The sequence below is a fragment of the Mesoterricola sediminis genome, from assembly GCF_030295425.1.
Lineage (GTDB): Bacteria > Acidobacteriota > Holophagae > Holophagales > Holophagaceae > Mesoterricola > Mesoterricola sediminis.
This window is the reverse complement of record NZ_AP027081.1, coordinates 3,942,254-3,997,849: the sequence shown is the minus strand read 5'-3', so window position 1 is coordinate 3,997,849 and position 55,596 is coordinate 3,942,254. Positions and strand designations below refer to the sequence as shown.

49 protein-coding genes and 2 tRNA genes (2 of these 51 only partly in view) are annotated in these 55,596 nt (G+C 70.5%); 20 read left to right on the top strand and 31 right to left on the bottom strand.

Going from position 1 to position 55,596, the window contains the following annotated elements:
- The 4 genes from R2J75_RS17360 to R2J75_RS17345 all read left to right on the top strand — a co-directional run.
- Positions 1-62, top strand: a tRNA-Met gene (locus R2J75_RS17360); it begins 15 nt to the left of the window's first position.
- Positions 63-535: 473 nt separating this feature from the next.
- Entirely contained in the window at positions 536-748 is a 213-nt protein-coding gene (locus tag R2J75_RS17355) for a helix-turn-helix domain-containing protein (RefSeq protein WP_316410702.1), read from the top strand.
- A gap of 245 nt (positions 749-993) precedes the next feature.
- Positions 994-2,220 carry a bifunctional DNA primase/polymerase gene (locus R2J75_RS17350; RefSeq protein ID WP_316410701.1) on the top strand — a complete coding sequence of 409 codons (1,227 nt, stop codon included), beginning with the start codon at positions 994-996 and terminating at the stop codon, positions 2,218-2,220.
- 211 nt (positions 2,221-2,431) lie between these two features.
- Positions 2,432-2,875, top strand: coding sequence for a hypothetical protein (locus tag R2J75_RS17345; RefSeq protein ID WP_316410700.1), 444 nt, complete (start codon positions 2,432-2,434; stop codon positions 2,873-2,875).
- A gap of 517 nt (positions 2,876-3,392) precedes the next feature.
- Here R2J75_RS17345 and R2J75_RS17340 read toward each other — a convergent pair.
- From R2J75_RS17340 to R2J75_RS17325, 4 genes are all read right to left on the bottom strand, one after another.
- A complete protein-coding gene (locus R2J75_RS17340) occupies positions 3,393-3,881 on the bottom strand; it encodes a hypothetical protein (RefSeq protein ID WP_316410699.1) in 489 nt (162 codons plus the stop codon).
- Between the two features lie 33 nt (positions 3,882-3,914).
- Entirely contained in the window at positions 3,915-4,385 is a 471-nt protein-coding gene (locus R2J75_RS17335; RefSeq protein WP_316410698.1) for a hypothetical protein, read from the bottom strand.
- Positions 4,386-4,450: 65 nt separating this feature from the next.
- The gene (locus R2J75_RS17330) at positions 4,451-5,371 is read right to left on the bottom strand and encodes a hypothetical protein (protein WP_316410697.1); all 921 of its coding nucleotides are present in this window, start codon (positions 5,369-5,371) and stop codon (positions 4,451-4,453) included.
- Positions 5,372-5,434: 63 nt separating this feature from the next.
- Positions 5,435-6,505 carry a tyrosine-type recombinase/integrase gene (locus tag R2J75_RS17325; RefSeq protein ID WP_316410696.1) on the bottom strand — a complete coding sequence of 357 codons (1,071 nt, stop codon included), beginning with the start codon at positions 6,503-6,505 and terminating at the stop codon, positions 5,435-5,437.
- Between the two features lie 147 nt (positions 6,506-6,652).
- On the opposite strand from R2J75_RS17325, the gene R2J75_RS17320 reads away from it, so the two are divergent.
- Positions 6,653-6,729, top strand: a tRNA-Met gene (locus R2J75_RS17320).
- A 35-nt stretch (positions 6,730-6,764) separates the two neighbouring features.
- On the opposite strand, the gene R2J75_RS17315 is transcribed toward R2J75_RS17320, so the two are convergent.
- The 13 genes from R2J75_RS17315 to R2J75_RS17260 all read right to left on the bottom strand — a co-directional run bounded on the left by R2J75_RS17315 (position 6,765) and on the right by R2J75_RS17260 (position 21,506).
- Entirely contained in the window at positions 6,765-8,015 is a 1,251-nt protein-coding gene (locus R2J75_RS17315; protein ID WP_316411609.1) for an ATP-binding protein, read from the bottom strand.
- Positions 8,016-8,340: 325 nt separating this feature from the next.
- The gene (locus R2J75_RS17310) at positions 8,341-9,687 is read right to left on the bottom strand and encodes a Fic family protein (RefSeq protein WP_316410695.1); all 1,347 of its coding nucleotides are present in this window, start codon (positions 9,685-9,687) and stop codon (positions 8,341-8,343) included.
- A 439-nt stretch (positions 9,688-10,126) separates the two neighbouring features.
- Positions 10,127-11,077, bottom strand: a complete 951-nt coding sequence (locus tag R2J75_RS17305) for an ATP-binding protein (protein ID WP_316410694.1) — start codon at positions 11,075-11,077, stop codon at positions 10,127-10,129.
- Positions 10,996-11,340, bottom strand: coding sequence for an AAA family ATPase (locus tag R2J75_RS20010; protein WP_394365860.1), 345 nt, complete (start codon positions 11,338-11,340; stop codon positions 10,996-10,998). The genes R2J75_RS17305 and R2J75_RS20010 overlap by 82 nt, the downstream gene beginning before the upstream one ends.
- 396 nt (positions 11,341-11,736) lie before the next feature.
- Positions 11,737-12,429, bottom strand: coding sequence for an aquaporin Z (gene aqpZ / locus R2J75_RS17300; RefSeq protein WP_243329107.1), 693 nt, complete (start codon positions 12,427-12,429; stop codon positions 11,737-11,739).
- 208 nt (positions 12,430-12,637) lie between these two features.
- Entirely contained in the window at positions 12,638-14,050 is a 1,413-nt protein-coding gene (locus R2J75_RS17295) for a hypothetical protein (RefSeq protein WP_316410693.1), read from the bottom strand.
- 203 nt (positions 14,051-14,253) lie between these two features.
- Positions 14,254-14,571: a thioredoxin family protein gene (locus R2J75_RS17290; RefSeq protein WP_243329109.1), complete on the bottom strand. Its 318-nt coding sequence runs from the start codon at positions 14,569-14,571 to the stop codon at positions 14,254-14,256.
- Between the two features lie 11 nt (positions 14,572-14,582).
- Positions 14,583-15,170: a TetR/AcrR family transcriptional regulator gene (locus R2J75_RS17285; protein WP_243345805.1), complete on the bottom strand. Its 588-nt coding sequence runs from the start codon at positions 15,168-15,170 to the stop codon at positions 14,583-14,585.
- A 91-nt stretch (positions 15,171-15,261) separates the two neighbouring features.
- Positions 15,262-18,318: an efflux RND transporter permease subunit gene (locus R2J75_RS17280; protein WP_243329111.1), complete on the bottom strand. Its 3,057-nt coding sequence runs from the start codon at positions 18,316-18,318 to the stop codon at positions 15,262-15,264.
- A complete protein-coding gene (locus R2J75_RS17275; RefSeq protein ID WP_243329112.1) occupies positions 18,308-19,426 on the bottom strand; it encodes an efflux RND transporter periplasmic adaptor subunit in 1,119 nt (372 codons plus the stop codon). The genes R2J75_RS17280 and R2J75_RS17275 overlap by 11 nt, the downstream gene beginning before the upstream one ends.
- Entirely contained in the window at positions 19,423-20,604 is a 1,182-nt protein-coding gene (locus R2J75_RS17270; RefSeq protein ID WP_243345800.1) for a TolC family protein, read from the bottom strand. The genes R2J75_RS17275 and R2J75_RS17270 overlap by 4 nt, the downstream gene beginning before the upstream one ends.
- Positions 20,605-20,670: 66 nt before the next feature.
- Positions 20,671-20,985 (bottom strand): hypothetical protein, encoded by a 315-nt coding sequence (locus R2J75_RS17265; RefSeq protein ID WP_243329114.1) that lies wholly within the window; start codon positions 20,983-20,985, stop codon positions 20,671-20,673.
- A gap of 50 nt (positions 20,986-21,035) precedes the next feature.
- A complete protein-coding gene (locus R2J75_RS17260) occupies positions 21,036-21,506 on the bottom strand; it encodes a Cd(II)/Pb(II)-responsive transcriptional regulator (RefSeq protein WP_316410692.1) in 471 nt (156 codons plus the stop codon).
- Between the two features lie 75 nt (positions 21,507-21,581).
- On the opposite strand from R2J75_RS17260, the gene R2J75_RS17255 reads away from it, so the two are divergent.
- From R2J75_RS17255 to R2J75_RS17235, 5 genes are all read left to right on the top strand, one after another.
- Positions 21,582-23,804: a heavy metal translocating P-type ATPase gene (locus tag R2J75_RS17255; RefSeq protein ID WP_279341759.1), complete on the top strand. Its 2,223-nt coding sequence runs from the start codon at positions 21,582-21,584 to the stop codon at positions 23,802-23,804.
- Positions 23,805-23,920: 116 nt separating this feature from the next.
- Positions 23,921-24,646 (top strand): energy transducer TonB, encoded by a 726-nt coding sequence (locus R2J75_RS17250; protein WP_316410691.1) that lies wholly within the window; start codon positions 23,921-23,923, stop codon positions 24,644-24,646.
- Positions 24,647-24,696: 50 nt separating this feature from the next.
- A complete protein-coding gene (locus R2J75_RS17245) occupies positions 24,697-24,972 on the top strand; it encodes a hypothetical protein (protein WP_243329116.1) in 276 nt (91 codons plus the stop codon).
- Complete coding sequence (locus R2J75_RS17240; RefSeq protein WP_316410690.1) at positions 24,969-26,411, top strand: PepSY-associated TM helix domain-containing protein; 1,443 nt, start codon at positions 24,969-24,971, stop codon at positions 26,409-26,411. The genes R2J75_RS17245 and R2J75_RS17240 overlap by 4 nt, the downstream gene beginning before the upstream one ends.
- A gap of 31 nt (positions 26,412-26,442) precedes the next feature.
- Complete coding sequence (locus R2J75_RS17235) at positions 26,443-28,602, top strand: TonB-dependent siderophore receptor (protein WP_243345795.1); 2,160 nt, start codon at positions 26,443-26,445, stop codon at positions 28,600-28,602.
- Positions 28,603-28,626: 24 nt separating this feature from the next.
- Here R2J75_RS17235 and R2J75_RS17230 read toward each other — a convergent pair whose 3' ends face one another.
- Positions 28,627-29,526 (bottom strand): LysR family transcriptional regulator, encoded by a 900-nt coding sequence (locus R2J75_RS17230; RefSeq protein ID WP_243329119.1) that lies wholly within the window; start codon positions 29,524-29,526, stop codon positions 28,627-28,629.
- Positions 29,527-29,636: 110 nt separating this feature from the next.
- Here R2J75_RS17230 and R2J75_RS17225 point away from each other — a divergent pair, with 110 nt between their 5' ends.
- Genes R2J75_RS17225 through R2J75_RS17210 form a run of 4 tightly spaced genes read left to right on the top strand, consistent with a single transcriptional unit; the run spans position 29,637 to position 32,735 of the window.
- Positions 29,637-29,936, top strand: coding sequence for a hypothetical protein (locus R2J75_RS17225; protein ID WP_243329120.1), 300 nt, complete (start codon positions 29,637-29,639; stop codon positions 29,934-29,936).
- 7 nt (positions 29,937-29,943) lie between these two features.
- The gene (locus R2J75_RS17220) at positions 29,944-30,810 is read left to right on the top strand and encodes a zinc metalloprotease HtpX (protein WP_243329121.1); all 867 of its coding nucleotides are present in this window, start codon (positions 29,944-29,946) and stop codon (positions 30,808-30,810) included.
- 50 nt (positions 30,811-30,860) lie between these two features.
- Positions 30,861-31,772, top strand: coding sequence for a TerC family protein (locus tag R2J75_RS17215; protein WP_394365925.1), 912 nt, complete (start codon positions 30,861-30,863; stop codon positions 31,770-31,772).
- 60 nt (positions 31,773-31,832) lie between these two features.
- Positions 31,833-32,735 (top strand): M23 family metallopeptidase, encoded by a 903-nt coding sequence (locus tag R2J75_RS17210; RefSeq protein ID WP_316410689.1) that lies wholly within the window; start codon positions 31,833-31,835, stop codon positions 32,733-32,735.
- A gap of 36 nt (positions 32,736-32,771) precedes the next feature.
- On the opposite strand, the gene creD is transcribed toward R2J75_RS17210, so the two are convergent.
- The 3 genes from creD to creB all read right to left on the bottom strand — a co-directional run bounded on the left by creD (position 32,772) and on the right by creB (position 36,295).
- Positions 32,772-34,094, bottom strand: coding sequence for a cell envelope integrity protein CreD (gene creD / locus R2J75_RS17205; protein ID WP_243329124.1), 1,323 nt, complete (start codon positions 34,092-34,094; stop codon positions 32,772-32,774).
- Positions 34,095-34,181: 87 nt separating this feature from the next.
- Entirely contained in the window at positions 34,182-35,633 is a 1,452-nt protein-coding gene (gene creC, locus R2J75_RS17200; RefSeq protein WP_316410688.1) for a two-component system sensor histidine kinase CreC, read from the bottom strand.
- Positions 35,630-36,295, bottom strand: coding sequence for a two-component system response regulator CreB (creB, locus tag R2J75_RS17195; RefSeq protein WP_243329126.1), 666 nt, complete (start codon positions 36,293-36,295; stop codon positions 35,630-35,632). The genes creC and creB overlap by 4 nt, the downstream gene beginning before the upstream one ends.
- 145 nt (positions 36,296-36,440) lie before the next feature.
- Here creB and R2J75_RS17190 point away from each other — a divergent pair, with 145 nt between their 5' ends.
- A complete protein-coding gene (locus R2J75_RS17190; RefSeq protein WP_316410687.1) occupies positions 36,441-38,942 on the top strand; it encodes a prolyl oligopeptidase family serine peptidase in 2,502 nt (833 codons plus the stop codon).
- Positions 38,943-39,001: 59 nt separating this feature from the next.
- Here R2J75_RS17190 and R2J75_RS17185 read toward each other — a convergent pair whose 3' ends face one another.
- The 3 genes from R2J75_RS17185 to R2J75_RS17175 form a co-directional block, all read right to left on the bottom strand.
- Complete coding sequence (locus tag R2J75_RS17185; protein ID WP_316410686.1) at positions 39,002-41,977, bottom strand: type III restriction-modification system endonuclease; 2,976 nt, start codon at positions 41,975-41,977, stop codon at positions 39,002-39,004.
- Positions 41,978-41,979: 2 nt separating this feature from the next.
- Positions 41,980-43,935: a site-specific DNA-methyltransferase gene (locus tag R2J75_RS17180; protein ID WP_316410685.1), complete on the bottom strand. Its 1,956-nt coding sequence runs from the start codon at positions 43,933-43,935 to the stop codon at positions 41,980-41,982.
- Between the two features lie 106 nt (positions 43,936-44,041).
- A complete protein-coding gene (locus tag R2J75_RS17175; protein WP_316410684.1) occupies positions 44,042-45,346 on the bottom strand; it encodes a GGDEF domain-containing protein in 1,305 nt (434 codons plus the stop codon).
- A gap of 159 nt (positions 45,347-45,505) precedes the next feature.
- On the opposite strand from R2J75_RS17175, the gene R2J75_RS17170 reads away from it, so the two are divergent.
- Together R2J75_RS17170 and R2J75_RS17165 are read left to right on the top strand one after the other, a co-directional pair.
- Positions 45,506-45,685: a hypothetical protein gene (locus tag R2J75_RS17170; RefSeq protein ID WP_243345790.1), complete on the top strand. Its 180-nt coding sequence runs from the start codon at positions 45,506-45,508 to the stop codon at positions 45,683-45,685.
- 63 nt (positions 45,686-45,748) lie between these two features.
- Positions 45,749-46,546: a bestrophin-like domain gene (locus tag R2J75_RS17165; RefSeq protein WP_316410683.1), complete on the top strand. Its 798-nt coding sequence runs from the start codon at positions 45,749-45,751 to the stop codon at positions 46,544-46,546.
- A gap of 20 nt (positions 46,547-46,566) precedes the next feature.
- On the opposite strand, the gene nhaR is transcribed toward R2J75_RS17165, so the two are convergent.
- From nhaR to R2J75_RS17150, 3 genes are read right to left on the bottom strand one after another with little or no spacing between them, the layout of a single operon-like run.
- Complete coding sequence (nhaR, locus tag R2J75_RS17160; protein ID WP_316410682.1) at positions 46,567-47,466, bottom strand: transcriptional activator NhaR; 900 nt, start codon at positions 47,464-47,466, stop codon at positions 46,567-46,569.
- A 47-nt stretch (positions 47,467-47,513) separates the two neighbouring features.
- Positions 47,514-48,746 (bottom strand): cation:proton antiporter domain-containing protein, encoded by a 1,233-nt coding sequence (locus R2J75_RS17155; RefSeq protein ID WP_243329134.1) that lies wholly within the window; start codon positions 48,744-48,746, stop codon positions 47,514-47,516.
- The gene (locus R2J75_RS17150) at positions 48,743-49,984 is read right to left on the bottom strand and encodes a cation:proton antiporter (protein ID WP_243345788.1); all 1,242 of its coding nucleotides are present in this window, start codon (positions 49,982-49,984) and stop codon (positions 48,743-48,745) included. Before R2J75_RS17150 ends, R2J75_RS17155 begins: the two co-directional genes overlap by 4 nt.
- Positions 49,985-50,237: 253 nt before the next feature.
- Between R2J75_RS17150 and R2J75_RS17145 the strand changes: the two genes are divergently transcribed.
- Positions 50,238-50,600 (top strand): winged helix-turn-helix domain-containing protein, encoded by a 363-nt coding sequence (locus R2J75_RS17145; RefSeq protein ID WP_243345785.1) that lies wholly within the window; start codon positions 50,238-50,240, stop codon positions 50,598-50,600.
- Here R2J75_RS17145 and R2J75_RS17140 read toward each other — a convergent pair whose 3' ends face one another.
- From R2J75_RS17140 to R2J75_RS17125, 4 genes are all read right to left on the bottom strand, one after another.
- Entirely contained in the window at positions 50,601-51,677 is a 1,077-nt protein-coding gene (locus tag R2J75_RS17140; RefSeq protein ID WP_243345783.1) for a molybdenum ABC transporter ATP-binding protein, read from the bottom strand.
- Positions 51,668-52,333, bottom strand: coding sequence for a molybdate ABC transporter permease subunit (modB, locus tag R2J75_RS17135; protein WP_243329138.1), 666 nt, complete (start codon positions 52,331-52,333; stop codon positions 51,668-51,670). Before modB ends, R2J75_RS17140 begins: the two co-directional genes overlap by 10 nt.
- A 1-nt stretch (position 52,334) precedes the next feature.
- A complete protein-coding gene (modA, locus tag R2J75_RS17130) occupies positions 52,335-53,114 on the bottom strand; it encodes a molybdate ABC transporter substrate-binding protein (protein ID WP_243329139.1) in 780 nt (259 codons plus the stop codon).
- Between the two features lie 84 nt (positions 53,115-53,198).
- Positions 53,199-53,528: a winged helix-turn-helix transcriptional regulator gene (locus R2J75_RS17125; protein WP_243329140.1), complete on the bottom strand. Its 330-nt coding sequence runs from the start codon at positions 53,526-53,528 to the stop codon at positions 53,199-53,201.
- 201 nt (positions 53,529-53,729) lie between these two features.
- On the opposite strand from R2J75_RS17125, the gene R2J75_RS17120 reads away from it, so the two are divergent.
- Positions 53,730-54,794, top strand: a complete 1,065-nt coding sequence (locus R2J75_RS17120) for a DUF3187 family protein (RefSeq protein WP_243329141.1) — start codon at positions 53,730-53,732, stop codon at positions 54,792-54,794.
- A gap of 40 nt (positions 54,795-54,834) precedes the next feature.
- Positions 54,835-55,596, top strand: the 5' portion of a protein-coding gene (locus tag R2J75_RS17115; protein WP_243345781.1) for a pirin family protein. 105 nt of this gene lie beyond the right edge of the window; only the first 762 of its 867 coding nucleotides appear in the window; the start codon lies at positions 54,835-54,837; its stop codon lies off the right edge, out of view.

Genomic DNA, 55,596 nt, shown 5'->3' with positions numbered 1-55,596 from the left:
TCCGGTAGCTCGTTGGGCTCATAACCCAAAGGTCGCAGGTTCAAATCCTGCCCCCGCTACCAATCGCCAGATGACGAGAGCCTGAAACGACAACGTTTCGGGCTCTTTTCCTGTTCAGCCAAAGATCGAGGTGAACCCTCGGGTTCAGCCTGATTCTACCGCCTGGACAGGGATCGTGTCACAAGGACGCCACAAGCTTGACCAGCCAGAAAGGCAGTAGGGACGGGCATAGGGAGGATGTTTGCCGCAACGAGTGACCCCATCCCAGTGGCGCAGGGGAGGTCAACTTTGGCACTGAGGTCCCAGCAGACTGGTTAGGCTGCCCTGGCTTCAGCCGAATGCTTCCCGGCGTAGGCAACCGTTTGGGTCATTTAAAGGAATCAGTAGGGTTAAATTAATCACAGAGAAGGCATCGAAGGGAGCGCTTCAACTAAACACGCAATAGGTAAGAGGGCGCCTTGAAGCCTCTTGACCTGAACTGGGTCGGCTCGCCGCTCTGCGGCCGAGCCGCCCCCATCACCTCAAGGGAGCATGAATGCTCTTCAACGATCTTCTCTCGGCAAAAGGTTTGCCGGACGAGCCCCTGTATCACCCCAAGGAAGCTGCTCAGCTTCTTGGCGTCACTCAGACCACCATCAACGCATGGCTGCGGGATGGGCGGCTTGATGGCTTCAAGGCAGGAAAGCACTGGAAATACGTCAGTCGCCAGAGCCTTCAAGTTTTGGTGGAGGGGGTGCCGCGTGTGTGACCAGTCACAGGTGTGCATCTGCACATCAAGTCATCTGGACAAGGACCTGTGTTTGGTCTGGCGGTGCTGGCTGTGCCTACGGTCAACGGGCTGGGTGATGACAACCCCATGCTATATGGGGGCGAAGCCCCGGCGGTCAGAGAATGGAAACAGCGTGCCGCTGAAGTCAGGTCGGTTCTTCTATGAACCTGATCTCTTTGACCACACCACAGCACCAGCATCCGGTCTGGTGATCCATGAATAGCATGGACCTTGATTACCTTGAGGGGCTGGCAAGCTTCAATGTCGTGTTCACAAAGGTATTCCCTGACACCAAGCACACCACCCGCACTTGGGACTACTTCGAGAACCTCCATGAGAGCCTCGGTGAATCGCGCCTCGACTACGTGGATACCTGGCTGCGGCAAGGCTACGGAGTGGGTTACCTGCTTCGCGGTGGGCTTGCTGCCGTAGATGCGGATGGACCTGAGACCGTGCAGCGCATCCTGGATTTCGAGGATAGGGAGGTTTACATCCACCTTCCGAAGGTCCAGACCCCCAGCGGTGGCGTCCATGCCCATTTCAGGCACCCCAGCGACATCGACATGACCCGGCTGAAGAATCATGTCTGCCATCCATATGAGGACGATGAGAAGGTGCCATGGGACTTCAAGCTCAACTCCCGCACAATGTTGATGGCACCCGGCACCATCATGTCCAAGGGCTCCTACCGAGCGGGAATCTGGCTTCCACCGCCCACCTTCGATGTCAGGTTTCTAGCGCCGGAACTGGAAATCTATCGAGACATCCGCCCCTTCCTGCGGAATACCCGGAGCCTTGAGGACCGGATGATGGGGGCTATGGGCTACCTCGAACACCGTGCACCCATCGCCATCAAAGGCTTGGGGCGCCGTGCCGTGCTGCGTAGGGTTGCTGAGCATGTAGTCGGATGGTATGACCTCGATCCGCATTTGGCGCTCTACTTCATGACCACGACCACCGCAGGTAGCAACGAGATTGGAGAATCCATCATGCACATCGCCTGGAATGCCCGATGTCTGGATTCTGATGGGAAGAAACTCCCGTGGACCAGGAAGGAACTCCTGGACGCCCTGTATGACGCCCTAGACGCTGCTCCGGCATACGGCATCCTGATGTATGAAAAAGCCCAAGCGAAGGCACAGGCACGCCAGAAGGCTGCTGAGTTCATCGAGGTGCTCACCTACCTCCCGGAGCCGCACGGGGTCATTACGATTGCCTCAGAGCCTCTCCACAGCCTGTTCCTGGAGTTCTCAGGAGTCCAGGCTGATGCCTACCACAAGAGCGAATTGGGCATGGAACTGAACATAGCCATGGCTGAGGGTCGTCTTCCTTTCGTGAAGCAGGAGCGCACAAGTCGCAGTCGCTTCTACGTGGGCATGGACGAGCGCACCATCAGGTATGCCATCGGCGTCTTTGAGCAGCGCCGCAAGGGTGTAGCCCTGGCTTCGTGACCATGCACAGGTGTGCAGATGCACATCGCGGCACGCGCCCCCCGTCGCCCTCCGTGCACCTTGGTAATTGTCGCCAGCACGGAATTCCGCCATCAAGCACATGCACTTTGAGACATGTGCGACTACTCACACGCACCCCGCGACCGTGGATGCTCGGGTGCTTCCTACAGATCGCCAAGCCATAGGAACGGCTGGCATCAAGGAGACATCAATGAGCAATCCCATCACCAAGCCAGAGACCGACCGGCTAAGCCTCACCCTGACCAAGAAGACCATTCGGGACCTCAGGCTTCTTGCAGCCTTCAGAGACTGGGACAATCACACGCTTGTGGAAGACCTTCTTCAGCGCGCTGGGCTCTCTTGCCTTGTCGCCGAGGCTCTGAACCGTGAAGCCCACCAAGAAGCCTCGCCCACAGTCGTAGAAGCTAACCCACACAAGGCGGAAATGCCGCCCAAGATCGAAGTGACGCCCAAAATGAAGGTGACGCCAAAGACGGTGGCGAATCCCCAGCCGCAGCGTGCCACCGTCCCCATTGCCATGCAGGAGAAGCCTATGCCGATGTATGTGGAAATGGTCCCCGAAGAACCGCCTAAGGTTAGTAACCCCGAGGCTGGGTCTGGTGTCCACCCCGATGATGAAGACATTCCCTGGTAACGGAATGAGGAGATCGTGTGCCCATGGCACGTGGTCTGCTTTTGAGCGAACTAGACGATGCAGCCTCAGTCCCCTGATGAGACTTCGACACCCATGTTCTCCCAATCGTGGCGGGCAAATATTACCCGCAAGGAATATAGTTAAGGGCTCTGCTCGATAGAAACATCGACCACATCCTTGCACAGACATAGGCGGAATCAGCGCAGACAGCAACACAGCAGAATGATGGTGAACATCAGGAAATTCATGCGTGGCGCGCCTTCTAGAGGATTCAGGGAACTGCGACAGCGAGCATGCAGTGTATCTTTCTGATGGAAGCCAGCACCGCACAGCCGCCGCGAAGAACGCAGCCCGAGCCATTTCCCGAGGAACAATCAATGCAACTCGGCACTCTCTCCTCGATGGATAGACGCGACCGCAATGGCGCCCCGATTCAGCACACGCTGGTCATGACAATTCATTTCGAACCTGTAGCCGTAGCTTCACCGCGTTACCGACCTGGTTTTAATGCCAATTCTCAACGATGTTCTGGGGGTCCAAAAAGGTCCCAATTCAATGGGCAGAAGGCGGTGAAGAAGCACGCACCATGGGTTTCGTAATAGCCAACTGCGTAATCAGGAACAAAACACAATTGCCCAGATCTTTTGACAACCAGTAGGTGTTTGGGAGAAGGCTTCATGCTTGTGGTTTCATGAATCGGCATCAGGGTGATTGACCCACCAGATAATTCCCACGTGCCATAGGCAAGACCAATGGGTCCTCCACATGCGCTATGAGCAATCGCGTATGTCCCGTCCCTCATCAGTGTCAATTTTTTGGAATTGCCAAGTCCTTGGAAATGATAATATTCTCCAGGTAAAGATGATTGCTGAGGGCTAACTGTCGTTATAGGACTTGGGATTATGAAAGAATGTTCATCTTTTGCTGGTTGGTGCATGGACTGAGCGCCCAGTGGAATTGCTGCCACCAATGCAAGAACAAATTGGTTTGCACGTTCGATCCTCATCGTATTTTCCACCCATTTCCCATGAATCAACGCTTATCTGATCTTTACGAGTTGATGCCCCTGGAATTGCCATGACTGAGCAGGAACTATGCCCCGGGGATAATCTAGTTCCTCGAACAAGAGTTCAAGGCACCCGGCTTTGAATACTACCTTCGGAAGGTCGCCACCATTGCCGATGCGAGGTGAAACCCAGATGTCGCCCTTCTCCCTCACTTCCAAGATGTGGAACCAAGCTGTGTCGGCAGCGTTCAATTGAATCAGGAAGACCTCGTCACCGAGGTCCCCAGAGGGGCGGAAGGAGGCGAAAAGGAAGCCCCGGGTTGGGAACTCTGCAATGCGTCTGCCCCTGCAGACCAGGTAACTCTCGCCGTTCCCTTTCCCTACAACCTGCACCTTTCCTCTCCGGGAGGACCAAGCATCGAATACCTCAGGTCGAACCGGGGTCTGAGTGAATGCAGCCACGGCGACCAGGGCTGCAAGTGAATAGACAATGGCTTTGGTCACAGGGCTCCAGGGAACAGGATAGGGCTGGTTATCTCCTATTGATCGTGAGTTCCTTGCACTACTTATTAGCAACCGTAACCTGATCCATTCCAAAGTTCGGTGGGCTTGCCTGGGAGGATGCGTATGAGGATGAAGCTGTTGGCTTCATAGTTGTGGTATCCGAGAACAAGTTCAGGAATGCCGTCGCCATCCACGTCAAACGCATCAAGGAATTCGTAGACGGGAATTCCGGCATCGGACTCTGCCGCACCTTGCCCTGAGACTTCCCAGATGGTCTTTGCATCCCCTTGTGCCTGGACTTGGACAAGGGCATTGAGCACCTTCAGTTCTTCGCCTACCTTCCACAGGACCTCAAAGAAGGCAACATCCCCCCTGCTTTCTCCCAGGGATATCCAGTTTCGTAGAAACTCCTTTGCATTCACGTCCTGCGCCAAGTCGAATTTGGTGCGTGCTTCCGCCAGGAATTTAGCCTCAATTTCCTGCCTCCTGCTGGTCGGGAGGGTTGAAGCCCAGGACCTCTGCTTCGGGAGTTGGAACGCAGCAATGAATCCTTTGATGCCACGTGGCACGGATGTACGGTTACCCTTCTCCGCCCACTCACCCTTTCCCAGCACGAGCTCATTGCAAGCGACCTGGACCGGCTTGTATGACTTGATCCTCAAGAGCCCAAGTTCCTTACCCATGAAGAAGCCGCTCACAACAGGTTTGGCTTTCAGGGGGAATCGTTCGACCGGAATAGAGGGCAATGGTGCCTTCTCCGCTTCGGGGTCTAGGGAAATGTCTACGAGTGAACCCCCCTTGACTGCAATCAGCGGGTAGGCGTCAAGATCACCTTTATGTTTCGGGTCCCGGCTAATCTCCACCCAGGCAAGAAATGGCGGCGGGGTCGCATTCTTCATGGATTTACTTCGTATCCATAACCCCGCCGCCACCGACACCAGGGCAATTCCAATAATGCCGACAACGATCGCTTTGGTTCGAGTCATCACGCGAGCTTTCTCCTTTTGGCTATGGAATTAGAGCCATTATGGCATAGGCTCTACAGGGGATCAGATTCCTGAGACCACTCGGGCTGGCTCAATCCCCAACCCCAATTTCATGCTCATGATCTCCTGTGCCTTCCGTTTGTTCTCCAATGCCGACTCCACGTAGATCATGGTTGTGGTGACAGCCTTGTGCCCGAGCAAGCCCATGATTTCTGTAATGGGTGTCTTTGCCACAGTGGCATGGAGAGTCGCAAATGTTGCCCTCAATCGGTGCTGTGTGACGTTTCCCAGTCCGAGGCGGAGGCAGACCCGCTGGAGAGCCTTCTTGCAGAATTGGGGGCGGTGAGGTTTGCCATCCTCAGCGGGAAATACCCATTCGCTCAGGGTCTTCGGCATCCCGTGAATGGCATTCCAGAGCCACTCAGGCACAGGCAGGACCCGAGCCTCCCTGCCTTTGGATTTCCCAACGACATAGGTCCGCTGCTGAGGGTCGAACCATTCCCAGCGCATCCCGAGTGCTTCCGATTCTCGCAGCCCAAGCCCAATCATGACCCGGAGTATCACCTGGACGTGTGGGTTAGTCGCGGTTCGGTCAACAGCCTCAAGGAACTCATTGATCCTGGCGGCGGGAAGGACAGGGCGAGGTTTCTTCTGAACGCGCAAGAGACCGATCTTCATCGGTTGCCCCTTGATGAACCCCGACTTGAAGCCGTAGTTGAGCAGCACCTGGAGAGTCTTCAGGATGTTGTTGATGGTCCGTGGCGAGAGCCCAGCAGTCGTGGCGTCTGAACGAAGGTTTTCCACCTGGCTACTCCCGATCTGGTCGGTCCTGGTCGAACCCATCCGGGGCTGCAGCCATTTCCGAAACACGCATTCCGTTGGAACAAGGTGCCTCTGGCTGAAAATTCCTTGATGGGTCCGTAGCCACTGGTCGAAGACCTCCTTGAGAGTCGGTATACGGCTGATGATCCTGTATTGCCCTTCCAGGGCTTCCCGGCGCTTGATCTCCAGGACCTTCTTTGCGGTGGCGAGGTCCGTTGCCTTGGTCGAGCCGTGGAGCCTTTGTCCATTGACCCTCAGTTCGTAGTGCCAGAACGGACCGATCTTCTTGAGACCGGGATGGGAACTTGCCATGGGATTCCTCCTGGGTGAGGAGGGATCACCTGGATGTTCGGCTGGAGCCTGTTGTCACCAGGACGCCACAAGTCCGTTAGACGGGGCTTGTGGGCAGGATGCAAGAGACCCCAGAAATCCTTATGGGACTTGCATTTATCTTTCCGGCGCGGGGTGGAGCAGTCCGGTAGCTCGTTGGGCTCATAACCCAAAGGTCGCAGGTTCAAATCCTGCCCCCGCTACCAATCGGAAGGGGTTCGGCAACTGCCGAACCCCTTCGTCATTTCCAGGGCTTCCATAGGAAACTCACTGGCACGGCGAACATTCCTTCGCCGAAGCCCGCGCAGGTTTCTCCGTCGTAGAGAACCACGCCGGTCCTGAACCGCTGTCCTGCATCTTCCTTGAGTTTCCTGAGCCCGCGGAAGTCCTTGGGGGTGACGGTTGCCGCAGCCTTGATCTCGATGCCGGCAAGTCCAGCCGCGCCACGGTCGGCAATGAGGTCGACCTCGATGCCTTCCTTGTCCCGGAAGTGGTAGAAGCGGGTCGGCGAGGCACCCCAGTCGGCCTGTCGGCGAAGCTCCTGGTAGACGAAGGTCTCCAGTAACTGGCGAAGTGTCCCGCGATCTTTCCAGAGGGCAGGTCCGTCCAGACCCAGGAGAGCGCAGGCCAAACCGGTATCTCCGAAATGCAGCTTGGGCGTCTTGATGAGGCGGCTGAGGCGATTGCTGTGCCACGGCTGGAGTTCGTCGAGGAGGAACACGTTCTCCAGGAGCGTCGTGTAGTCCCGGATGGTCGGCCGGGTCAAATGGAGGGGGGCTGCGAGGTCACTGATATTCAATAGGCGAGCCGTCTGGCCTGCCGCGCCCTCCAGAAGCCGGGGCAGGACATCCAGGGACGCGATCCGTGCCAGATCACGCACATCCCGCTGGATGATGGTTTCGAGGTAGCTGCGATACCAGGTTGCGCGACGGTGGGGGGACGACCGGGCCAGGGCCGCCGGGTAGCCGCCGGCGGCGATCCGGTTCGCCAACTCACCCCCGAGTCTGGTCGCCGATTCGACCCGGAAATCACCGTCGAACAACCGGTCCAGGAAGGAGGACGGGCAGGCTGTGAGTTCGCATTGAGCCAGGGGGTGGAGCCGGATGATCTCCATCCGGCCCGCGAGGGAGTCGGATAATTGCGGGACCAGGAGGACGTTGGCCGACCCGGTGAGCAGGAAACGACCCGGCCTGCGGTCACGGTCCACGGCGGCCTTGAGGGACGCGAAGAGGAAGGGCACACGTTGGACTTCGTCCAGGATCGTTCTTTCGCCCAGGTCGGCCACGAATCCCACGGGGTCGGCCGTGGCAGAGGTCAGGGCAATGGGGTCGTCAAACGAGATATATGCATAATTCGTGGGTAAGCCGACCGCTTTCGCGAGCGTGGTCTTGCCGCACTGGCGAGGGCCGTGGACCAGGACGACCGGGGTATCCTCCAAGGCTTCAAGGAGGCGCGGGACGGCGAAACGGGGATAGAGCGGAGTGGGGTCCATGGCGTCCAATTGTAAGGTAAGGCTCCGTCCATTTGAAACGTATTAGTCCGTCCAAATGAAAGCCATCAATCGTGCAACCGACTGACGGCATCGCTAGGCCGGGTGCCCAGAATTGAAGCAAATGCCCATCGGTGTTTCTTTAAGTTAAATATTTTCACCATATAAAATTCAAAAATCCATGCGCTCATAACCCAAAGGTCGCAGGTTCAAATCCTGCCCCCGCTACCAATCGCAAAAGGGGCTCGACGCAAGTCGAGCCCCTTTTGCCTTTTGCTATGCAAGCCCGGATGGCATTCCGGAAAGCCCAGTCCTCGTGCCCTGCCTGTCACCGGCCATGGCTGGACATCCTGACGGCCAGGTCCTCCGGAGCGAGGAACACGAAGGCGCGCCCTTCCTTGACCTTTTCGAGAAGGCCCAGGGCTGCCAACCCCAGCAGATCGGTTCTGGCAGTCTGGTAGACAACGGCATGGGTTTTTTGGTGGTCCTCGATGCGATAGGCCGTACCGGGATGTTTCAGCGCATGGGTGAGCAGGGCCTTTTGCCGGTGGTTGAGCCTGGCTCGCAAGGCTGGCGACTCCGCCAGCATGCGCTCCGCGCCTCGTTGTTCCTTGGCCTTTCTGGCGAGGTAGTCATGGAGTCCTTGGATGGCCTTGCGGATGGTGGCGAGTTGGTGAATGAGGAAGTAGGTCGTGTCCCCACCGTCGGTCTGGGTGAGGAGATATGCTCTTCCATACTGGGCTGGGGCCTTGCGCAGGATGTGGGAGATCGAGATGAACTTGGTCAACCAGTACCCGCTGCGCAGCATGGACCAGTAGAAAATGCCCCGTGCGGTCCTGCCGTTGCCATCGGCGAAGGGGTGGTCATAACCGATCATGAAGTGAAGCAGAATGGCCCTGAGAACGGGATGCACGAAGGGCCGGTCGTCCTCACCGGCGTTCGCGAACGCGCACAACCGCTCGAGGCGTTCCGGGAGCTCACGGTAGTCGGGTGGCTGGTGAAGAAAGGTGCCGGTGTCGGTGCTGACGACATGAACGTCGTTCGCCCGGCGTAGCCGCCCCACATCAAGGGGATCGTCCAGGGTGTGCTCCGATACCAACCGATGGACTTCACGGATGCGGCCCGGGGTGAGAGGCTCGTCCTTGAATCCCTGGATGGCCTGCAAGGCCATGAAGTTGTTGAAGATCATCTGCTCGCTGCGATCCTTCGGCCTTCTGCCCGAACGAAGCATCTCGGCGGCCACCTTGCGGGTCGTGGATGCGCCCTCCAATTGGCTGGACGTAATGGCTCCCTCAATGATCGATTTCAGGAGATAGCGGTCCCGGGTCGCAGGTGTGGCGGCCTCGCTGACGGACCGGATTTCCCCTGCGGCGTCCTGGTCAATGTGGTGCAGATCGATCAGGATGGGCTCCGGAGAGCCGAAACGGAAGGGCAGCCCCTCCTTGTCCAGGAGTGGGAGGGGCTTGGAAATGGCTTGTCGGGCCCACTTGATGCCGAGCCACCATTTCTCGTGATCCAGGGGTTCGGGCGGGTTTCGATGCCGTAACTCATCCCAGTGGAGGTAGGCATCCCTTACCAAGGGGCCTGGCTGGAGATGCAAAATCTCCTGGATGTCCCCGGGTTTAAGGAGGTTGAACAAGCCAGATAGGCCGGGCGGCCGATGGGGCAGCTTCATGGCATCCTATTAAAAATGACCCCGATTAGGAGTTCGCTAGTGGGTTAAGCCCAAGGACCGGCGGCGTCCAGAAAATACTAAAAATGCTACCAAGTAGTAGGTGGTTGGTATCTGCGGGCGGGTGTTTGCTTGCCTGTCGGTGCTGGGCGGCAGAGTCGGGAAATGAAACTCAGGATGGCTTGACCGGGGAGGCGGAAGGTCTCCACCGGGTGCCCAAAAATGAAATGAAATTCCTAGACTGACGCTGCGGGGCAGCGTCCCTTCCGGTCCGCCGGAGGCGGATGCCCGTGCGCAGCCATGCCGCGGGGTGAGCCGAAGGCGAACCCAGGTTCAAATCCTGCCCCCGCTACCCATCGGAGTTGTGAACAACGCCTTGAATCTCAACGATTCGAGGCGTTCTTTCGTTGCCTGGCAAAGACCGGAAGCCCTCGCGGGTGCCTCAGGTCGGTGTTTCGGTCAGGAAATCCAGGACGTGCTGCCAGCGGATGCCCTCGCGCTGGGCCTGCCCAACCTCATCCATGGACAGGACAAGTTTGGGATGGTTGTCGGGAATCCGCGCAAGGCTTCCGAATTCCCTCAGGAGGGTCTCGGGGCCGGCGAGCAGGTATGCCACCTGGATGTAGAGGCGCTCGCCGTGGCGTTCGGCGATGAAATCGATTTCACCCTGGTCGAGGATGCCGACCTTCACCTGATAGCCACGGCGAAGGAGTTCCAGGAAGACCACATTCTCGAGGAGGCCGCCGACATCGGGCTCCCGGTATCCGAACAGCGCATGCCGGAGGCCCAGGTCCCCCAAGTAGTACTTGTCCAGGAACTCCAGGTTTTTCTTCCCCTTGATCTCGAACCGCCCGGTGCGGAAGAGGAGGAAGGCATTGCAGAGGTGGGCGAGGTAGCTCAGCACCGTGTCCGCAGTGATGCGGGTCTGCTGGTTCTTGAAGTAGGCCGCGATGCTCCGCGCGGAGACGGGACATCCGCAATTGTCGAAGGCGAAGGACAGGATGCGTTCCAGGTGTCCCACATCCCGGATGGCGTGGCGCTTGACGATGTCCTTCAGGAGGATCGTGTTCAGGATCGCGTTCAGGAACGGGAAGACCTGGTCGTCGACCAGGGGGAGGACATGCAGCCCGGGAAGGCCGCCATAACGAAGGAACTGCCGGAAGCATCCGGTCCTGTCCGTCGTATCGCCTGCAGCATGGCGGAAGGCCAGGAATTCGGAGAAGGAAAGCGGGTAGACCGGAATCTCCACATAGCGGCCGGTGAGCAGGGTCGCAAGATCCGTGGAAGGCAAATGGGCGTTGGAACCGGTGATCAGGACATCGGCCAGCCCCTGGGCGAGGACCGAGTTGATGGCCTTCTCCCAGCCTTCGATCTCCTGGATCTCGTCCACCATGAGGTAGCGGGGGCAGGCTGGCTCGCGAGGGTGTCCTGGATGGCCCGGTCCAGATCCAGGTAAGTCCGGACGCCATCCCAGGCCACGAGGTCTTTGTTGATGCTCAGGATCTGGGCGGCCGGGACCCCCTGTGCCAGGAGCTCTTCACGCACTTGGCCCAGCAAGGTGCTCTTCCCGACCCGTCGCATGCCGGTGATGACCTTGACGATGGGTTTGTCCAGGTAGGCCCGGATCCGGTCCAAGTATGATGAGCGAGCTATCATAAATCCTTCGAATACGATCGACAGTTGATCCGAATCCGTTAAATTTGTCGTGCATGATCGACGGAAGTGCAACGAGATGGTGTGCGTTCGTCATAGGGTATTGAAGAAGAAAGGCGTTGTAACCGGATTGGTACCCAGGTGTTGTTGCGGGTATAATCGTTGTAAATAGATGGTTTGCAATGCGCGCTTCCCGGGCTCAGAACCCAGAGGTCGCAGGTCCAGCGCCTGCCTCTACGCCCCCTCGCAACGGTCGACGGATGTCGAGCGTTGCGGGGGGGGCTGAGGCTTGGGGGAGTCCGCGCGGGGTTCGGCGCGTTGGCGGTTGGGTTGACCTCCGGCGCCCGCCAGGGGGGGCGGTTCCGGTGGTCAGCCGTTCGGCCCTCGCGGGCCCGGGGGTCACTCCGCTTCGAGGCGGGGGAAGATCCAGCCGGCGACGAGGGCGCCGAGAAGGGGGGCGACCCAGAAGAGCCAGAGCTGGCCCAGGGCCCACCCGCCCTCGGCGAAGAAGGCCACGCCCGTGCTGCGGGCGGGGTTCACGCTGGTGTTGGTGACGGGGATGCTCACCAGGTGGATGAGGGTGAGGCAGAGGCCGATGGCGATGGGGGCGAAGCCGGGGGCGGCCTTCCGGGCGGTGGATCCCAGGATCACGAGGAGGAAGAAGCAGGTGAGGACGGCTTCCGTGAGGAAGGCGGCGCCCAGGCCATAGCCGCCGGGGCTGTGGAGGCCGTAGCCGTTGCTGGCGAAGCCGCCGGGGGTGAAGCCGGGCTTGCCGCTGGCGATGGCGTAGAGGACGGCGCCGGCGGCGATGGCGCCCAGCACCTGGGCGATCCAGTAGGGGACGAGGTCCTTCCAGGCGAAGCGCCCGGCGGTGGCCAGGCCCAGGCTCACGGCGGGATTCAGGTGGCAGCCGGAGATGGGGCCGATGGCGAAGGCCATGGTGAGCACCGTGAGGCCGAAGGCGAGGCTGACGCCGTGCAGGCCGATGCCTACGCCGGGAAAGGCGGCGGCCAGGACGGCGCTGCCACACCCGCCGAGCACGAGCCAGAGGGTTCCCAGGAATTCAGCGGCGAGACGCTTGGTGAGGGACATGCTGCCTCCGTGGGGGGACCCCGGGCGGGGGCGTCCGGGGCGAGGTTCCAGGACTGCGGGCCGGTGGGATGCGGAATTCGGCGCGTCGGCCGGGCGCGTCGATCCGGGGGTCAAGCGGGAGCGTTGAGCCACGATAGCCCCGGACGGGGGCGATGACAACCATGTGGACCCAGGCCGACCTTGGAAAATCCATTGAGGCCGCGCGGGGTCAAGCCTCCCGTTTCGGGCGGGGGAAGAGGACCTCGGCGCAGTCCGGGCAGCAGCCGTGGGTGAACGTGGTGTCGGTGTGGGTGGAGATGTAGGATTCGACCTGCTCCCAGTAGCCGGCGTCGTTGCGGATCTTCTTGCAACGGGCGCAGATGGGGAGGATGTCCTTGAGCACGCGGATCTGGTCCAGGGCGGCCTGGAGCTCGGCGATGGTCGCCTCGCGGGCGGCCTCGGCCTCGGCGCGGCGGGCCAGGGATTCGCCGAGGGCCTGCGTGCTGGCGGTGATGCGCTCCACCTCGCTGCCCTTGCCATCGGTCAGCTGGGGCAGGGCGCCCATCCGCCGGAGTTCCTGGTCCGCGGCCTCCAGGGGCTGGACCATGTGGACCAGCACGTAGCGGAAGGAGAAGGCCAGGACCAGCAGCAGGCCCGCGAGGACGAGGACGTGGCGGACCAGATGCGCCTGGGTGGCCGCCATGGTGGCCTGGGCGCGCATGCGGACCTGCTGGGCGGCGGCGGCGCTCAGGGCCGCGAGGCCATCCAGGGCGGGCACGGAGACGGCGGTGATCCGGCGGATGGGCATCGGCGCCCGGCCCTGGGCCAGGTCCGCGAGCCCGGCGTCGTGGAGGGGGCGCGCGACCTGGGTCCACTGGGCCCGAAGGTCGGCCACCCGGGCCTGGAGGGCCGGCGCGTGGCCGATCTCGGCCAGCTGGGCGACTTCGTCCCAGAGGCGCTCGCCCCGGCCGCGGGCCTCGGCGACGCGCTCCCGCTGCGCCGGGGTTGCCGATCCGGCGGAGATGAGCTGGAGGGCCATGAAACTTTCCGAGCCCACCGTGTCGCGCAGTTCCAGGGCGGTGCTGGCCAGGAGGGCCAGGGGGATCGTGCTGTCGCCGGGCTCGAACTGCTGGGCCAGCGCCTCCAGGCTCTTCTGGATGGCCTGGATGGCCCGGGTGGCGGCGAGGTACCAGGCGTCGGCGAGGGCGGGGTCCTGGCCGACGCGGACCAGGATTTCGCTCACGCGGACCCGGAGGGCCCGGACCTCCTGCAGGCGGGCTTCGACGTCGGCGGCGTGGGGGATGGCCCCCTGGCGCAGCGGGCCCTGAAGGGCCTGCCAGGCGGACTCGGACCGGGCGCGGCGGCGGTCCAGGAAGGCCAGGTCCTCGGGGGCGGGGATCTCGGTCCGGCGGAGGAGCACGGCGGCGCGCCCCCGTTCGAAAGCAAGGTTGTTGGCCATTTCCAGGATGCTTTCGGCGAGGATCGAGGCCCGCACCCGGTCCTGGGCATGGCGATGGGCTCGCCAGTTGAGCTGCAGATGCCCGAGGGTGACCGCCAGCGCCCAGCCGCCCAGGATGAGGAGGGAGCCCAGGAGGACCGTGCGGATCGAGGCCTGGGCGGGGTGGCGGGTGAGCCAGGTCATGGCTGGCGGCTCCGGGGTGTCAGGGGTCCGGGGGGCTCGCGGTCGAGGCCGTCGAGCGGGCGGAATGCATCATACCCCGGACGGCTCCACAAGCCTCCGGATCTCTGGCGCGGCGAACCGCCGGCGGTGATCGGCGGGGGAGACGCCCAGGCCGGCGCGGAAGGTCCGCCAGCGGGTGCTGGGGTCGCCCAGGCCGGCGCGGGTCAATCCCCGGCCACGAAGGCGAGGATGCCCTGGCGGCCCAGGGCGCCCACGCGGCGGCCGACGAGGGCCCCGTCCCGGAAGAGGAGGAGGGTCGGCAGGGCCAGGACCCCGAGGGCCGCGGCGGTCGCGGGGTTGGCCTCGCTGTCCAGCTGGACCACCTTCAGGGCGGGGTCCAGGGCCGGGGCCAGCTGCTGGAGGGTGGCGCCCAGGGTTCGGCAGGCGCCGCACCAGGGGGCCCACACGTCCACGAGGGTGGTGCCGGAGGCCACGGCCTCGCGGAAGGTGGCGTCGTCCACGGCGGGGAAGGGGGTGCTCATGGGGGGAACTCCTAGGAGAGGGTGAGGAAGGCCTGGACGGCCTGGCGCGCCCAGGCCTTCCGGGCCGCGGCGTCCAGGGGCGGGAGCCCGAAGAGGGCCCGCTGGGCGTGGAGGCCCTGGGCGAGGCCGAGGAAGAGTTCGGCGGAGCGCTCCGGCCGGGGGCAGCGGAGGGCCCCCGCCCGGTGCTGGCGGCGCAGCCAGGCCGCCAGCTCCCGGTGGGCGAGGCCCGCGCCCTGCTCGAAGAAGGCGGCGGCCAGCTCGGGGGCGGCCTCGGCCCGGCCGAGCACGCAGCGCTGCAGGCGGGCGTACCAGGGGGAGCCCGCCACCTGGAGGACCTTGTCGGCCACCTGCTCCAAGGTTTCCCGGACCGGCAGTCCGGCTTCGAGGGGCAGGGCGAGGGGGCCGGACCCGGCCCGGTCCAGCACCGCCGCGAAGAGGGCGTCCTTGCCGGCGAAGTGGGCGTAGAGGGTGGCCTTGGAGCCGCCCACGGCCTGCTGGATCGCGTCCATGCTCGTGCCTTCGTACCCGTGCGCCAGGAAGAGGCGCTGGGCGGCCTCGAGGATGCGTTCGCGGGTGTCGCGGGTGCGCGGGGCGGTCATGGGGTCCTCCAGTGTACTGAACGGTACAGTACGATCCTTGCCGGCGCAAGCGGGTTCCGCGGCGAACCGCGGAACCCGGGGTGGAGGACGCCTACCTGCCGTCGCGGGGCCGGCCCACCCACGCGTAGAAGCTGGGCAGGGCCAGGAGGGTGAAGAGGGTGCTGGTCACGAGGCCGCCCACCATGGCGATGGCCAGGGGCCGCTCCAGTTCGGAGCCGCCGAAGCCGAGCAGCATGGGGGCGAGGCCCAGGATGGCCGCGCCGGCGGTCATGAGCTTGGGCCGGACCCGGCCGAGGCTGGCCTCCCGCAGGGCCTCCTCGAAGGGGGTGCCGGCGTCCATGAGGGCCTTGGCCTGGGTGATGAGGACCAGGCTGTTCTGCACGGCCACCCCGAAGAGCCCGATCATGCCCACGATGGAGCTGATGTTCCAGGTCTCGCCCGCGAGCCAGAGGGCGAAGAGGGCCCCCGCGAAGGCGTCGGGCAGGGTAGCGACGACGACGAGCACCTCGCGCCAGCGTTTGAGGGCCAGGAAGAGGAGGCCCACGACGAGGGCCAGGGCCCCGGCGACGGCCAGGCCGAGGCGGCGCTGGGTCTCCCGGGCCTCCTCGATCTTGCCGCCCAGCTTCACGAAGGTGCCCTCGGGCAGTTGGACGCCGGCGAGGGCCTGCTCGATGCGGCGGGCGGTCCCCCCCAGGTCGCCCCCGGTGCGGACGTTGAGGCCCAGGCGCCGCTGGGCGGACTCGCGCCGCACCAGGGTCGGGGTGGAGGCCTCCTCGAAGCGCAGGACCTGGCCCAGGGAGAGGGCCCGGCCGTCGTCGAGGACGAGGGGGGTGTCCTTGAGGGTCTCGGGGCTGGCATGGCCGTCGTTGGGGAACCGGACGGTCCGCTCGATGCGCTGGGGGCCGTCGAAGCGGGCCTCGGCTTCCAGGCCCTGGAGGGCGGCCTGGAGGGTCCGGGCCACCAGGGGCCGGGGCACGTCCAGGCGGCGCAGGGCCTCCTCGTCGAGGACGGCCCGCCACCGGGGCATGGGGTCGGGGGTGTCGGGGGTGACGCTCCGGACGCCCTCCACCCGGAGCAGGCGCTCCCGGAGGGCCGGGAGTTCGCGGCGCAGGGCGTCCAGGTCCCGGTTGAAGAGCTTCACCTGGATGTCCGCGGGGGTGCCGCCGATGCCCTCGGCGATGCGCTCCTGCATGGGGGTGTTGACTTCCACGGGGAAGGGCATGGCCTCGGCCGCCTCCAGCACCTCGCGGCCCACGGCCTTCTCGTCGGCGTCGGCGCGCAGGATCACCATCACCTCGCTGTCGGTGATGGGGCAGGGGTCCTCGGTGACCTCGGCCCTGCCGCTCCGGCGGTAGACGGCCCCGACGCCGGGGATGTCGCGGAGCCGTTCGTCCAGGAGCAGGTTGGCCTTGTCCACCGCCTCCAGGCTGGATTCCGAGGGGACCTTGGAGAGCAGCATGAAGGCGCGCTCGTCCAGGGCGGGCAGGAAGTCCGTTCCCAGCCGGAAGGCCAGCCACAGGCTCGGGACCGTCAGGCCCAGGGCCAGGATCCGCACGAGGACGCCGTGCCCGAGGGCCCAGTCCAGGGCGGGCCGGTACACGCGCTTGATGGCCGCCACGAGCCGGGGTTCCCGCAGGGTGGCGCCGGGGGGCAGGAAGCGCTCCACCAGGGCCGGGACCAGGGTGAAGGTCAGCACCAGGCTGATCGTCATGGCGGAGGCCACGGCCGCGGCCAGGGGGGCGTAGAGCTTGCCCGCGATGCCGCCCATGGAGAGGAGGGGGATGAACACCGCCAGGATCACGAGGACGGCGGTGAGGATGGGGCCGGCCACTTCCGCCGCCGCGCGGGTGAGCACGTCGCGCCGGGTGCCGCCGTCCGCCCCGTGGAGGCGGTGGGCCAGGTTCTCCACCATGATGACGGCGGCGTCCACCAGCAGCCCCACGGCGATGGCGAGGCCGCCGAGGGTCATGGCGTTCAGCCCCAGCCCCGAGAGGCGGAGCGGGATGGCCGCCCCGAAGGTGGCCAGGGGCAGCACGGCGAGCACGAGGACGGCGCCCCGGAAACTGCCCAGGAGGGCGACGAGGACGCCCGCCACGAAGAGGCCGCCCACGGCCAGGGCCAGGGTCACCCCGTCGAGGGCGTGGGTCACGAGCCCGCCCTGGTCGTAGATGGTCTCCAGGCGCATGCCCTGGGGCAGGCCCCGCTGGAGCTCCTTCACGGCCTCCCGCACGCCTTCGGCCACCTCCAGGGTGGCGGCGGTGGGCTGCTTCACGATGCGCAGGCTGACGTCCTCGTGGCCGTCGTGCCGGGCCAGGCCGCGCCGGAAGGCGGGTGCCTCCCGGACCTCGGCGATCTCCCCGAGGGTGACGGTGCGGCGCGCGGCCTGCACGGGGAGCCTGCGCACCTCCTCGGGGCCTGCGGCGAGGCTGCCCACGGACATGTACCACCCCTTGTCCTGGATCTCCAGGATGCCGGCGGCCAGGTCCTGGCCGCTCTGCTCCAGGGCGGCCATGACCTTGTCGAGGGTGACGCCCAGGCTGCGGACCCGCTCGGGGATGAGCTGGATCTGGAGGGACCGCTCCTGGCCCCCGAGCTTCTCCACCCGCGCCACGCCGGGGACCGCCTGGAGGCGGGGCACCAGGACCTGGTCGGTGTGGTCGCGCAGGCGCATGGGGTCGACGCGCTCGCCCTCGAGGACGATCTCCATCAGCTCCTGGAGGCGTCCCGAGGCGCTGGTCATGAGGGGGGGGCGGGTGCCGGCGGGGAAGGACCCGACGACGCCCGAGAGGCGCTCGGCGACGAGCTGCCGGGCCCGCCACGGGTCCGTGCCGCCCTCGAAGGTCACGACGGTCTGCACGAGCTCCGGCAGGACGACGGAGTTGACCCGCCGCACCCCGGGCATGCCGCCCAGGGCCTGCTCCGCGGGCTGGGCGACGGAGAGCTCCAGCTCCGGCGTGGCGCGCCCGGGGCTCTGGATGAGGACGCTGAGGACGGGCAGGCTCATGTCGGGGAACAGGTCGCGCCCCAGGCCCGTGAAGGTGAGGATGCCCGCCGCGCCCCAGGCGAGGCTCAGGGCGAAGACCCAGCCCTTGCGGGGCAGGAGGGCCTGGAACCAGCGGCGCAGGAGGGAGGAGGGCTCAGTGGCCATGGCCGCCCTCCCCCTCCGGTTCCGCCTGCTTCTGGTGCCGGGCCTTGAGGAGGTAGGCCCCCTCGGCCACGACGGTCTCGCCGGGCTTCAGGCCGTCGAGGATCAGGACCTCGGCCTGGATGTCGGCGCCGCGGGTCACGGGGCGGAACGCGGCCTGCCCTCCCGACACCACGAAGACCCCCCAGCGCCCCTCCATCTGCTGGAGGGCGGACTGGGGCAGGTAGATTCCCTTGTCCAGGGGGACCTTCACCTCCACGGGGGTGCCCGGGATGGGCAGGGGCCCACCGAGGAAGCGGAGGCGGTAGGCCAGCCGGCGCGTGTCGGCGGTGAGGGCCGTGGGGGTCCCCTCCAGGCGCGCCCTCCAGGTCCTTCCGCCGGCCTGGCGGACCTCGGTCTCGGCCCCCGGGGCCCAGTCCACGGGACCGGGCTGGGGCACCTCCACCTTCACGATGGAGGCCCGGGCGGCCTGGAAAGCGCCCAGCTCTTGGCCCGCCTCCACGCCCTGGCCCCGCTGCACTTTCCAGGCCACGAGGCTGCCGGCGGACGGGGCGCGGAGGGGGAAGCTGGCGCCCGCTTCGCTGGGCGGGAGGCCGACGGCCTCCAGGCTCAGGCGGGCGGCTTCCTCCCCGGCCTCGGCCGTCTCGGCCTCGGCGCGCACGGTCTCCAGGTCCCGGCGGGCGCCCGCCCCGGCCTGGAAGAGGCGTTCCTCCCGCGCCAGGTCGGCCCGGGCGCGGGTCAGCCGGGACTTCGCCGCGATCCACTCGGCCTTGAGGCGGGCCAGTTCGGGGCTCTGGACGACGGCCAGCACCTCCCCGGCCCGCCGGGCCTGGCCGGGGATGGCCACGAGGCGGCTGACGATGCCCTTGACGGGGCAGCTGAGGACGGCCTGGGCGGCCTCGTCCCCCTGGGCCTCGCCGGGCATCCAGCGCGCGCCGGTGCGGGCCTCGGCCACCTCGAGGAGGCGGATGCCCCGCATGGCCTCCACGGGGATGGCGGCCTCCTCGTGGGCGTGCTCCGCCTCCGCCGCCTTCGGCGCGGGCTTGCGGCCGCAGGCCGTCCCCGCGGCGAGGACGAGGGCGAGGGGCAGGATCTGGTGGACGCGGGTCATGGGGTCACCTCGGGGAGCAGGGCCTGGAGTTCGGCGGCCAGGGCATGCCGCGCGTGGACGCGCCGCAGCGAGGCCATCTGGGCCTCCAGCAGCTGGCGCCGGATGGGGAGGGCGTCCGAAGGCCGTTCCCGGCCCTCCTGCAGCCGGAGGCCGACGGCCTCCAGGGCGCGGGCGAAGTCGGGGACCGGCGCGTCGGGACCGAAGCCCCGGAGGCGGGCCGCGGCGGCCTCGGCGCGGGCGTCGAACTCGGCCAGGGCCTGGCGCGAAGCGCCCTGGACGGCCCGGAGCTGGGCCTCGGTGCCGCGGCGGACGGCCTCGGCCTGTCCCGGGCGGGGGAGGCGCAGGGCCACGCCCAGGCGGGCCACCCGGTCCTCGCCCTCGGCGGCGTAGCTGCCGCGCAGGCTCCACCGCGCCAGGGCCTGGGCCTCCTTCAGGCGGAGGCCGCGGGCCTCCAGGTCCGCCTCGGCGAGGAGGGCCTGGCGGACGGGGCTGGCCTGGAGCCGGGCTTCCAGGCCGGCCCCGGACAGGGCGGGAAGGGGGCCCGGGTCGGCCAGGGGCCGGGGTTGGGCGGGCAGATCGGCGAGGGCCGTCAGGGCGCCCCAGGCCCGGGCCTCCTGGAGGCGGGCCTCGTCCAGCTCCTGCTGGACCTTGAGGCGCTCGCCCTCGACGAGGGCCACCTGGAAGGCGGGATCGGCCCCGGCCTCCAGCCGGGCCTGGGCCGCGGACCGCCAGCGGTCCACGGTCTGGAGGTCCGCTTCCCGCAGGGCCCGCAGGCGCGCGCTGAGCCACGCGTCCAGGTAGGCGGTCTGGAGCCGGAGGCGGGCCTCGCGCCGGGCGGCTTCCGTGAGGAGGGGATGGGCGGCGCCCAGGCTGGCTTCCAGGGCCGCGCGCGCGCCGGGGGCGAGGAGGAGGGGCAGGTCCAGTTCCACGGCGCGGTCGGTGCTGCCGGGGGTGCCGGTGGCCCGGCGGGGGCCCGCCAGGAGGGAGAGGGTGGGGGCGTCCCGGAGGAGGCCCCGGGATTCGGCGGTCTGGAGGCCGCGCTCGGCGAGAAGGGCCTGGACGCGCCACTGCTCGGGCGCAGGGCGGGCCAGGGCCAGGATGGCCTCGAAGGCCAGGGGAGCCTCGGCCGCCTGCGCGAAGAGCAGGCAGGGCAGGGCCCCCAGAAGGGGGATTCGCATGGAGAACCTCGATGGGCGGGGAAACGGGGCTCCCGGGCCGGGAGCCGTCAGGGGCGTCGGCGGGGCTCAGGCCCGGGGCGGCGCTTTCTCCGGTTCGAGGTCCAGGCTCCGCACGGCGGCGGGGGCCGCCTCCGTGAACGGGGCCTCGGGCTGGGGGTCGCGGGGCGGCGGCGCCGGCGCCGCCGGGATCACGGCGGGGGCGCAGTCGTCGACGCAGAGGAGGTGGGGGGCGGACGCCTGGTGGCCCCCGTCATGGCAGTGGTCCCGCCCGGCGGCCGCCAGGAAGGTGCCCAGGACCACCAGCAGGAGCACGCACAGCCACCGCCTCGCCGGCGAGGCCGGGCGGTCGGGAGCGGAGGTCTGGGACAGGGGGGCGGACATGGGACGGCGCGAAAGGCCAGTGTAAGGGGTCGGGCGTCCGCCCTGGAGGGCTATTTGAAAGAATCAACCCCCCCTGGGGTCCAGACCCCCTCCGACCGCTGGGGGTGGCAGGAGCAGGCCTCTCCCTCGGCTGCTTGCTCCAGGTTGCGCAGGATGCCGCACTCGCCGGTCTTCCGGTGCTGGTCGCAGGTGTCCCGCAGGGCGTGGAGCTGCCCCTCCAGGGTCCGCAGGGTCTCCACCTGCTGGTGGATACGCCCGATCTGGCGGTCGATCATGGCGTTGATGTCGTCGCAGGCCAGTTCCGGGTGGGCCTGGAAGGCGCGGAGGGTCCGGATGTCCGGCAGGCCCATGCCCAGGGAGCGGCAGTGGCGGACGAAGTGGAGCTGCACCAGGTGGCGCTCCCCGTAGCGGCGGTAGCCGTTGGGCTCCCGGGCGGGGGTGTCCAGCAGGCCTTCCCGCTCGTAGAACCGGACGGTCTCCACGTCGCAGCCGCTCCGCTGGGCCAGCTCGCCGATCCTCACACCGCACCTCCGGGGTTGACCCTGTAGCTGCTACAGGGTGCCGAATGGTGGCATCTCCGGGAGCGCCGCGCAACCATGACCCGATCCCCGTCCTCTCCCACCGGTCACGCCTGCTGTGGCGGCGCCTGCGGCGGTTCCGCCCCCGCGCCGGAGCGGGCCCCGGCCCCCCCGGGGGACCACGCCCGCCTGCGGTTCCGCATCGACGCCATGGACTGCCCCACCGAGGAGGGCCTGATCCGCAAGCGCCTGGGCCGGATCCCGGGCATCGTCCACCTGGACTTCAACCTGCTGGACCGGGAATTGACGGTGCACCACCGCCTGGAGGCCCCGGGGGAGGTGGCCGAGGCCCTGGTCCAGGTGGGCATGGCCCCGGTGCTCCTGGAGGCCCGGGGCCGGTCCGCGCCGCCGCCGGTCCTGCCGCGGGGGCAGCGGTGGCGCCTGGCATGGGGGGGCGCCGCGGCCCTCGCCGCCGAACTCGTGGCCTGGAAGACCGGCCACGAGGCCTCCCCGGCCGTGGCCGTGCTGGCCGCCGCGTCCCTGGCGGCCTCCGGGCTCCCGACCCTCCGCAAGGGCTGGATCGCCCTGCGCAACCGCGCGATCAACATCCACTTCCTCATGTCCCTGGCCACCGCCGGCGCCCTCGCCATCGGCAAATGGCCCGAGGCCGCCATGGTGATCTTCCTCTTCGGGCTCGCGGAGGCCATCGAGGGCCTCTCCCTGGCCCGGGCCCGGGACGCCATCCGCGCCCTCACCGCCCTGGCCCCGGAGACCGCCGAAGTGCCGGACGGGGACGGCTGGCGGGAGGCGCCCCTCGCCGAAGTGCCCCTGGGCGCCCGCATCCGCGTGCGTACCGGCGCCCGGGTGCCCCTGGACGCCCGGGTCCTCTCGGGCCAGGCGGCCCTCGACCAGGCCCCCATCACGGGCGAGAGCCTCCCGGTGGACAAGGGCCCCGGCGATCCCCTCTACGCCGGCAGCATCGTCACCGACGGCGTGCTGGAGGCCGAGGTCACGGCCGCCGCCGGCGCCGGGACCCTCGACCGCATCGCCGCCGCCATCCAGGAGGCCCAGGCCCAGCGGGCGCCCATGCAGCGCTTCGTGGACCGGTTCGCCCATGTGTACACGCCCGCCGTGGTGGTCCTCGCCGGGGCCGTGGCCCTCCTGGGGCCCCTGCTGGCCGGAGGCGGCTGGGCGGGCTGGCTCTACCAGGCCATCGTGCTGCTGGTGATCGCCTGCCCCTGCGCCCTCGTGGTCTCCACCCCCGTGACCGTGGTGAGCGGCCTGGCGGCGGCCGCCCGCCACGGCGTCCTCGTGAAGGGCGGCGCCTTCCTGGAGAACGGCCGGCGCTTGAAGGTGGTGGCCCTGGACAAGACCGGGACCCTCACCCAGGGCCGGCCCGCCCTCGTGGACGCCCAGGCCCTGGACGGGGGATCCGTGGCCGACCTCCTGCGCATCGCCGCGAGCCTGGACGAGCCCAGCACCCATCCCGTGGCCCGGGCCCTCGTCCAGGGCTGGCGCGACCGCCAGCCGGGAGCGTCGCTGGCGGCCGTGGCCGACTTCAGCGTCCTGCCGGGGCGGGGGGTCCGGGGCCGCATCGACGGCGAAACCTGGCACCTGGGGAACCATCGCCTGGTCGAGGAACTGGGCGCCTGCGACCCGGCCCTGGAGGCGCGCCTGGCCCAGGTGGAGGAGGCGGGCCGCACGGCCATCCTCCTCTGCTCCAGCCGCGGCCCGGAGGCCCTGTTCGCCCTGGCGGACACCCTCCGGCCCGAGAGCCGCCCGGCCGTGGACGCCCTGCGGGGCCTGGGGGTGACGCCCGTCCTGCTCACGGGGGACAACCCGGCCACGGCCCGGGCCGTGGCCCGGCAGCTGGGCATTTCGGACGCCCGCGGCAACCTGATGCCCGAGGACAAGCAGGCCGCCATCGCCGACCTCCAGGCCCAGGGCCTGACCGGCATGGTGGGGGACGGCGTGAACGACGCCCCGGCCCTGGCCCGGGCCGACCTCGGCTTCGCCATGGGGGCGGCGGGCACCGCCACGGCCCTGGAGACGGCCGACGTGGCCATCATGGACGACGATCCGCGCAAGATCGCGGACTTCATCGGGCTGAGCCACCGCACGGCCCTCGTCCTCCGCCAGAACCTCGTCCTGGCCCTGGGCATCAAGGCGGCCTTCCTGCTGCTGGCCTTCGCGGGCCGGGCCACCCTGTGGATGGCGGTGTTCGCCGACATGGGCGCCAGCCTCCTGGTGGTGGCCAACGGCCTGCGCCTGATGGGGCGGTTCCGGGGGCGGCGCGGCTGAGCGGGTCCCCGCCCGGTGTGACGGACAGCACAGGTCCCGCGTTCAGGGTTGACGCAGGGGAGGGCTTATGTAGACTGAGACTCAGTCTCAAATAAGCCGAGGCCCTGGACCCCACCATGACGCACCCCCGACCCGACCCCATCCTCCCCGTCCCGGATTTCCAGATCCAGGACCCGCATCCCGTCGCCCGGCGCCTCTGGGCCTCCCTGGGCTCCCTGGCCTCCGGCCTCGTCCTGGCCGGCGCGGCCGTGCTGGCCTCCCGCATGGACGCTGGTCCGGCCCCAGTGCGGGTCGCGCGCCGGGAGATCATCCTGGATCTGACCCTGCCCCAGGCCCCCGTCCCCGCGCCGGCGGCGGCGCCCCGGCCGGCGGCGGGCCCCGCCACCGGGGCGCCCGCCCCCCGCCCGGAGCCGGTGCCGGAGCAGCCCCCCGCGGCCCTGCCCGCCGTGGCCCAGGCGGTCCCCGCGCCGCCCGCCCCCCGTCCCGAGGCGGGACCGGCCCATCCTGGCGCGGCCGGCGGCGGAGCCGCCGCCACCGGGGCCCCCGGAGGCCTGGCGGTGATCCAGCCCCGCTTCGACGCGGCCTACCTGAACAACCCCGCCCCCGCCTATCCGGCCCGGGCCCGCCGCGCCCGGGAGGAGGGGCGGGTGCTGCTCCGGGTCCTGGTCTCGGCGGAGGGCGCGCCCCTCCAGGTGGAGGTCCGCGCCAGCAGCGGATCCACCGCCCTGGACCAGGCCGCCGCCGCCACGGTCCGCGCCTGGCGCTTCACCCCGGCCCGGCTGGGGGAGGCCCCCGTCCAGGCCTGGGTCCTGGTCCCCATCGAGTTCTCCCTCAGCGCCTGAACCATTCCCCCCACCCGCCGACGGCCCCGTCCAGGGGCCCTGGATGACCCATGCCCGAACGCACCCCACCCGCTCCCCGCCGCGCCCCCGGGCGCGTCCACCTCGCCCTGATGCCGCTGGCGGCCCTCACCCTGGCCGTGCTCGCGGTGGGGGTGCTCCTCAAGGCCACGGGCTGGACCCGCCTCGTGCTGGGCTTCACCCTCGTGGTCCCCCTCTGGATCGGGGCCGTGTGGGTGGGCTTGTGGATGCGCGATCCCCGCCGGATGTGGGCGGTCCTGGGCCTGCTCCACGGCGTCGCCGCCCTGGCCCTCTGGGGGCTGGCATGAGCGACCCCCTCCGCCAGCGGGCCGCCCGCGCCCTCCACACCTGGGCGGGCCTGGCCTGCGCCCTGGTGCTCTTCGTCGTCTTCTGCGCCGGCGCCCTGACGGTCTTCGGGAAGGAGCTGGACCGCTGGGGCGCGGGCGAGACCCGGCCCGCGGCCCAGGCCGATCCGGCCGCCCTCGAGGCCGCGGCGGCGGAGATCCAGCGCCGGCACCCGGAGCTCAAGGGCGCCTTCTCCCTCGCGGTGCCCGGGGAGCTGGGTCCCGACCCGGTGGCCTACTGGCAGGATCCGGCCACCGGTGACTGGGTCTTCGGGTCCGCCGGTGACCTGGCCTCGGGCCGCCCCGCCGCGGCGCGGGGAGGCCTCGGCACCTTCTTCAACGAACTGCACCACGAATTCGGCCTCGGCCGCGCAGGGGCCCTCCTCCTGGGCGGGGTCTGCCTCCTCTACGCCCTGGCCCTCCTCACCGGCGCCATCCTGCACCTGCCCAGGGGCCGCCGGGCGCTCTCCGTGGCCTGGAAGGCCCCGGCCCGCCGCACCTGGGGCGACACCCACGGGGCCCTGGGCCTCGCGGCCCTGCCCCTGCACGGGATCTTCGCGGTCACGGGGGCCCTCTTCAGCCTCTTTCTCGTGCTCGTCGCCACCTACGACGCGACGGTGTACCGGGGCCAGCTGGCGCCGAGGCTGGACGCGATCCTGGGCACGGCGGCCCCGGCGGCGTCGGGCCGGCCCGGTTCGCCCCTGCCCCTGGCGCGGCTCCTGGAGGCGGCGTCGGCCGCGGCCCCGGGCTTCGAGCCCCGCTTCCTCCGGTTCGTCCACGCCGGGGACGCGGCGGCGACCCTCCAGATCCTGGGCCACCGCCCCGGCGGCGTCGCGCCCTTCGGCCAGCTGGCCGTGGCAATGGACACCGGGACCGTCACCGATGTGCAGGTGCCGGGGCGCCGCGACGGCAACCACGCCCTCCTGTCCACCCTCTACGGCCTCCACTTCGGCGACTTCGGCGGCCGGACCGTGCAGGCCGCCTGGTTCACCTTCGGGGTGGCCGGCGCCCTGGCCTTCCTCGCCGGAATGGGCGTGGCCGTGGAGGCCCGCTGGAAGCGCCGGCCCCGCCAGGCCCAGCTCATGGCCCGCCTCACGGTGGGGGTGTGCGGGGGGGCCCTGGCCGGACTCGCCGCCTGCTTCCCCGCGGCCCGCCTGGGGGCCGCCAGCCTGGGCTGGGTCTTCTGGCCCTGCCTCCTGGGCGGGGTCCTCTGGGCGGGGCTCGGCCCCCTCCGCCGGAGCCTGCGGGGCCTCGCCTGGGCGACGGCCGCCGGCGCCCTGGCCATTCCCCTCCTCAGCCTGTCCACCCATCCCGTCCTCGCCGTCCTGGGCGCCGCCGCCGGCGCGCTGTTCCTGGTCCTCGGCGCCCGTCTCCCCCGCCATGCCCGGAACGCCTGGGCCTGATGCTTCCACCCCCGGCCGCGAGGCCGGTTCCATGAGGTTCGCCATGCTGCGCTACCGCTTCGCCACCCCTCCCCGCTCCACCCTGCTGACCGGCCTCCTCTTCTCGGGCCTGGCCCACGCCGAGCCCCCCGCGCCGGAGACCACGCTGCCCGCGGTGAAGGTCACCGCCAAGGCCGCCAAGGACGCCAAGGAGGCCAAGGAGAAGGAGGCTCCCTCGGAGGACACCGGGGCCTACGTGGTCGCCCGGAGCGCGTCCGGGACCGGCCTCGACCTCCCCCTGCGGGAGACCCCCCAGCCGGTGACCGTGCTCACCCACGCCCAGCTGGAGGACTTCCGCCTGTCCTCGGCCATCGACGCCCTGGACGCCGTGACCGGGGTCCAGGTGGAGCGGGTGGAGACGGACCGAACCTACTTCACGGCCCGGGGCTTCGACATCACCAACTTCCAGTTCGACGGCGTGGGCGCGGGCTTCGCCAACGGCAACCTCCTGGGCGACTTGGACCTGGCGCCCTTCGACCGCATCGAGGTGGTGCGCGGCGCCAACGGCCTCGTCTCCGCCACGGGCTATCCCTCCGCCACCGTGAATTTCATCCGGAAGCGCCCCACCCGCGAACTGCAGGCCTCGGCGACCCTTGGCGCCGGCTCCTGGGACCGGGGCCGCGCCGACGTGGACATCTCCGGCAGCCTGGGCTGGGACGGCGCGGTGCGCGGCCGCTTCGTGGGCGCGGGCGAGACCGGCCATTCGTACCTGGACCGGCTCGCCTCCCGGAAGCACCTCCTCTACGGCGTGGTGGAGGCGGATCTGGGCGCCGCGACCACGTTCACCGCGGGCTTCACCTTCCAGCGGAAGGACACGGACGGCGGCCTCTGGGGCGCCCTGCCGCTTCTCCACACCGACGGCACGCCCACGCACTACGCGCGTTCCACCAGCACCGCGGCGGACTGGGTCCGCTGGGACAACCGCGAGACCACCCTCTTCGCGGAGCTGGCCCACGACCTGGGCGGCGGCTGGTCCGTGAAGGGCACCTGGACCCGCCGGCGCCAGGAGAGCGACGACAAGCTCTTCTACGTCTACGGCACCCCGGACCCGGTCACCGGCCTGGGCCTCTACGCCTACCCCTCCCTCTACGCCGGCACCACCACCCAGGACCTGGCCGAAGGCAGCCTGCGCGGGACCTTCAGTCTCTTCGGGCGCACCCACCAGGTGGTCGTCGGGGCCCAGTACGCCCACGGCCTGCTCGAGGACCAGTCCCACTACGGGCGGGGCATCGGCACGCCCCTTCCCGACCTGGCGGTCTGGGACGGCCGGTACCCCGAACCCGTCTTCGACGCCTCCGTGGCGGGGAGCCGGGTCGTGGACGCCCGGGGGACCGGGTTCGCCGCCGCGCGCCTGAACCTGGCCGAAGGGGTGAACCTGCTCCTGGGCGCCGCCCACACCTCCCAGAGCACCGCCGGACTCGCGTACGGCGTGGACCGCATGCGCAAGGACTCCGCCACCACCCCCTACGCGGGCCTGACCTGGGACGTCGCGCCCGCCCACACCCTCTACGCCAGCTGCGCCGAGATCTTCAACCCGCAGTCGGAGATGGACCGCTCCCAGCGGCGGCTGGACCCGGTGAAGGGACGCAGCGTCGAGGCGGGCCTCAAGAGCGCCTGGCTCGGGCAGCGCCTCCAGACCAGCGTCTCCCTCTTCCGTGCCACCCAGCGCAACCTCGCCGAGTCGGACGGCTACGTGGGGATCCAGGCGGTCTACAAGGGCGTCGACACCACGGCCAAGGGCCTGGAGCTGGAGGCCAGCGGCGACCTGACCCGCGACCTCCAGGTGCACGCCGGCGCCACCTTCCTCTCCCTCGAGGACGGGGACGGCCGGGACGCCCGCACCTACGTGCCGCGCCGGCTCGCGCAGGCCGGGGCCACCTGGCGCCTGCCCTTCCTCCCCAAGGCCAAGACCGGCCTGGCGGTGACCTGGAAGAGCGACATGCGGCGCGAGGAGGGGCCCGGGATGACCATCCGCCAGCGCGCCTACGCCCTGGTCAACCTCATGGCCCGCTACGACTTCACTTCGGCCCTGAGCGCCTCGGTCAACGTCGAGAACGTCACCAACGAGAAGTACCTGACGAGCCTCTACTGGTCCCAGGCCTTCTACGGGGCCCCGACCAACGTCCGGGTTTCCGTGAGCTGGAAGTACTGACCTGGAGCGGAGGAGGCCGTCCCGCTAGAGGAAGATCTCGGCCTTCGCGGCCTCCAGCACGGCCAGGACGGCGGGGTGGACGAGGCGGCGCTCGGCGGAGACGGCGTAGATGCGGCCCTTGAGGCCGTCCATGGGGCCCAGGCCCACCAGGCCGTGGGCCCGGGCCACCTCGCCGGAGATGGCGGCGTGGGCCGCGAGGAAGCCGAGGCCCTCCTCCCCGAACGTCATCAGCAGGGCGCTGTCGTCGAACTCGCCCGAGATGACGGGGTGGAGGCCCCGGCGCTCGAACCAGGTGTCCAGGCCGCGCCGCAGGGCGTGGCCCTCGGAGGGCAGGAGGAAGGGCGCGCCGTTCAGGGCCTCGGGGAAGGGGCCCGGATGGCGCGCCACCAGGTCCGGCGAGCCGAAGAGCTCCACCCCGCACTCGCCCAGCAGATGGTTGAAGGCGCGGGGGCCGGTCACGGGCGTGCAGGGCACGTCGGAGAGCACGATGTCCACCTCGTGGGCCTGGAGGGCCTCCAGGAGGAGGGGCAGGGTGCCCTCGCGGCAGGTGAGGTGGAGGGGCTCGCCGAGGCGGAGGGCGGGGCGCAGGAGGCGCTGGACCATCAGCTTGGGCAGCACGTCGGAGACCCCCACCACCAGGCGGAGGGCCCGGCCCGTGGGCCGCCCCTTGAGGGCCTGGCGGAACTCCCGGCCCAGGGTGAAGATCTCGTCCGCGTACCGGAAGGCCACCTGGCCGGCTCCGGTGAGGCGGAGCCCCCGGCCGGCCTTCTCGAAGAGCCGTTCGCCCAGGCTCTCCTCCAGCGCGCGGATCTGGGTGCTGAGGGCGGGTTGGGACAGGTTCAGGGTCCGGGCCGCCGCGGTGACGGAGCCCTCCCGGGCCACGGTCCAGAAATAGAGGAGATGGTGGTAGTTGAGCCAGTCCACACCTGGATGATACATCCATAAAGTGAATGGTTTACATCCATAGATTCAATAAAACTTATTGATATCTGGCGTCATCCTAGAGGTGCGCAACCAAGCGCTCGGAGTCGACCATGAAGATCCTCCTGAAATCCTTTGATGGTTCGGCGCTGGGGCAGAAGGTGATCCAGAAGCTCCAGGCGTCCCTCTCCCACTGGGCCGACCGGCTCGGCCAGGTGGTGGTCCGCATCGTCGACCTCAACGGGCCCAAGGGCGGGGTGGACAAGGCCTGCTCGATCCTGGTGGAGGTGCCACGGCGGGAACCCCTGCGGGTCACCGCCATCGGCTCGGACTACGTGACCGCCACGAACCTCGCCATCCACCGCCTGGGGCGGGTGGCGTACCGCGCCTTCAACCGGCGCGCCTTCCAGTAGGCCCGCCATGAACCAGCTCAAGACCGCCCTCCTCCTCTGCGCCGCCACCGCCATCCTGCTGGCGGCCGGCGCGGCCATGGGCCGCAGCTGGCTCATCGGGGCCACGGTGCTCGCCTTCGCCATGAACCTCGGCGCCTACTTCTGGAGCGACCGCCTCGTGCTGCGGCTCCAGCGCGCCCGGGTCCTGACGGTGATGGAGGCTCCGCAGCTCCACCTGGACGTGGCCGAGCTGGCCGGCCGGATGGGGATCCCCACGCCGAAGGTGTACGTGATCCCCGACGCGGCGTTGAACGCCTTCGCCACGGGGCGCAATCCGGAGCACGGCGCGGTGGCCTTCACCGAGGGCATCCTCCGCAGCCTCTCCCGGCGCGAGCTGAGGGGCGTCATCGCCCACGAGCTCAGCCACGTCAGGAACCGGGACATCCTCGTCGCGACGGTCGCCGCGGGCCTCGCGGGGGCGGTGGGGCTGCTGGCCAGCGCCCTCCAGTGGGGGGCGCTGCTGGGCTTCGGCCACGACCGCGACGGGGAGGGCGGAAGCCCCCTGGGGGCCCTCCTCTTCGCCATCGTGGCCCCCATCGGCGCGACCCTCGTGCAGATGGGCATCTCCCGGTCCCGGGAGTTCATGGCCGACGCGGGCGCCGCCCGGGCCACGGGCGATCCGGAAGGCCTGGCCCTGGCCCTGGAGCGCCTCACCCGGGCCAACCACGTCATCGAGCCCGGCCCCACCGCGGAGCCGGCCTCCGCGAGCCTCATGATCGCCTCGCCCTTCTCGGGCGATGGCATGATGTCCTGGTTCAGCACCCACCCGCCGGTCGCCGAGCGCGTCCGGCGCCTGCGGGGCATGGACCCCGCGTCCCTCCGGCGGGCCTCGTGACCCGCCCCCGGCCCTGAAGGAGCCCCTTGACGACGATCGGAACCCCCTGGATGTGGGCCGGATTCCTGGCCTTCGTGTTCGCGATGCTCGCCCTCGACCTGGGCGTCTTCCACCGGAAGGCGCACCGGGTCGGGCTGCGCGAGGCCGCGGTGTGGAGCGCCGTCTGGGTGGCCTGCGCCCTGGTCTTCGGCGCCCTCCTCTGGAAGGGGTTCGGACCCCAGAAGGGCATGGAGTTCCTGGCGGGCTACCTCATCGAGAAGGCCCTGAGCGTGGACAACATCTTCGTGTTCGTCCTGATCTTCGGGGCCTTCTCGGTGCCCGACGCCTACCAGCACCGGGTGCTCTTCTGGGGCATCCTGGGAGCCCTGGCGATGCGCGCCGCGTTCGTGGGCCTGGGGGCGGCCCTGCTGGCGAAGTTCCACGCCGTGCTCTACGTCTTCGGCGGATTCCTGCTGATCACGGGCATCAAGATGCTCCTGGCCAAGGACCTGGCCTTCGATCCCAGGGCCAATCCCGTCTACCGGCTCTTCAGCCGCCTCGTCCCGGCCACGGACCGGTACGAGGGCCCGGCCTTCACCATCGTCAAGGATGGGCGGCGCCTGGCGACGCCCCTGCTCCTGGTGCTCGTGGCCGTCGAGGTCACCGACGTCGTCTTCGCCGTGGACAGCGTGCCCGCCATCTTCGCGGTGACGCCCGATCCCTTCATCGTGTTCACCAGCAACATCTTCGCGATCCTCGGCCTGCGGAGCCTCTACTTCCTCCTGGCCGGCGTGGTGGGGCGCTTCCACCTGCTGAAGGCGGGCCTGAGCCTGGTCCTCGCCTTCGTCGGCCTCAAGATGCTGGCCGCCGACCTGGTGAAGGTGCCCGTGGCCGCGAGCCTGGGCATCATCGTCCTCCTCGTGGGCGGCTCCATCGCGGCGAGCCTGGTGTGGCCGGCCCGGAAACCGGATCCGGCGGCCTGAGGCCGGCGGGTCCGTGGACCCCGGGTCCCGGGCCGCGTACTGTGGGAGGTCGGAGTGCCCATGTCCCTCGCCGCCGCCCTGTGTCTGCTTCCCTGTCTTGCCGCTCCGGCCCCGCCCCAGGTCCACGCCGAGGCGGTCCGGGTGCCCCAGGGGGGCGTGGTGCTCCTCCGGACCCGGACGCCGGGGGCCCTCACCGCCCGCTTGGACGATAAGGTCCACCCCTTCTTCCCCGTCCCCGGGGGCGGCCAGGCGGTGATGGTGCCCGTGCCCTGGAACAGCCCCCTCGGCGCCCGGGAGGTGACCGTCGAGGGCGGGGCCGGGGGGCCGGTCCGGGTGCCCTTCACCGCCACCCCCTGCCAAGGGCCCACGATCACCGTGAAGGTCCCCCCCTCCACCGCGAAGCTGAGCGAGGCGGACCAGGCCCGGGCGGCGCGGGAGCGCGAGGACTTCCTGGCCGTGTACGCCTCGCCGGAGGAGGGGCGGGCCTGGACGGCGCCCTTCCTCCAGCCCGGGGGCGGCCGGGTCACCTGCGGGTTCGGGACGACGCGGCGGTTCAACGGCGAGGTCCAGAGCGTGCATCGCGGCCTGGACCTGCGGGCCCCCTCGGGAACCCCCGTGCGGGCGGCGGCCCCGGGCCGGGTGCGGCTGGCCAAGGACGTCTTCTTCGGGGGCAACCTCATCATCCTCGACCACGGCGCGGGCCTCTTCACCATCTACGCCCACCTGAGCAGGATGGCCGTGAAGGCGGGCGATGAGGTCCGGGCCGGGGACCGCCTGGGGCTCAGCGGCGCCACGGGGCGCGTGAGCGGGCCCCACCTCCACTGGGGCGCCAGCATCGCGGGGGTGGACGTGGATCCCCTGCTGGTGCGCAAGGCCATGGCCTCCCTCGCCGGCGCCCAGGAGCCCGCGGCCCGGCGCGGGCACCGGGCCCGCGGGTCGGCCACCCCGCCCCGGAAGCGATAGACCCGGCTGAAAGGAAGGGAGGCGCGCCCCGGGCGTTCAGCCCTCCTCGGTGGGGGTGCCGGGCTTCAGCCAGGTCATGCGCCGGGTTCCCAGCATGACGGCGGCGAGCAGGGCGAAGACCAGGAGGGAGCCCAGGAGCAGGGCATTGTCCTCGGAGGCCAGCAGGCCGTAGAGGGCGGCGTACAGGAGGCCCAGGCCGGCGGTGAAGGCGAAGGCCTCCTTGCGGCTGCCGAGTACGGCGGTCAGGTAGGTGGCGAGCAGGGCCAGGTTGGCGGCGGTGGCCGTCGCGTAGGCCAGGGGGAAACCGAGGTGCTCGGCCAGGCCCAGGAGGAGGAGGAAGAACACGGCGAGGGAGGCCCCGACCAGGAAGTACTGGAAAGGGTGGATGGGGAGGGCGCGTACCATCTCCCGGAGCAGGAAGGCGCCAAAGGTGAGCAGGACGAAGAGGAAGCCGTATTTCACCGCGCGCTCGGACTGGAGGTAGATGTTCACCGGGTCGAGGAAGGCCACGCCGAAGTACTGGGCCTCCGCGCCGGGGCCGCCATGGAGGAGGGAGGCCTGGTCCCGGCTGAGGAAGGGAATCTTCCACCGGGCCGTGAAGCCATCGCCGGACCAGGTCCGGTCCAGGGGCGCGAAGCCGCCCTCGAAGCTGGGGGCGGGCCAGGTCCCCGCAAGCCGGACCTGGGTCTCCTCGGCCACGGGGGCGATCTTCAGGCTGCGGGTGCCCACGAGTTCCAGGGGGATCTCGAAGGCGAAGGCGGCGCCGGCCGCCAGGTCCAGGCCGGGGACCTGGGCGTGGACGCCGGATCCGGGGTGGGCCAGGCCGGTGCCCGGGAGGAAGGGGCGCTCCCCACCGCCGGTGCGCAGGACCATGTGGTTGAGGATCCCGCGGGGGTCCTCGATGCCGAGCGCGAGGAAGGGGAGGCCCAGCCGGAGATTGCGCGCGCCCTGGAGCCCCGCCTGCGCGGGCACCTCGAACCGCCCCTTGAGCGGGCCCGCGAGGCGGAAGACCTGGGTCCGGTACAAGCCGCGCCGGCGCGCCTCGATGCGGATGTCCCCGGCCAAGTCGAGGGAGGCGGGCACGAAGACCTTCTCGCCGCGCTCCTCCTCCCACACCTCCTGGGCGGGGCCGGCCGGGTCGTTGCGCTGGAGGCGGCGGGCCTCCAGGGTGAAGGGGACCACGAGGAGGGGGCCCACCAGGACCTGGGGTCGCGCCGTGAGCCGGGCCACCTGGTTCTCCGTCTCGATCTGGCGGGTATTGCGGACTTCCACGAGGCCCTGGGTCATGGCGAGGGGGACGAAGAGGAGCAGGGCGAGGCCGACGACGGCCAGGAGCTTGAGGGGGAAGGACATGCGCATGAGGTCTCCTTGGATGGAAGGATCCTAGGACCTGCGCGTGAAGCCAGTGTGGGGCCGTGTGAAGCCCCGCGCCGGAGGGCTCGGACCTCAGTCGCCGGCGGTTCCGGGGGCGGAGGTGGCGGGCAGGGCGAGGGTCGCGAGGGCGCCGCCCCCGGGGGCGTTGACGAGGGCCGCGCTGCCGCCGTGGAGCTCGGCGATCTCGCGCACGAAGCAGAGGCCGAGGCCCGTGCCGCGGGTGGCGCCGTCGGGGCGCGCCAGGGAGAAGAAGGGCGTGAAGACCTTGTCGAGGGCGAAGTCCGGCAGCCCGGGGCCCGCGTCCCGGACGGTGATCCGGACGCTGCCCGGCCGGCGCTCCACGGCCAGGACCACCTGGGATCCGGCCGGTGCGAAGGACAGGGCGTTGTCCACCAGGTTCCCCACCGCCTGCTCCAGCAGGAAGGCCTCGCCCCGCACCGGCGCAGCACCCTCCCCCACCACCCGGAGCCCGAGGCCCCGGGCCTCGGCCTGGGGACGGCGGGCGGCGGCCGCGCGTTCCGCGAGGTCGCGGAGATCCACCTGCGCCGGATTGTGGAGCCCCTGGCGGTGCTGGAGCTCGGCCAGGGCCAGCATCCGGTCCACCAGGGCGCGCATGCGCCGGGCCTGTTCCAGGACGTTGTCGGCGAACCGCGCGCGATCCGCCTCGGGGAGGGGCTCCCTGAGCAGTTCCGCGGCGCCGCGGATGGCCGACAGGGGGCTCTTCATCTCGTGGGTGAGGGTGTGGACGTAGCGCTCAACGTAGGCGCGGCCATCGAGGCGGGTGCGCATCGACTCCAGGGCCTCGCCCAGTTCCCGCAGTTCGGGCGAGCCCAGGGCCGGGAGGGGTGTCCGGCCTCCGGAGCCGGCGGTCCTGGCATAGGACCGCAGCCGGGCCACGTCGCGGGTGAGCCACCAGGTGAGGACCGCCCCGATGAACAGGGACGCGCCGAGGAGGACCAGCCCCGCGGACCGGATGCGGTGTTCGCTGCGACGTGCGTAGGGCTGGACGCTGGCGGTGGGGGAGATGACGGTCAGGACCCCGAGGACGCGCCCATCCCGGAGGACGGGCGCGCCCACGTACATCGCCGAGGTGCGCGGGTCGGCGGGATCCATACGGGTGGCCCTGGCCCCGTAGGCCCCCTGGAGGGTGCGGCCCACGTCCGTCCACCGCGAATAGTCCCGTCCCACCGCCGCGCCCTCGCTGTCGTAGCGCACGATGCCGGCGCCGTCGGTGACGTACACCTGGAAGTCCATGCGCGCCTTGGTCAGGCCCCAGATGCTCGCGCGCACCTGGCGCGTGCGGTACCGGGCGACGGCTTCGGCCAGGCGCCCCCGCTCGATGCGTCCGGCGGCGAGGTCCTCGGCGGCGAACTCGGCCAGGAGGTTGGCGGTGTCCACCAGGGCCACCTCCATGCCCTGGCGCACGCCGGGCTTGACCTCCTTGGAGAAGATGGACAGGACGAACCAGGCTGAAAGGCCCGCGATGAGGAAGACGCCGAGCAGGAGCCGGATGCCAAGTCTCACGGGCCATCCACGCTGTAGCCGACGCCGCGGTGGGTCTGGATGGGGTCGGCCTCGGGGGCCGCAGCGCGGAGCTTGGCCCGGAGGGTCTTGACGTGGGTGTCCACGGTCCGCTCCTGGGTGTCCTCGGCCCCGGCCCAGACGGTCTCCATGAGTTCGGTGCGGGTGAAGACCCGCCCGGGCCGGGCCACGAGGGTCCGCAGCAGGTCGAACTCGAACCGGGTCAGGTCCAGGAGCCGGCCGGCGTAGTGGGCCTTGCGGGCCGCGGCGTCGATGCGGAAGCCGGCGGGGGGCGGCGCGGGGCGGGTCCGGCGCAGGATGGTCCGGACCCGGGCGGTGACTTCCCGGGGACTGAAGGGCTTGGTGACGTAGTCGTCCGCGCCCAGTTCCAGGCCCACGACCCGGTCGACCTCCCCGTCCCGGGCCGTCAGGAACAGGATGGGGACCTCCGAGAACCGGCGGATCCGCCGGCACACCTCGAAGCCCGACAGGTCCGGCAGGCCCACGTCCAGGATCACCAGGGCGGGTTCGGAGGCCTCCACGGCCGTGATCGCGCGGCTTCCCAGGTCGCACCACGCAGGCTCGAAGCCCTCGGTGCGGAGGGCGTAGATCAGGGTATCGGCGATCGCCGGCTCATCATCGACGATCAGGATCGGCTGGCCCATGGGGCAGGTTCCTGGAAGGGGTTCTGGTGGCAACCTTCTGATTATTCCTGCAAATACGCCCCAGCTGAAGGTCGGGCCGGAAAGGGGCTGTGGGCGGGCTTGAGGTATCGTATACTGAGGCACCTCCCCAGGAAGGAAAATTCCGATGCCTTTCCCGCGCCGCCTTTCCCTCGTCCTGACCGCGTCCCTCGCGGCCTGCCTTGCCGCGGCGCCCCCGTCCGGGGCGGCCCAGGCCGCGCCCGCCTCGGGCTACGCCCAGCCTCCCAAGCCGATCCTGGACGTGCTCCGGGCGCCCAACACGCCGGTGCCGGTCATGAGCCCCACCCGGGAGCGGATGCTGCTGGCGGGGTGGCAGGCCTATCCGGGCATCGCGCGGGTGGCCACGCCCTACCTGAAGCTGGCCGGGGTCCGGGTCGAGCCCGGGAACCACAGCCGCCACGACACGCCCGGGGGCTACGGCATCCCGGCCTTCGCGGAATCCTTCGAGCTGGTGGACACGGCGACGGGGGCCCGGACCGCGGTCAAGCTGCCCGCGGGGGCCTCCGCCGACCAGCCCCTCTGGAGCCCCGACGGGAAGCGGTTCGCCTTCCGGAACACGACGGCCACGAGCGTCGAGCTGTGGATCTGCGAGGCCGCCACCGGCGCGGTGCGCCGGGTGCCCGGGGTCCGTCTGAACCCCATGCTGGGCGACGAGGTCGTCTGGATGCGGCCGGGGGTCCTCCTGGTCAAGACCGTCCCGGCCCACCTGGGGCCGGCGCCCGTGAAGCCCCAGGCGCCCCAGGGCCCCTCCATCCAGGAGTCCCTGGGCGGCAAGGGCCAGAGCAGCACCTATGAGAACCGGGACACCCTGGGCAGCGCCCACGACGAGGCCCTCTTCGACCACTACGGCCTGGCCCAGGTCGCGCTGGTGGACGCCGCCACGCTGGCGGTGACGCCCGTGGGCGCCCCCGGCATCTACGAGACGATGGCCCCCGCCCCTGACGGGCACCACCTCCTGGTGGCCCGCATCCACCGGCCCTACTCGTACGTGACCACCTCCGACCGGTTCCCCCGGGACATGGAGGTGTGGGACCTGGCCCGGCCCAGAACGCCCGCGGTGAAGACCGTGGCCTCCCTGCCCCTCGCGGACCGGGTGCCCATCCGGGGCGTGCCGACGGGCCCGCGGGACTTCGAATGGCGGCCCACGGAGCCGGCCACCCTCGTGTGGATCGAGGCCCTGGACGGCGGCGACTGGAACGTGGCCGCGCCGGCCCGCGACCGGGTCCTCCTCTCCCGGGCCCCCTTCCAGGAGGCCCCCAGGGAGGTGCTGAGGACCACCCTGCGCTTCGCGGGCCTGGGCTGGCTCGAGCGCGGCGGCGCCCTCTACTACGAATACGACGAGAACCGCCACTGGATGCGCGCGGCCCTGACGGATCCCGACGATCCGTCCAAGGCGGCCCGCACCCTCTGGGAGATGTCCACCCAGGAGCGCTACGCCAACCCCGGCAGCCCGGTCTCCCGCGCCCTGCCCAGCGGCCACACCGTGGTGCGCCAGGAGGGGAACGCCATCTTCCTGAGCGGCACCGGGTCCTCGCCGGACGGCGACCGGCCCTTCCTGGACCGCCTGGACCTGGGCACCCTCAAGACCGAGCGCCTCTTCCGCAGCGCCAAGGATGCCCTTGAGCGCTTCCTTGCCTTCCCCGGCCCCGATGCGGGGACCTTCCTCACCTGGCACCAGTCCGCCAAGGACGCGCCCAACGCCCACGTGCGCACCCTGGGCGCCCGCACCGGCGCCCCCGCGGGCGAGGCGGTGTTCGCCTCCACCACCCGGGCCCTCACCCACATTCCGGACCCCTCCCCCGCCGTGCGGCAGATCGAGAAGCGGCTCGTGAAGTACAAGCGCGCCGACGGCCTGGACCTCTCCTTCACCCTCTTCACCCCGCCCGGGTACAAGGAAGGGACCCGCGTCCCCACCATCCTCTACGCCTATCCCCAGGACTTCGCGGATCCCTCCAAGGCCGGGCAGGTGACGGGCTCCCAGGCCTCCTTCACCCGGCTCCGGGACTACCGGCTGCTCCTGCTGGCGGGCTACGCCATCATCGACAACGCCTCGTTCCCCATCATCGGGGATCCGCGCAAGGCCTACGACACCTACCTCGAGCAGCTCGTCGCCGACGCCAAGGCCGCCGTGGACGAGGCGGTGCGCCTCGGCGTGGCCGATCCGGACCGCATCGGCGTCACCGGCCACAGCCACGGCGCCCTCATGACGGCCAACCTCCTGGCCCACAGCAGCCTCTTCCGGGCCGGCGTGGCCACCAGCGGCTCCTACAACAAGACCCTCACCCCCTTCGGCTTCCAGAACGAGCGCCGCAGCGTGTGGGAGGCGCCCGAGGTCTACCGCCAGGTGTCCACGTTCTTCTTCGCGGACCGGATCAAGTCCCCCCTGCTCATCGTCCACGGGGCCGACGACGCCAACCCGGGCACGACGCCCCTCCAGGCCGTGAAGCTCTTCGAGGCGATCCGCGGCAACGGCGGCGTCACCCGCCTCGTCATGCTGCCCTTCGAGCCGCACTGGTACACCGCCCTCGAGTCCAACGAGCACCTCGTGGCCGAAATGGTGAAGTGGTTCGACGCCCATGTGAAGAACGCGCCGCCCCGCGCGCGGTAGGCGCTCCCGCTCCGGAGGCCCGCCCCCGCCGGGGGCGGGCCTTCCCGCGTACCGGCGGGTCAGGGCTCCTGGAAGAGGTCCCCGGCCGTCCGGGCCACGAGGTAGCGGGCCCCGCCGCCCTCCCCGGAGATGGCCTCGAAGTGGGCGCGCCCGCAGGCGATCCTGGCCGCCTCGGCGGGGCGGAGGTCGCCCGGGTCCAGGCTGCCCTTGGTCTCCACCACCAGGTAGAGGCGCTCCCCGCCGTCCTGCTCGACGAGCACGGCCCAGTCCGGGTTGTAGGTGCCCAGGGGCGTGTTCACCCGGAACCAGGAGGGGAGCTTGGCGTAGACCTTGACCGCCTCGTTCCGCTCGAGGTCCTTGGCGAAGGTCCGCTCCACCCCCGCGGAGTCGTAGACGACGTACTCGTGCACGCTCTTCCGGGCCTCGACCATGTGCTTCATGTAGCCGGTGAGCTCCTCCTGCTCGAAGAGCTCCTGCGCGTAGAAGGCCTGGTCCCCCAGCTTCCGGTAGCGGATGCCCTGGACCAGGGCGAGGCGCTTGCAGGAGCCGATCGCGTCGGCGGCGGTCTCGATGAAGGCCTGGGGGTTGCGGCGGAAGTCCTCGAGGCGGCCGCTGTCCACGAGGATGCGCGCCAGGCTGCGCCGGGTGAGCTGGGTGCGGTCCTGGAGCTCGGTGAGGATGTCGGGCAGCTCCACGTCCTCCTCCGCCAGGGCCAGGGGGCCGGAGGTCGAGGCGCCCGCGGCGTCGACGCCGCCCTTGCCGATGGCGAGGCTGGCGCGGTGCCAGGTGAGGCGGGTGCGGGGAATGGGCGGCGCCGCGGCGAGCGCGGCGGCGCAGGCCTCGAGGAGGCCCTGGTTGTCGAAGGCCACCCGGTACGTGGTCTTGTGCTTGATCCGCTCCCACAGCTCCCGGAAGTCGGCGCCGTGCAGGACGGCCTCCCGGGTGCGGACCGTCCGCCGCTCGTCGGCGTTCCGGAGGGTGAGCCTGCCGGCCGTCTTGCGGAGCAGGTCGGCCACCAGGGCCGGCGGGGCGGGGCAGTCCCCGGGGAGGGCGAAGGTGCCTTCGCGGAGGGCCTGGCGGAGCGCGTCCTGGACCTTCCCCTCCGCGTCGACCCAGCCCTGCGCGCGGAGGTGCTCCCACAGCGCCCGGGAGCCGGCCTCGCCCAGGGGCGCGGAGCCGCCGCCCGGGGCGGGGACGGGGAGGGCGGAGAACTGGTGGGGCTCCACCACCCCGAAGCGGATCCCGGTGTCCGCCTCGATCTCCTTCTGGAGGTTCTCGGCGAAGGCCTGGTAGCTCTCCAGGGCGATGATGGTGAGGATGTTCACGTGCCGGTCCCGGACGCGCTCGCCGTCCTGGTTGACGCACAGGCGGAGGCCCCGGCCGAGGGTCTGGCGCCGCTCCCGCTCGGTCCCCATGTCCCGGAGGGCGCAGATCTGGAAGACGTTGGGGTTGTCCCAGCCTTCCCGGAGGGCCGAGTGGCTGAAGATGAACCGCAGGGGCGTCTCGAAGCTGAGGAGGCGCTCCTTGTCCCGCATGATGAGGTTGTAGGCCCGGGCGGCGTTCTCCCGGTCGGTCGCGTTGCTCTCCCCCGTGTCGGACCAGGCGCCCCGCTTGTCGACGGAAAAGTAGCCTTCGTGGACCGCGGCGGCGAGGGCGGCGGGGTCCTCCCCGCCGAGGAGGGGGGCGTACTCGGGCAGTTGGATGGCGCTGCGGAACTCCTCCTCGAAGATCCGGGCGTACTCCCCCTTCACGGGCGCGCCGTCGGGCCCGGCCTCGCGGTAGCGGGCCACCTGGTCGATGAAGAAGAGGCTGAGCACCTTGATGCCCAGGGGGCGGAGCCGCAGCTCCTTGTCCAGGTGCTCCCGGATGGTGCGCCGGATCATCTGCCGCTGGACGGCCCCGGCGGCGGCCCCGCCCATGGCCTCCCCGGGCCGCAGCCAGCGCTCGGAGCCCGGCCTGCGGATCTCGACGGCCTCCCGGCCCTTCCCGGCGCGGATCTCGCCAACGCGGCAGTCCCGGTACACGGCCCGGCCCGTGACCCGCTCCAGGTCGTCGCCGTCCTCGACGCGCACGGGCTTCCTCGAGACGGAGCCGCGCTGGTCCACGTCCAGTTCCGCCACGGCCCAGACGGCGCCCTTCCGGGAGCCGACCTCGAGGATGCGCGCGTAGGGGGTGTTGTGATCGCCCTCCACCATGCCCGAGGCCACCTCGATCTGCTTGACGAGGCGCCGCTCGTAGGCGTCGACCGCGTCCAGGCGGTAGACCATGTGGTGCTTCTCCGCGTGGGTGGCGGAGTAGCGGAGGGTGCAGAGGGGGTTCATGGCGGCGAGGGCCTTCCGGCCCTCCCCCTTCAGCCCGCCGTCGACGCTCTGGGGCTCATCCACGATGAGGACGGGGCTGGTGGCGCGGATGAGGTCGATGGGCTTGTCGCCCCCGGTCTTCTCGCTGTCCTTGTAGAGGTTGTTGACCTCCTTCTTGTTGATCGCGCCGACGGTCACGACCATGACCTGGATGTGCGGACTGGTGGCGAAGTTGCGCACCTGACCCAGGCGGGCCGAGTCGTAGACGAAGTACTCGAAAGGCACGTTGGCGTACAGGGCGCGGAAGTGCTCCTCGGTGATCTGGAGGGACTTGAAGACGCCCTCCTTGATGGCGACGGAAGGGACGACGATCACGAACTTGGTGAAGCCGTAGCGGCGGTTCAGCTCGAAGATCGTGCGCAGGTAGACATAGGTCTTGCCGGTGCCGGTCTCCATCTCGACGGTGAAGTCGCCCGATTCCAGGACGGCGGACTGGCGGATGCCGTTCTGGAGCTGGACGGCCCGGAGATTGGCGTGGATCTCGCCGTCCGGCAGCTGGAGCCGGTTGCCGACGCCGAGGGTGGCGTCGAGGCCCTCCAGGGCCGGGGACCCCAGGCGGGAATCCCGGGTCACGGTGAACTCGGAGCGGCACCTCTCCTGCCCCTGGAACAGGGCGCACACGGCCTCGATGGCCGTGCGCTGGTAGTCGAGGTCGGGCTCGAAGTGCAGCTTCATGGTCACAGGCTCCGCACGTGGCTAAGCCCGCGCTGGGCCAGGATCGCCGTCAGGTTGGTCTTGGCCACGTCGTCGGCGAAGGCGCCGTCCCGGAAGACGAGGGTGGTCTCCCCGGCCGGCGAAAGCTCGGAGCGCCAGTCCGCGATGCCCTGGGCGAGGGCCTCGTAGTCGGCCCCGATGGCGGCGTCGAGGCAGGCCATGAGGAGACCTCCGCCGGCGCTGTGGACGGTATGGCCCGCGATGGCCCGGGTGGCCACGGGGGTGGCGGGATCGAAGCCCAGTTTGAGGAACAGTTCGGCGAGGAGGTCCTCCGGGGTCCGGCCCTCGACCAGGTTGTCGGTGGCCTCGAAGAGGGTGCCGGCGAGGTCGTCGGGCCGGGGGTTCCAGGCCCGCAGGTTGGAGGTGTCGAGGCGGTAGGCGCGGAAGCCGAGGTCCCCCCGCGCGCCGCCGGCCCGGAGCTGGGCGGCGGCCTCCCGCAGCCGCCGCCGGGTGATGTCGGCGATGGTGCGGTAGGGTTCGCGGCCGGTGGGCTCCGGGAGCTGGACGAGGATGAAGCGCCGGGCGGAGCCCGAGCCGGCGTTGAGCTTCCAGACCGCGTGGCCCGTGCTTCCCGACCCCGCGAAGAAGTCCAGGACGAGGTCCTCCGGGCCGGTGGCGAGGGCGATCAGCTCCGCGAGGACGTCCGTGTTCTTGGGGAAGGGGAACCAGCCCTTGCCGACCAGGGCCTCCACCTCCAGCGTCGCGGACCGCCCGTCGCGGTAGAAGACCGAACTGAAGGGCTCGCTGTCGATCTCCTCCAGGTAGCTCTTCCGGGTGGGAATGGTGGTCTCGTCGGGGCCGAAGTGGATCCGGGGCGGGACCTGGGCCAGGGCCCAATCCGTCTTGGCCTGGTCCCAGCGCCACCCCGTGGAGGGCTTCTTGCAGGGCCTGCCCGTGACCGGGTGGAGGATGTCGTGGCGGGGGCGGGAGGCACGCCCGTCGTCCGGGCCGGCGAAGTCGGCGGCGAAGTAGAGGCCCCGGTCGTCGGACCAGTTGTAGTGCCGGTGGGCCCGCCGGGGATCGCCCTCCGGCAGGCCCCGGTAGAAGGCCTGCATGGCCTCGCGGATCGCGGCGTGGTCCCCGCCCAGCCGGGCCCGGAGGGCCCGGTAGTGGGCCAGCACCTCGTCGGCGCCCTCCTTGGGTTTCCGCCAGATCCCGGCCTCCAGGAGGGCCTCCTTGTCCCGGGCGTAGCAGAGCACGTACTCGTGGACGGTGGCGATGAGCTTGGCGTCGCCCTTCCGCGAGCGCTGCCAGACCAGCTGGGCCACGAAGTTCTCCTCCCCGAAGAGCTCGTCCAGGAGCAGGCGCAGGCGGGGCATCTCGTTGTCGTCGCAGGAGGCCAGGAGGGTCCCCGCCGGCTGGAGGAGGCTGTGGGCCAGCCTGAGCCGGGGGAGCATCATGTTCAGCCAGTCGGTGTGGAAGCGGCCCGAGGCCTCGGTGTTGGAGCTGATCCGGGCCCCCTCCTCGGCCTGGCCCGTGACCTCCAGGTAGTTGCGCAGGGTGTCCTGGTAGCTGTCGGGGTACACGAAATCCCGGCCGGTGTTGTAGGGCGGGTCGATGTAGATCAGCTTCACCCGCCCCGCGAAGGGCTTCTGGAGGAGCTTGAGCACTTCCAGGTTGTCCCCCTCGATCACCAGGTTCCGGGTGGTGTCCCAGTCGAGGCTCTCTTCCGGGCGGGGGCGCAGGGTGCCGGTGGAGGGGGTCAGGGCCAACTGCTTCGCCCGGCGTTTGCCGTGCCAGGTGAGGCCGTAGCGCTCCTCCCCCTCGCTGATCGGTTCGCCGACCGCCAGGCGGAGGGCTTCCACCTCGAGCCGCCCCTCCACCACGGCGTCCGGGAAGAGGGCCTGGATCCGGGCCAGGTTGACGGCGGCGAGGTCGAGGCTGCGGGACTCGGGCGAGCCAGCGATGAGGCGTTCCATGGGGGTCCTGGGCTGGGGCGGCCGGGGCCACCCGGGTCATGGGGATCGGGGCGGGGCGGCGGGGCGTCCCAGCCCATCATACCTGGGCCCCCCGGGCTTCCGCGCCTCAGGCGGCCGGGTTCCGGCCCAGGGCGCAGGCCCGCCCTCCAGCGCCGTCGGGCGGCGCCAGGGCCAGGAGGATCTCGCCGGCCTCGGCGCGGGCATGGGCGTGGGTCCGCACCACCGCCGCGAGGGGGCACGTGCCCTCGCCCCGCCCGAAGGCGCAGGCGGGGCAGTTCGCGGCCTCGAAGGCCGCCGGCTCCAGGGGCGGCGGACCGCCCGTGCCGGCCCCGTCGTCCGTGAGCACCGCGACGCGGTTGCGTCCGCCCTGCTTGGCCCGGTACATGGCGGCGTCGGCCTCCGCCTGGAGGGCCTCGTAGGCGGCGTGGTGTCCCGAAAGCCCGGCCACCCCGATGCTGGCGGTGACGCGGAGGCGGGCGCTCCCCGCGGGGATCTCCAGGGCCTCCACGGCCCGCCGGAGCTTCTCGCCCAGGGCCAGGGCGCCGGCGCCGTCCGTGGCGGGCAGGAGCACCGCGAATTCCTCCCCGCCGATGCGCCCTGCCGTGTCCGAGGACCGGACCTCGGAGGCCAGGCACCGGGCCACGGCCACGAGGACCGCATCGCCGGCCTCGTGGCCGTGGGTGTCGTTGATGCGCTTGAAGTGGTCCAGGTCGATGAAGAGGACCGCGAGGGGAGTCCCGGTCCGCCGCGCCAGCGCCAGGGCCTGGTCCGCGGCCCCGCGGTAGGCCCGCAGGTTGGCCAGGCCCGTCAGGGGGTCGCGCAGGGACCACGCGCGGAGGCGCTGCTTGGAGGCCACCAGCTGCGCGTGGTACGAGATCGAGCGGCTCGAGAAGGCGTGGAAGACGATCGCGAGGTAGGTCATCCCGACCAGGGCCGTGGCGAGGGCGTGGACGGAATAGGCCGCCGTGAGCCGGGGGTTCAGGGCGAGGATGATGGCCATCGCGGCCACGGCGTAGGCGGCCCCGGCCCGGGGGCCCAGGAGGAGGTGGAAGGCGGGGAGGCTCAGGAAGAACCAGAGGATCCGGAGCTCGTCCGCGGGCACGTGGACCAGGGCGGAGGTCATCACCCCCAGGCAGATGGCCCCGTAGGCCCAGGCCACGCCCCGGAAGCGGTCCCTGCGGCCGTAGAGGAGCCCGGCCAGGATGGCGCAGGCGGCGATGTGGAGGCCCATGACCGTGGCGTGGACGGGCCCCATGGGATTGGCCTCGGCCAGGTGGCCGAGGATGAAGCTCCCGGAGGTGAAGATCCCGGACAGGACGATGACGAAGAGGAAGCGGAACTGGAACTGGGCGTGCTCCTCGTCTTCGCCGAACTGGACTCCGCCCAGAAGGATATGGCCGAGCGACCGCATGGCTTGTCTCCCTGGTGTGGGGGCATTCTAGCGGCGCCCGGAACCCGCCGGACGGGAAATGGGACGCTTTGCATCATCTCCGCAGCCGCTTGACGTGAATTTGCCAGGCAAGGCCTGTGGCGGTAAGCTTGATTCATCCAATCCCATCTGGTGTGCTCCGTGGAACCCCGCATCCAAGGCATCGTCCAGGCCCTCCGGGCCGCGTCCGTCCCCTACCAGGCCGCCTGCGAGGCGCTGGAGGCGGAGGGGGCCACGCTCCAGGAGGCGCGGTCCCTGATCCGGGAGCGCCTCGCCGGCCTCGGGTCCCCGGGACCGGAAGGGGCCGGGCCCGAAGCCTGAACCCCGGACTGGCCTTTGGCCGTTCGCCGCCTACCTTGGGGGGGCATGGGGGGCGGACGGCCTATGTCTTTCATTTTTGAAGCTTTGGGGGTTTCCCTGGCCCTGCTCGCCGGGATGCTGGTCCTGATGGAAGTGGGGCGTCGCCTGGGCTGCGCGCGCCGGGAAGCCCATCCGGACGCCAGGACCCAGCTGGGCCCGGTGGAGGGGGCCCTGTTCGGCCTCCTGGGCCTCGTGATGGCCCTCACCTTCTCGGGCGCGGCGACCCGGTACGACGCCCGGCGCATGGTCATCGCCCAGGAGGCCAACGCCATCGGCACCGCCTACGACCGCCTGGACCTGCTGCGGCCCGAGGAACAACCGCCCCTGCGGGACCTGTGCCGCCGGTACCTGGATGCCCGGATCGCCTACTACCGCGAGGCGCCGGACACCCCCGCCCACCAGGCCCAGGCGCGGAACGTGCAGCAGCTCCTGGACCGGCTCTGGAAGGAGACGGCGGCGGCCTGCGACCGGGATCCGCGCGGGCAGGTCTCCATCCTCGTCGTGCCCGCCGTCAATGAGCTTGCCAACATCGTGACGACCCGCGCGATGACCTCCCAGCTCCACCCCCCGGGCGTGATCTACGCCATGCTCTTAGTCCTCGCCTCCTCCGGGGCCCTCGTGGCCGGCTACGCCAGCGCCGAGGAGCGGAACCGGAGCTGGCTGCACCACCTGGGCTTCGCCCTGATCTTCTCGGTGACGGTCTACGTGGTCATCGACCTGGAGCACCCCCGCCTGGGCTTCATCCGGCTCCAGGCCTCGGACCGCGTCCTGGAGGACCTGCGGACGCGGATCCAGGGCCCCGGCCAGGTGACCGCACCCTAGAGCCCGGCCAAGCAAGCGTCCTACACGAAAACCTCCCGGACCGCGGCCTCCCGGATGGCGAGGACGGCGGGGTGCTGGAGGCGGCGCTCGGCGGAGACGGCATAGATGCGTTCCCGGATCCCCGGCACCTCGCCGGCGGGATGGAGCCCGTGCTGGCGGGCCATGGCCTCCTCCAGCACGGCGGGGGCGGGCAGGAAGCCGCGGCCTTCGCCTCCGAAGGTCTTGAGGAGGGCGCCGTCGCTGATCTCCGCCACGATGGCGGGTTCCAGGCGCTCCCGGTCCAGCCAGTGGTCCAGGGCCCGGCGGAGGGCGGTGTCCCGGGGCGGAAGGAGGAAGGGGGCCCCCCGGAGGCGGCCGGGGAAGGATCCCGGGTGCCGCCGGAGCAGGGCCTTGGTGCCGTAGAGCTTGACCGGGGCTTCGCCGAGCAGGTGGTTGTAGGCGCGGGGCCCGCTCCGGGGGGTGAAGGGGACGTCGGACAGCACGAGGTCGAGCTCGTGGCGGAGGAGCATGGCGAAGTGGACCTCGTTGCCCTCCTCGATGCAGGAGAGCCGCACGGGTTGCTCCAGCTCCAGGGCGGGCCGGAGGAGGCGGAAGACGGTGAGCTTGGAGAGGGCGTCGGAGATGCCCACGGCGAAGCGGATCGGGCCCGCGCCGGTCCGGCCCCGGGAGGCGTCGAGGAGCTCGCGGCCCAGGCCGAAGATCTGCTCCGCGTACCCGTAGGCCACCCGGCCGAGGTCCGTCATCGCCAGGCCCCGTCCCACGCGGGTGAAGAGGGGCCCGCCGAGGCTGCCCTCCAGGGTCCGGATCTGGGCGGTGAGGGTGGGCTGGGCGAGGTGGAGCGCGGCGGCGGCCCGGGTGACGCTCCCCTCACGGGCGACCGTCCAGAAGTAGAACAGGTGGTGGTAGTTCAGCCATTCCATGGGGCGTCCGCGATCCGGTTTCCGGGCCATGCTAGCAGGTCGCGGGCTCATCGGGCCTCGGGGTAGGCGCCGAACAGGATCCGCCCGGGGAGCCGCAGCCAGCCGCGTTCCTGCAGGAAGAGGAGGAGGGAGGAGGCCAGGATGCTGAAGAACACCACGGCGAAGACGACGAGGCGGATCTCCTCGGCCCGGGGCAGCCCCATCTGGAGCGGGATGGAGGCCACGACGGCGGCCGCGAGGCCCTTGGCCCCCATGGCGGACGCGACCAGCGCGCCGGACCGGTCCGTACCCCCCGGGGGCAGGCTGAGGCGGACCGCGGGAACGCGCACGAGCAGGACGGCCCCGGCGAGGGCGAGGCCCGCGAGGGCCAGCGCCGTCCCGGAGAACCGGATCGAGAGGCCGACGTAGACGAAGAGGAAGGTCTTCATGAGGAAGACGGCCTCCGCGAAGACCTGGCGGTCCCCCGGGGCCAGCTTTCCGAAGCGCGGCCGCTCCCCGCCGCCGCCAGGGAGGAGCCCGGCGTTCCCGAGGACCAGCCCCATGACGAGGGCCGCGATGGCGCCGCTGGCGCCCAGGGCCTCCACGGCGCCGTAGACCACGAACACGAAGGCGGGCGTCGTGAAGAGGGAATGGCGGACGGCGCGGACCTTGTCGAGGAGGAGGCTCCAGGCCAGGCCCGCGGCGAGGCCGAGGATCGCCGCCACCGTGAAGGCGCCGGCCATGTCGCCCAGAAGCCCGGGCAGGTGCAGCCGGCCCGCGGCCTGCGCGTTCATGAGGCCCAGGGCCACGATGATGACGAGCACGTCCGACAGGGCCGATTCGAGGGCGAGGGCGGCCCGGGTCGTCTCCGGCGCGCCGAAGCGGCGCACCAGGGGGATCACCACCGCGCTGGAGGTCCCGCCGAGGCAGGCGGCGACGGTGGCGGCCTGGAGCCACGTGAGGCCCAGGAGACCCTTGGCCAGGGGCGCCGCCACCGCGAGGGTGCCCAGGAAGTTCCAGAGGGTGAGGCCCGTGGCGCCCCGGATGGATCGGGCCACGGTCGGGAGGTCCAGGCCCAAGCCCCCCTCGAAGAGGATCGCCACGAGGGCCGCCGTGGTGAACAGCGGGCCCGCGGCACCGAGGGCTTCGGGTCGCAGGAGGCCCGTGGCCGGGCCCAGGAGGAGGCCGAGCCCCATCAGGAAGAGCACGTCGGGAACCTTGGTCCGCTGGAAGATCGCCTCCAGGGCGTGGGCGAGGAAGACCAGGAGCCCCAGGAGGGCGACGGCGGCGGGCAGGGTCATGCGGCTTCCCGGCGGAGGGCCCGGGCCAGGCCGAGGGGACCGGCCAGGGTCGTGAGGAGGAGGGCGCCGATGACGCCGGCCTGCAGCCCAGGGGAGAGGAGGGGCGCCCCGTTCACCTGGATCTGGGCGCCCACCGCCACGAAGATCAGGCCGACCTCGCCCCGGGGCACCATGCCCCAGCCCAGGACCCGCCAGCGCAGGCCCCGACCCCCGCCGAAGCCCGCGAGGAGCTTGCCGAGGACGCCCAGGAGGGCCAGGGCAGCGGCGAGGCCGAGGGTGGACGGATCCAGGAGGGCGGCCACGTCCACCCGGGCCCCCATGACCACGAAGAACACCGGCGAGAGGACCGAGACCAGCGGGTGGAGGAGGTGCTCCAGGCTGTGGGCCTCCCGGGTCTCCAGGGCCTCCACGTGGGCGGGCTCCAGGATGAGTCCGGCGGCGTAGGCGCCCACGATGGGGGCGAGGCCGGCAAGGTTGCCGAGCCACGCGAGCAGGAACGCGAAGGCCAGGGCGAGGGGCAGGAGGAGCTGGCTGGAGCGCAGCCGGCCCGCAAGGGCCCACACCCGGGGCGTGGCCCAGCGTCCGGCGGTTAGGGCGACCAGGAGAAAGGCCAGGGCGAGGGCCAGGGTCCGGCCCAGCGTTCCCCAGGGCATCGGTCCGCCCGCGGCCTGGGCGGTGACGAGCCCGCTGACCCCCACGAGCACGAGGAGGCCCAGCACATCGTCGATGACGGCTGCGCCGACGATCACGCGGCCTTCCGCGGAATCGGCCGCGCCCTGCTCCCGGAGCACCTGGGCGCTGATGCCGATGCTGGTGGCGCAAAGACAGGCGCCGATGAAGAGATCCACGCCGAAGGGGGTGCCCGCCGGCAGCAGCAGCCAGGCCCCGGCCAGACCCGCGGCCATGGGCAGCCCCACCCCCAGGAGGGCCACCCGGGTGGAGGCCAGGCCCACCTTGAGCATCTGGGGCACGCTGGATTCCAGGCCGACCGCGAACATGAGCACGATGACGCCCAGGTTGGCGAGCACGTCAGCCGCGCCGGAGCCGCCGATGTCGGGGAATCCCGGCAGGTAGCGGGCCAGGGCCGCCAGGGCGAGGCCCGCGGCCAGTTCGCCCGCCACCGCCGGAACCCGGGCGCGCACGGCCAGGTCGCCGCCTACCTTGGCGGCGACCCACACCAGGGCCAGGAGGGCGAGGGTGCCCGCGAAGGGATCGGCGACGAGCAGGGCGAGGGGCATGGGACTCCTGGGACGGGCGGGGCCGCCCCCGCCAAGGGGGCGGTGGGCGGTCCCGCGGTGGGCGGAGGGGCGTTCCGGGCATCCCGCGGGGCAGGCGGGGCCGGGCCAGTCGAACACCCAGAATACAGCTATGGATCAATTAAAATTAATAGAAAATAACTATGACATACCTCGAAAGGACCGTCCCGGCCCCCGTTTTCAGGCGCCGGCCCCGCGCCGCGCCGGGACCGTGGCATGCTGGAGGGAGAGCCCCATGGTCCCCGCCCCCGAACCCGAGATCCAGATCAAGCTCCGCGTCCGCTGCGGCGACACGTTCGCCTTCGGACCGGGCAAGGCCGCGCTCCTGGAGGCCATCGACGCCTGCCGCTCCATCTCGGGGGGCGGCAAGGCGCTGGGGCTCAGCTACTGGAAGACCCGCCGCCTCGTGGACGAGATGAACCAATGCTTCAACGGCCCCCTCGTGGAGACGGTCCGGGGCGGCAGCCAGAAGGGGGGCGCGACCCTCACGGACACGGGGCGGGAGGTGCTCCGGGTGTTCCGGGCCATGGAGGCCCGGGCCGGCGATGCCGTCCAGGAGACCTGGCAGGCCCTTCGGCCCCTCCTCGGCAAACGGTAGCTACCGTTCGATGGGGATCACCTGGATGGCGCTGGCCTTGATGAGGGCGTGCACGGGGAGGCCCGCCTCCAGGCCCATGTCCCGGGCGGCCCAGGCGGTGATGAGGGCGTGGAGGGGGAAGCCCGCGTCCAGGTGGACCCGGGTGAGGGCCCCGGCCTCCTCAAGGCGGAGGAGGGTGGCGGGGACGCGGTTGCGCTGGGTCATGAGGCCGTGGGGGCCCCGCTCCAGGGCCACCCCCTCGCCGCGGATGCAGGCGTAGACCTCGTCCAGGGGGCCGCCCGGATCGGGGGCGTAGAGTTCGGCGCTGCCCGCGGCCAGCCGCAGCAGGCCCTCGGTGCGGCCCAGGACCCGGGCCCGGACCACCGACCCGAAGGCCTCCGCGGGCAGGACGTCGGCCTGGGCCAGGAGCGCGGCGGGGGTGCCCTCCCGGAGCACCTTCCCTCCGGCCATGAGGACCATCCGGTCGCCCAGGGCCAGGGCGTCCAGGGGATTGTGGGTGACGAGGACGGCGGGCACATCCAGGTGGTGGAGGATCTGCCGCAGGTTGTGGCGGAGTTCCTCCGTGGCGGCCCGGTCCAGGGAGGCGAAGGGCTCGTCCAGCAGCACCAGGGAGGGGCGGGGGGCCAGGGCCCGGGCCAGGGCGACCCGCTGCTTCTGGCCGCCGGAGAGCTCCCGGGGCCTGCGGTGCTCGAGGCCCGCGAGGCCCGCGACCTGGACCATGGCCTCCACCCGCGCCTGGCGCTGCTCCCGGGTCCAGCCGTGGAGGCCGTAGGCGATGTTGCCGCGCACGCTCAGGTGCGGGAACAGCATGGGCTCCTGGAACACGTAGCCCACGCGGCGGGCCGGGGCGGGGACCACGTTGCCGCGGCCCGCCTCGAACCACAGGGCTGGGCCGGCGGCGATGCGGCCTTCGTCCGGCGTCTCCAGGCCGGCCAGGCACCGCAGGACCGTCGTCTTGCCGCACCCGGAGGGCCCGAAAAGCACCGTGAGTCCCCGCGCCTCCAGGCCCAGGCGGAGGGAGGCCTCGATGGAGGGCCCGCCGGGGAAGGTCTTCCGGAACTCCGCCGTCAGTTCCATGCGCGCTCCCGGGAGCGGAGCCAGGCGGTGGACGAGAGCACCGCCAGGGCGAAGGCCAGGAGGAGGAGGGCGGTCCGGTTCGCGCCGGCCATGTCGAAGCCCTGCACCTGGTCGAAGAGGGCGATGGAGGCGGTGCGCGTGGCGCCGGGGATGTTGCCCCCGACCATGAGGACCACCCCGAACTCCCCGATGGAATGGGCGAAGCTGAGGATGGTGCCCGACAGGAGGCCCCGCCAGGCCAGGGGCAGCGCGACTCGCAGGTAGATGCCGGGGGCGCGGGAGCCCAGGGTCGCGGCGGCCTCCAGGAGGCGCCGGTCGACCCCGCCCAGGGAGGCGACGAGGGGCTGGAGGAAGAAGGGCAGGTTGGTGACGAGCTGGGCCAGGAGGAGGCCCTGGAAGGTGAACACGAGGCGGGTCCCGGTCAGCGCCTCCCAGGCGTGGCCCAGGGGGCTGCGGGGGCCCAGGGCGACGATGAGGTAGAAGCCGAGGACGGTGGGCGGCAGCACCAGCGGCAGGGAGGTCAGCGCTTCCAGGACGAGCCGGGCCCGGGACCTGCCGAAGGCCAGGGGCCAGGCCAGGGCCGTGCCGATGGGGACCAGCAGGACCACGGACAGCAGGGCCAGTCGCAGGCTGAGGCGGACCGCTTCCCAGTCCATGTCAGGGCTTGCCGAAGCCGTGGCGGGCCAGGATCCCCTGGCCTTCGGGCCCCAGGAGGAAGGCGCGGAAGGCCCGGGCCTGCTCGGGGACCTGGGTCCGGGCGAGGATGACCCCGGCCTGGCGGAGCGGGGGATAGGCGTCGGCGGGCACGCGCCAGGCGATGCCGGACTGGCGCAGCGCGGGGTGCTCGGCCTGGGCGAGGGAGATGAGGCCGGCCTCCGCCGTGCCGGTCTGGAGGAACTGGGCGGCCTGGGCGATGTTGTCCGCGAAGACCAGCCGGGACCGCACCTGGTCGTAGAGGCCCGCGTGGCGCAGCGCGGCTTCCCCGGCGCGCCCGTAGGGCGCCACCTGGGGGTTGGCCGTGGCGATCTTCCGGAGGGCTGGGCTGGTCAGCACCTGGAGGCCGTCCCGGGCCGGGTCCAGCCCGAGGTCCCGGCGCACCCAGAGGGTGAGGGTGCCCAGGGCGTAGGGGAAGGGGCCCTCCGGGGTCGCGAGGCCGGCCTTCCGGACCTGCTCCGGGAAGCCCGTGTCGGCGGCCAGGAACACGTCGAAGGGGGCCCCCTGGAGGATCTGGGCCGTGAGGCTTCCCGACGCGCCGAAGGCCACCTTGAGTTCGACGCCCGGCGTGCGGGCCTCGAAGGCGGCCTTGAGCTCGTCGAAGACGCCGCGCAGGTCGGCGGCGGCCACGACGCTGAGCGGCTTCCGGGGCCCCTGGGCGCGCAGGGCGGGGCCCGCGGCGAAGAGGGCGCAAAGGAGGGTGAGCAGGGCGCGGCGCAGCATCGGGGCTCCAGGGGGGATTCCGATGTTTGTTATAACAGACAACGGCGCCCGCGCCGAGACCGGGCTCCCGGCCGTCCGCGGGGATCAGTCCTGGCGGCAGGCGTGGATCTGCTCGCCCCAGCGGGTCACGGCCTCCACCACCGTCCGGAAGCCGCGGCCGGCCTCGGTGAGCTCGTACTCCACCCGCACGGGGGTGGTGGGGAGCACCCGGCGCACCAGGAGGCCCTGGCACTCCAGTTCCTTGAGCCGCGCGGACAGGACCTTCTCGCCGATGCCCTCCACCTGGGTGGCCAGTTCGTTGAACCGCAGCGGCCCCCCCTGGAGGATCCAGAGGATCTGGCCGGACCAGGGCTTGGCCAACAGGTCGATGGCCAGGCGGAAGCGGGTGCATTCGGCGGATTCGGAAGGGTGCATGGAGGGGTCCAAGGCCCGGGGGGGGCACCTACAAACTATCTTCAAGAAAGCTCCTTGACAAGGGCAAGCTGGCGAAGCATGATAGCTATCACAGGGAAACCAGCTTTCACCCAGAAAGCAACCCTCGCCCCGATGCCCCGACCGGGTTCGATCCCCGGCGGCCGGAGGTCCATCCCTCCGGCGAATGAAAGGAGCCCCCCCATGCGCAGCCTCCTCGCGCTGGCCCTCGGCCTGTCCCTCCAGGCCCAGGCCCCCCTTGAACCCGGCCCCCTCCCCACCCGGAACATGTTCACCCTGCTCCAGGCCCCCATGACCTATCAGCCCCTGGATCCACGGCCGACGGGCCGGGGCGCCTGGCAGTTCAGCCTGACCCACGTGGAATCCAACGTGTTCGAGTTCTCGGACCTGATCAAGGACCATCCGCCCGCGTGGTTGAACGGCCGGGTCACCCTGGACCGGGCCCGCCTGGAGGCCCTCGGCGCGGCGTATCCCCAGGCCTCCTTCCTCTTCTGGTTCGACGAGCAGATCAGCCGCACCACCCTGCAGGTGCGCCACGGCCTCACGGACCGGACGGACGTCTTCCTGGAGCTCCCGGTGGAGCGGCACGGCGGGGGCGGCCTGGACGGGCCCATCGAGGCCTTCCACGGCGCCTTCGGCTTCGGCCAGTGGGGGCGGGAGGAGGTGGCCCGGGACCAGGCCGTGGTGGCGACCTTCCGCAACGGGAAGCTGGATTTCCTCCGCCTGGGCCCCTCCGCCACCCGCCTCCAGGATCCGGTGCTGGGCCTCGTCCACCAGCTCCGGGCCTCGGAGCGGGGCGGCCTGAGCGCGACCCTGGCCGTGAAGCCTCCGCTCGCCAACGCCTACGGGACCTTCCGGGCGGGATGGGACGTCGCGGCCGGCTTCAGCGGCTGGTGGCGCCCCACCCCGGGGCAGACCGTATACGCGGGCGCGGCCTGGACCTTCCGGGGCCGGGGGAACGCCGCCTACGACCGCCTCGACTACCGGCCCGACCTGGGCGCCCACCTCACCTGGGAGGGCCGCCGGGGCCGCGCGGTCCAGCCTTTCCTCCAGCTCTACTTCCTGAGCGGGTTCAGCACGCCCAGGCCCTTCGCGAAGCTCCACGAGGGGAGCCTCCAGCACGACCTGGGCGTCCACGTGCACCTCTCTCCGCGGGCCTTCCTGACGCTGCGCTACATCAACAACATCACCCACCACGAGAACACCGACGACGCATCGTTCGCCGCTGGCGTGACGGTGAAGATCTGACTACCTTGGGTTCCGCCGCCCATCCTGGAAAGGAGCAGCCATGAAAGAACGCAGCATCCTCGCCCTCCACCGCGGGCAGCCCACGGAGGACGGGAACCGGGTCCCCCTCACGCGGCTCGTGCCGGGCCTCGGCCAGCGCGGGACCGACGCCTTCCGCGACATGGACCCCTTCCTGCTCGTGGACCACTTCGGGCCCATGGTGCTGCCCCCGGGGACGGACGCGGGGTTCCCGCCCCACCCGCACAAGGGGTTCCAGACCCTCACCTACCTCCTCCAGGGCGCCTTCCGCCACCGGGACAGCACCGGCGGTGCCGGGCGCCTCGACCCCGGCGGGGCCCAGCTCATGACCGCGGGCCGGGGCATCGTCCACGAGGAGATGCCGGTGCCCGAGCACCTGGAAACGGGCGGCGCCATCGAGGGGGTGCAGATCTGGATCAACCTCCCCCGGGCCCGCAAGGAGGACCCGCCGGGCTACGTCGATCTGCAGCCCGCCGCCATGCCCTGGGTCCCCGTGCCCGGGGGGCGGATCCGGGTCCTCGCGGGGACGGCCGCCGGTGTGACCGGTCCTGCCCAGACGCCGGTGCCCCTCCTCTGCGCCCACCTGGAGCTGGAGGCGGGGGCGGCCTTCGCCCTGCCGCTTCCGCCCGCCTGGATGGCGGCCGTGATCCCCCTGGCGGGGACGGTGCGCATCGGGGAGGCGGAGGCCGGGCCCGACACCGTCGCCCGGCTCGGGGACGGGGACGGGGCGGTCCTCGGGGCCGTGACGGCGGCCAGCGTGATGGTGCTGGCCGGCGAGCCCCTC

What these genes read in the sequence shown, in the direction of transcription:
- R2J75_RS17185 (WP_316410686.1), bottom strand. Translation starts at nt 41,977, where the DNA reads ATGAAGCTGCACTTCGAGCCCGACCTCGACTACCAGCGCACGGCCATC.
- R2J75_RS17125 (WP_243329140.1), bottom strand. Translation starts at nt 53,528, where the DNA reads ATGCACCCTTCCGAATCCGCCGAATGCACCCGCTTCCGCCTGGCCATC.
- R2J75_RS17345 (WP_316410700.1), top strand. Translation starts at nt 2,432, where the DNA reads ATGAGCAATCCCATCACCAAGCCAGAGACCGACCGGCTAAGCCTCACC.
- R2J75_RS17315 (WP_316411609.1), bottom strand. Translation starts at nt 8,015, where the DNA reads ATGGACCCCACTCCGCTCTATCCCCGTTTCGCCGTCCCGCGCCTCCTT.
- R2J75_RS17270 (WP_243345800.1), bottom strand. Translation starts at nt 20,604, where the DNA reads ATGCGAATCCCCCTTCTGGGGGCCCTGCCCTGCCTGCTCTTCGCGCAG.
- R2J75_RS17215 (WP_394365925.1), top strand. Translation starts at nt 30,861, where the DNA reads ATGTGGGCCGGATTCCTGGCCTTCGTGTTCGCGATGCTCGCCCTCGAC.
- R2J75_RS17145 (WP_243345785.1), top strand. Translation starts at nt 50,238, where the DNA reads ATGGTCCCCGCCCCCGAACCCGAGATCCAGATCAAGCTCCGCGTCCGC.
- R2J75_RS17255 (WP_279341759.1), top strand. Translation starts at nt 21,582, where the DNA reads ATGACCCGATCCCCGTCCTCTCCCACCGGTCACGCCTGCTGTGGCGGC.
- R2J75_RS17295 (WP_316410693.1), bottom strand. Translation starts at nt 14,050, where the DNA reads ATGACCTGGCTCACCCGCCACCCCGCCCAGGCCTCGATCCGCACGGTC.
- R2J75_RS17325 (WP_316410696.1), bottom strand. Translation starts at nt 6,505, where the DNA reads ATGGCAAGTTCCCATCCCGGTCTCAAGAAGATCGGTCCGTTCTGGCAC.
- R2J75_RS17280 (WP_243329111.1), bottom strand. Translation starts at nt 18,318, where the DNA reads ATGGCCACTGAGCCCTCCTCCCTCCTGCGCCGCTGGTTCCAGGCCCTC.
- R2J75_RS17225 (WP_243329120.1), top strand. Translation starts at nt 29,637, where the DNA reads ATGAAGATCCTCCTGAAATCCTTTGATGGTTCGGCGCTGGGGCAGAAG.
- R2J75_RS17310 (WP_316410695.1), bottom strand. Translation starts at nt 9,687, where the DNA reads ATGAAGCTGCCCCATCGGCCGCCCGGCCTATCTGGCTTGTTCAACCTC.
- R2J75_RS17350 (WP_316410701.1), top strand. Translation starts at nt 994, where the DNA reads ATGGACCTTGATTACCTTGAGGGGCTGGCAAGCTTCAATGTCGTGTTC.
- R2J75_RS17250 (WP_316410691.1), top strand. Translation starts at nt 23,921, where the DNA reads ATGACGCACCCCCGACCCGACCCCATCCTCCCCGTCCCGGATTTCCAG.
- R2J75_RS17210 (WP_316410689.1), top strand. Translation starts at nt 31,833, where the DNA reads ATGTCCCTCGCCGCCGCCCTGTGTCTGCTTCCCTGTCTTGCCGCTCCG.
- nhaR (WP_316410682.1), bottom strand. Translation starts at nt 47,466, where the DNA reads ATGGAATGGCTGAACTACCACCACCTGTTCTACTTCTGGACGGTCGCC.
- R2J75_RS17355 (WP_316410702.1), top strand. Translation starts at nt 536, where the DNA reads ATGCTCTTCAACGATCTTCTCTCGGCAAAAGGTTTGCCGGACGAGCCC.
- R2J75_RS17155 (WP_243329134.1), bottom strand. Translation starts at nt 48,746, where the DNA reads ATGACCCTGCCCGCCGCCGTCGCCCTCCTGGGGCTCCTGGTCTTCCTC.
- R2J75_RS17150 (WP_243345788.1), bottom strand. Translation starts at nt 49,984, where the DNA reads ATGCCCCTCGCCCTGCTCGTCGCCGATCCCTTCGCGGGCACCCTCGCC.
- R2J75_RS17340 (WP_316410699.1), bottom strand. Translation starts at nt 3,881, where the DNA reads ATGAGGATCGAACGTGCAAACCAATTTGTTCTTGCATTGGTGGCAGCA.
- creB (WP_243329126.1), bottom strand. Translation starts at nt 36,295, where the DNA reads ATGGGCCAGCCGATCCTGATCGTCGATGATGAGCCGGCGATCGCCGAT.
- modA (WP_243329139.1), bottom strand. Translation starts at nt 53,114, where the DNA reads ATGCTGCGCCGCGCCCTGCTCACCCTCCTTTGCGCCCTCTTCGCCGCG.
- R2J75_RS17290 (WP_243329109.1), bottom strand. Translation starts at nt 14,571, where the DNA reads ATGAGCACCCCCTTCCCCGCCGTGGACGACGCCACCTTCCGCGAGGCC.
- R2J75_RS17265 (WP_243329114.1), bottom strand. Translation starts at nt 20,985, where the DNA reads ATGTCCGCCCCCCTGTCCCAGACCTCCGCTCCCGACCGCCCGGCCTCG.
- aqpZ (WP_243329107.1), bottom strand. Translation starts at nt 12,429, where the DNA reads ATGTCCCTCACCAAGCGTCTCGCCGCTGAATTCCTGGGAACCCTCTGG.
- R2J75_RS17190 (WP_316410687.1), top strand. Translation starts at nt 36,441, where the DNA reads ATGCCTTTCCCGCGCCGCCTTTCCCTCGTCCTGACCGCGTCCCTCGCG.
- R2J75_RS17220 (WP_243329121.1), top strand. Translation starts at nt 29,944, where the DNA reads ATGAACCAGCTCAAGACCGCCCTCCTCCTCTGCGCCGCCACCGCCATC.
- R2J75_RS17165 (WP_316410683.1), top strand. Translation starts at nt 45,749, where the DNA reads ATGTCTTTCATTTTTGAAGCTTTGGGGGTTTCCCTGGCCCTGCTCGCC.
- creD (WP_243329124.1), bottom strand. Translation starts at nt 34,094, where the DNA reads ATGCGCATGTCCTTCCCCCTCAAGCTCCTGGCCGTCGTCGGCCTCGCC.
- R2J75_RS17235 (WP_243345795.1), top strand. Translation starts at nt 26,443, where the DNA reads ATGAGGTTCGCCATGCTGCGCTACCGCTTCGCCACCCCTCCCCGCTCC.
- R2J75_RS17275 (WP_243329112.1), bottom strand. Translation starts at nt 19,426, where the DNA reads ATGACCCGCGTCCACCAGATCCTGCCCCTCGCCCTCGTCCTCGCCGCG.
- R2J75_RS17240 (WP_316410690.1), top strand. Translation starts at nt 24,969, where the DNA reads ATGAGCGACCCCCTCCGCCAGCGGGCCGCCCGCGCCCTCCACACCTGG.
- modB (WP_243329138.1), bottom strand. Translation starts at nt 52,333, where the DNA reads ATGGACTGGGAAGCGGTCCGCCTCAGCCTGCGACTGGCCCTGCTGTCC.
- R2J75_RS17180 (WP_316410685.1), bottom strand. Translation starts at nt 43,935, where the DNA reads ATGGAACGCCTCATCGCTGGCTCGCCCGAGTCCCGCAGCCTCGACCTC.
- R2J75_RS17305 (WP_316410694.1), bottom strand. Translation starts at nt 11,077, where the DNA reads ATGGTGGACGAGATCCAGGAGATCGAAGGCTGGGAGAAGGCCATCAAC.
- R2J75_RS17120 (WP_243329141.1), top strand. Translation starts at nt 53,730, where the DNA reads ATGCGCAGCCTCCTCGCGCTGGCCCTCGGCCTGTCCCTCCAGGCCCAG.
- R2J75_RS17285 (WP_243345805.1), bottom strand. Translation starts at nt 15,170, where the DNA reads ATGACCGCCCCGCGCACCCGCGACACCCGCGAACGCATCCTCGAGGCC.
- R2J75_RS17175 (WP_316410684.1), bottom strand. Translation starts at nt 45,346, where the DNA reads ATGCGGTCGCTCGGCCATATCCTTCTGGGCGGAGTCCAGTTCGGCGAA.
- R2J75_RS17330 (WP_316410697.1), bottom strand. Translation starts at nt 5,371, where the DNA reads ATGACTCGAACCAAAGCGATCGTTGTCGGCATTATTGGAATTGCCCTG.
- R2J75_RS17140 (WP_243345783.1), bottom strand. Translation starts at nt 51,677, where the DNA reads ATGGAACTGACGGCGGAGTTCCGGAAGACCTTCCCCGGCGGGCCCTCC.
- R2J75_RS20010 (WP_394365860.1), bottom strand. Translation starts at nt 11,340, where the DNA reads ATGATAGCTCGCTCATCATACTTGGACCGGATCCGGGCCTACCTGGAC.
- R2J75_RS17245 (WP_243329116.1), top strand. Translation starts at nt 24,697, where the DNA reads ATGCCCGAACGCACCCCACCCGCTCCCCGCCGCGCCCCCGGGCGCGTC.